Origin of the sequence: Staphylococcus sp. GDY8P67P (assembly GCF_017892545.1) — a bacterium.
Lineage (GTDB): Bacteria > Bacillota > Bacilli > Staphylococcales > Staphylococcaceae > Staphylococcus > Staphylococcus ureilyticus.
On the sequence record NZ_JAESLH010000030.1, the window covers coordinates 1 to 57,671 of the forward strand.

At 32.7% G+C, this 57,671-nt stretch carries 57 protein-coding genes and 6 tRNA genes (1 of these 63 running past the window's edge); 52 read left to right on the forward strand and 11 right to left on the reverse strand.

From position 1 onward, the window contains the following. Positions 1-31 precede the first annotated feature (31 nt). The 10 genes from KA833_RS12020 (at position 32) to glmM (ending at position 4,942) form a co-directional block, all read left to right on the forward strand. A tRNA-Asn gene (locus KA833_RS12020) sits at positions 32-106 on the forward strand. A gap of 3 nt (positions 107-109) precedes the next feature. Beyond that, positions 110-181 (forward strand) — tRNA-Glu (locus tag KA833_RS12025). 12 nt (positions 182-193) lie between these two features. Continuing rightward, positions 194-269, forward strand: a tRNA-Val gene (locus KA833_RS12030). Positions 270-287: 18 nt separating this feature from the next. Beyond that, positions 288-371 (forward strand) — tRNA-Tyr (locus KA833_RS12035). Between the two features lie 4 nt (positions 372-375). Further along, positions 376-450: transfer RNA gene (locus KA833_RS12040), tRNA-Gln, on the forward strand. Between the two features lie 3 nt (positions 451-453). After that, positions 454-526 (forward strand) — tRNA-Lys (locus tag KA833_RS12045). Positions 527-776: 250 nt separating this feature from the next. Continuing rightward, on the forward strand, positions 777-1,682 hold the full coding sequence (gene rocF, locus KA833_RS12050; protein WP_046207707.1) for an arginase: 906 nt from the start codon (positions 777-779) through the stop codon (positions 1,680-1,682). Between the two features lie 139 nt (positions 1,683-1,821). Further along, positions 1,822-2,628, forward strand: a complete 807-nt coding sequence (gene cdaA / locus KA833_RS12055) for a diadenylate cyclase CdaA (protein ID WP_019467737.1) — start codon at positions 1,822-1,824, stop codon at positions 2,626-2,628. Between the two features lies 1 nt (position 2,629). Beyond that, positions 2,630-3,562, forward strand: a complete 933-nt coding sequence (locus KA833_RS12060) for a CdaR family protein (RefSeq protein WP_046207708.1) — start codon at positions 2,630-2,632, stop codon at positions 3,560-3,562. A 24-nt stretch (positions 3,563-3,586) separates the two neighbouring features. Continuing rightward, positions 3,587-4,942, forward strand: coding sequence for a phosphoglucosamine mutase (gene glmM / locus KA833_RS12065; RefSeq protein WP_046207709.1), 1,356 nt, complete (start codon positions 3,587-3,589; stop codon positions 4,940-4,942). 310 nt (positions 4,943-5,252) lie between these two features. On the opposite strand, the gene KA833_RS12070 is transcribed toward glmM, so the two are convergent. Genes KA833_RS12070 through KA833_RS12085 form a run of 4 tightly spaced genes read right to left on the reverse strand, consistent with a single transcriptional unit; the run spans position 5,253 to position 10,400 of the window. Beyond that, positions 5,253-6,356 carry a mannitol-1-phosphate 5-dehydrogenase gene (locus KA833_RS12070; RefSeq protein WP_064209822.1) on the reverse strand — a complete coding sequence of 368 codons (1,104 nt, stop codon included), beginning with the start codon at positions 6,354-6,356 and terminating at the stop codon, positions 5,253-5,255. Continuing rightward, a complete protein-coding gene (locus KA833_RS12075; protein WP_046207711.1) occupies positions 6,356-6,790 on the reverse strand; it encodes a PTS mannitol transporter subunit IIA in 435 nt (144 codons plus the stop codon). Before KA833_RS12075 ends, KA833_RS12070 begins: the two co-directional genes overlap by 1 nt. A 5-nt stretch (positions 6,791-6,795) precedes the next feature. After that, a complete protein-coding gene (locus tag KA833_RS12080; RefSeq protein WP_107365739.1) occupies positions 6,796-8,826 on the reverse strand; it encodes a BglG family transcription antiterminator in 2,031 nt (676 codons plus the stop codon). A gap of 38 nt (positions 8,827-8,864) precedes the next feature. Further along, positions 8,865-10,400: a PTS mannitol transporter subunit IIBC gene (locus tag KA833_RS12085; protein WP_046207713.1), complete on the reverse strand. Its 1,536-nt coding sequence runs from the start codon at positions 10,398-10,400 to the stop codon at positions 8,865-8,867. Between the two features lie 641 nt (positions 10,401-11,041). On the opposite strand from KA833_RS12085, the gene glmS reads away from it, so the two are divergent. From glmS to KA833_RS12105, 4 genes are all read left to right on the forward strand, one after another. Then, entirely contained in the window at positions 11,042-12,847 is a 1,806-nt protein-coding gene (glmS, locus tag KA833_RS12090) for a glutamine--fructose-6-phosphate transaminase (isomerizing) (RefSeq protein ID WP_210128422.1), read from the forward strand. 149 nt (positions 12,848-12,996) lie between these two features. Then, positions 12,997-13,356: a DUF2200 domain-containing protein gene (locus KA833_RS12095; protein ID WP_070657408.1), complete on the forward strand. Its 360-nt coding sequence runs from the start codon at positions 12,997-12,999 to the stop codon at positions 13,354-13,356. A gap of 27 nt (positions 13,357-13,383) precedes the next feature. After that, positions 13,384-14,184 (forward strand): ABC transporter ATP-binding protein, encoded by an 801-nt coding sequence (locus KA833_RS12100; protein ID WP_046207717.1) that lies wholly within the window; start codon positions 13,384-13,386, stop codon positions 14,182-14,184. Between the two features lie 51 nt (positions 14,185-14,235). Continuing rightward, positions 14,236-15,087 (forward strand): HAD family hydrolase, encoded by an 852-nt coding sequence (locus tag KA833_RS12105; RefSeq protein ID WP_046207718.1) that lies wholly within the window; start codon positions 14,236-14,238, stop codon positions 15,085-15,087. Between the two features lie 269 nt (positions 15,088-15,356). On the opposite strand, the gene KA833_RS12110 is transcribed toward KA833_RS12105, so the two are convergent. Further along, positions 15,357-16,445, reverse strand: coding sequence for a hypothetical protein (locus KA833_RS12110; RefSeq protein ID WP_046207719.1), 1,089 nt, complete (start codon positions 16,443-16,445; stop codon positions 15,357-15,359). Between the two features lie 131 nt (positions 16,446-16,576). Between KA833_RS12110 and KA833_RS12115 the strand changes: the two genes are divergently transcribed. Continuing rightward, positions 16,577-17,308, forward strand: coding sequence for a metallophosphoesterase family protein (locus tag KA833_RS12115; protein ID WP_046207720.1), 732 nt, complete (start codon positions 16,577-16,579; stop codon positions 17,306-17,308). A gap of 118 nt (positions 17,309-17,426) precedes the next feature. On the opposite strand, the gene czrB is transcribed toward KA833_RS12115, so the two are convergent. Then, positions 17,427-18,380: a CDF family zinc efflux transporter CzrB gene (gene czrB, locus KA833_RS12120; RefSeq protein ID WP_070039538.1), complete on the reverse strand. Its 954-nt coding sequence runs from the start codon at positions 18,378-18,380 to the stop codon at positions 17,427-17,429. 26 nt (positions 18,381-18,406) lie between these two features. Then, entirely contained in the window at positions 18,407-18,706 is a 300-nt protein-coding gene (locus KA833_RS12125; RefSeq protein WP_080937829.1) for an ArsR/SmtB family transcription factor, read from the reverse strand. A gap of 147 nt (positions 18,707-18,853) precedes the next feature. Here KA833_RS12125 and KA833_RS12130 point away from each other — a divergent pair, with 147 nt between their 5' ends. From KA833_RS12130 to KA833_RS12170, 9 genes are all read left to right on the forward strand, one after another. Beyond that, entirely contained in the window at positions 18,854-19,513 is a 660-nt protein-coding gene (locus KA833_RS12130) for an SDR family oxidoreductase (RefSeq protein WP_210128423.1), read from the forward strand. A gap of 131 nt (positions 19,514-19,644) precedes the next feature. Further along, entirely contained in the window at positions 19,645-20,343 is a 699-nt protein-coding gene (locus tag KA833_RS12135) for a FadR/GntR family transcriptional regulator (protein ID WP_210128424.1), read from the forward strand. Positions 20,344-20,899: 556 nt separating this feature from the next. After that, positions 20,900-21,838: a type I phosphomannose isomerase catalytic subunit gene (locus KA833_RS12140; protein ID WP_210128425.1), complete on the forward strand. Its 939-nt coding sequence runs from the start codon at positions 20,900-20,902 to the stop codon at positions 21,836-21,838. A gap of 24 nt (positions 21,839-21,862) precedes the next feature. Next, positions 21,863-22,093 carry a hypothetical protein gene (locus KA833_RS12145; RefSeq protein WP_046207726.1) on the forward strand — a complete coding sequence of 77 codons (231 nt, stop codon included), beginning with the start codon at positions 21,863-21,865 and terminating at the stop codon, positions 22,091-22,093. 209 nt (positions 22,094-22,302) lie between these two features. After that, positions 22,303-23,283: a YeiH family protein gene (locus tag KA833_RS12150; RefSeq protein ID WP_046207727.1), complete on the forward strand. Its 981-nt coding sequence runs from the start codon at positions 22,303-22,305 to the stop codon at positions 23,281-23,283. A 72-nt stretch (positions 23,284-23,355) separates the two neighbouring features. Then, positions 23,356-24,723, forward strand: coding sequence for an EVE domain-containing protein (locus KA833_RS12155; RefSeq protein WP_046207728.1), 1,368 nt, complete (start codon positions 23,356-23,358; stop codon positions 24,721-24,723). Positions 24,724-25,046: 323 nt separating this feature from the next. Then, on the forward strand, positions 25,047-25,430 hold the full coding sequence (locus KA833_RS12160; protein WP_070657401.1) for a thiol-disulfide oxidoreductase DCC family protein: 384 nt from the start codon (positions 25,047-25,049) through the stop codon (positions 25,428-25,430). Positions 25,431-25,453: 23 nt separating this feature from the next. Next, positions 25,454-26,317, forward strand: coding sequence for a ribokinase (gene rbsK / locus KA833_RS12165; RefSeq protein WP_046207730.1), 864 nt, complete (start codon positions 25,454-25,456; stop codon positions 26,315-26,317). Positions 26,318-26,497: 180 nt separating this feature from the next. Then, positions 26,498-26,947, forward strand: coding sequence for a Dps family protein (locus KA833_RS12170; RefSeq protein ID WP_046207731.1), 450 nt, complete (start codon positions 26,498-26,500; stop codon positions 26,945-26,947). 135 nt (positions 26,948-27,082) lie between these two features. On the opposite strand, the gene deoD is transcribed toward KA833_RS12170, so the two are convergent. Beyond that, positions 27,083-27,793: a purine-nucleoside phosphorylase gene (deoD, locus tag KA833_RS12175; protein WP_046207732.1), complete on the reverse strand. Its 711-nt coding sequence runs from the start codon at positions 27,791-27,793 to the stop codon at positions 27,083-27,085. A 179-nt stretch (positions 27,794-27,972) separates the two neighbouring features. Here deoD and deoC point away from each other — a divergent pair, with 179 nt between their 5' ends. From deoC to KA833_RS12195, 4 genes are all read left to right on the forward strand, one after another. Continuing rightward, the gene (gene deoC, locus KA833_RS12180) at positions 27,973-28,635 is read left to right on the forward strand and encodes a deoxyribose-phosphate aldolase (protein WP_046207733.1); all 663 of its coding nucleotides are present in this window, start codon (positions 27,973-27,975) and stop codon (positions 28,633-28,635) included. Positions 28,636-28,702: 67 nt separating this feature from the next. Beyond that, on the forward strand, positions 28,703-30,004 hold the full coding sequence (locus KA833_RS12185; protein ID WP_064209831.1) for a pyrimidine-nucleoside phosphorylase: 1,302 nt from the start codon (positions 28,703-28,705) through the stop codon (positions 30,002-30,004). A gap of 11 nt (positions 30,005-30,015) precedes the next feature. Then, positions 30,016-31,203, forward strand: coding sequence for a phosphopentomutase (gene deoB / locus KA833_RS12190; RefSeq protein WP_070657397.1), 1,188 nt, complete (start codon positions 30,016-30,018; stop codon positions 31,201-31,203). After that, complete coding sequence (locus KA833_RS12195) at positions 31,200-31,553, forward strand: DoxX family protein (RefSeq protein WP_073346129.1); 354 nt, start codon at positions 31,200-31,202, stop codon at positions 31,551-31,553. Before deoB ends, KA833_RS12195 begins: the two co-directional genes overlap by 4 nt. Positions 31,554-32,346: 793 nt before the next feature. Here the strand turns inward: KA833_RS12195 and KA833_RS12200 are convergent. After that, entirely contained in the window at positions 32,347-32,817 is a 471-nt protein-coding gene (locus tag KA833_RS12200; protein WP_046207737.1) for an S-ribosylhomocysteine lyase, read from the reverse strand. Between the two features lie 252 nt (positions 32,818-33,069). On the opposite strand from KA833_RS12200, the gene KA833_RS12205 reads away from it, so the two are divergent. The 3 genes from KA833_RS12205 to KA833_RS12215 all read left to right on the forward strand — a co-directional run bounded on the left by KA833_RS12205 (position 33,070) and on the right by KA833_RS12215 (position 36,274). Continuing rightward, positions 33,070-34,254: a M20 family metallopeptidase gene (locus tag KA833_RS12205; protein WP_210128426.1), complete on the forward strand. Its 1,185-nt coding sequence runs from the start codon at positions 33,070-33,072 to the stop codon at positions 34,252-34,254. Next, entirely contained in the window at positions 34,251-35,444 is a 1,194-nt protein-coding gene (ldmS, locus tag KA833_RS12210) for an L-aspartate--L-methionine ligase LdmS (RefSeq protein WP_046207739.1), read from the forward strand. The genes KA833_RS12205 and ldmS overlap by 4 nt, the downstream gene beginning before the upstream one ends. Positions 35,445-35,608: 164 nt before the next feature. Then, entirely contained in the window at positions 35,609-36,274 is a 666-nt protein-coding gene (locus tag KA833_RS12215; RefSeq protein ID WP_070039528.1) for a DUF2750 domain-containing protein, read from the forward strand. Positions 36,275-36,415: 141 nt separating this feature from the next. Here the strand turns inward: KA833_RS12215 and coaW are convergent, their stop codons facing one another. Beyond that, positions 36,416-37,216, reverse strand: coding sequence for a type II pantothenate kinase (gene coaW, locus KA833_RS12220; protein WP_046207741.1), 801 nt, complete (start codon positions 37,214-37,216; stop codon positions 36,416-36,418). Positions 37,217-37,307: 91 nt separating this feature from the next. Here coaW and KA833_RS12225 point away from each other — a divergent pair, with 91 nt between their 5' ends. From KA833_RS12225 to KA833_RS12240, 4 genes are all read left to right on the forward strand, one after another. Continuing rightward, positions 37,308-37,673 (forward strand): VOC family protein, encoded by a 366-nt coding sequence (locus KA833_RS12225; RefSeq protein WP_046207742.1) that lies wholly within the window; start codon positions 37,308-37,310, stop codon positions 37,671-37,673. 86 nt (positions 37,674-37,759) lie between these two features. After that, positions 37,760-38,620, forward strand: a complete 861-nt coding sequence (locus KA833_RS12230; RefSeq protein ID WP_210128427.1) for a GNAT family N-acetyltransferase — start codon at positions 37,760-37,762, stop codon at positions 38,618-38,620. Between the two features lie 115 nt (positions 38,621-38,735). Next, positions 38,736-39,278, forward strand: coding sequence for a DNA-directed RNA polymerase subunit delta (rpoE, locus tag KA833_RS12235; protein WP_019468279.1), 543 nt, complete (start codon positions 38,736-38,738; stop codon positions 39,276-39,278). 325 nt (positions 39,279-39,603) lie between these two features. After that, positions 39,604-41,214, forward strand: a complete 1,611-nt coding sequence (locus KA833_RS12240) for a CTP synthase (protein WP_210128428.1) — start codon at positions 39,604-39,606, stop codon at positions 41,212-41,214. 104 nt (positions 41,215-41,318) lie between these two features. On the opposite strand, the gene KA833_RS12245 is transcribed toward KA833_RS12240, so the two are convergent. Then, on the reverse strand, positions 41,319-41,840 hold the full coding sequence (locus tag KA833_RS12245) for a DUF2529 family protein (protein WP_046207745.1): 522 nt from the start codon (positions 41,838-41,840) through the stop codon (positions 41,319-41,321). A gap of 220 nt (positions 41,841-42,060) precedes the next feature. On the opposite strand from KA833_RS12245, the gene fdaB reads away from it, so the two are divergent. From fdaB to atpB, 17 genes are all read left to right on the forward strand, one after another. Beyond that, a complete protein-coding gene (fdaB, locus tag KA833_RS12250; RefSeq protein ID WP_046207746.1) occupies positions 42,061-42,921 on the forward strand; it encodes a class IIb fructose-bisphosphate aldolase FdaB in 861 nt (286 codons plus the stop codon). Positions 42,922-43,282: 361 nt separating this feature from the next. Beyond that, positions 43,283-44,542, forward strand: coding sequence for a UDP-N-acetylglucosamine 1-carboxyvinyltransferase (locus KA833_RS12255; protein ID WP_070039523.1), 1,260 nt, complete (start codon positions 43,283-43,285; stop codon positions 44,540-44,542). Positions 44,543-44,629: 87 nt separating this feature from the next. Further along, positions 44,630-44,953 carry a winged helix-turn-helix transcriptional regulator gene (locus tag KA833_RS12260; protein WP_046207748.1) on the forward strand — a complete coding sequence of 108 codons (324 nt, stop codon included), beginning with the start codon at positions 44,630-44,632 and terminating at the stop codon, positions 44,951-44,953. A 434-nt stretch (positions 44,954-45,387) separates the two neighbouring features. Beyond that, positions 45,388-46,818: an aldehyde dehydrogenase family protein gene (locus KA833_RS12265; RefSeq protein ID WP_046207749.1), complete on the forward strand. Its 1,431-nt coding sequence runs from the start codon at positions 45,388-45,390 to the stop codon at positions 46,816-46,818. Between the two features lie 560 nt (positions 46,819-47,378). Next, the gene (gene rho, locus KA833_RS12270) at positions 47,379-48,695 is read left to right on the forward strand and encodes a transcription termination factor Rho (RefSeq protein ID WP_046207750.1); all 1,317 of its coding nucleotides are present in this window, start codon (positions 47,379-47,381) and stop codon (positions 48,693-48,695) included. Between the two features lie 133 nt (positions 48,696-48,828). After that, positions 48,829-49,086, forward strand: coding sequence for a type B 50S ribosomal protein L31 (locus KA833_RS12275; RefSeq protein WP_019468287.1), 258 nt, complete (start codon positions 48,829-48,831; stop codon positions 49,084-49,086). Between the two features lie 202 nt (positions 49,087-49,288). Further along, complete coding sequence (locus KA833_RS12280) at positions 49,289-49,888, forward strand: thymidine kinase (RefSeq protein WP_046207751.1); 600 nt, start codon at positions 49,289-49,291, stop codon at positions 49,886-49,888. Further along, the gene (gene prfA, locus KA833_RS12285) at positions 49,888-50,964 is read left to right on the forward strand and encodes a peptide chain release factor 1 (protein ID WP_046207752.1); all 1,077 of its coding nucleotides are present in this window, start codon (positions 49,888-49,890) and stop codon (positions 50,962-50,964) included. The genes KA833_RS12280 and prfA overlap by 1 nt, the downstream gene beginning before the upstream one ends. Continuing rightward, positions 50,951-51,787: a peptide chain release factor N(5)-glutamine methyltransferase gene (gene prmC, locus KA833_RS12290; protein WP_064209841.1), complete on the forward strand. Its 837-nt coding sequence runs from the start codon at positions 50,951-50,953 to the stop codon at positions 51,785-51,787. The genes prfA and prmC overlap by 14 nt, the downstream gene beginning before the upstream one ends. A gap of 95 nt (positions 51,788-51,882) precedes the next feature. Beyond that, positions 51,883-52,926 (forward strand): L-threonylcarbamoyladenylate synthase, encoded by a 1,044-nt coding sequence (locus KA833_RS12295; RefSeq protein WP_046207754.1) that lies wholly within the window; start codon positions 51,883-51,885, stop codon positions 52,924-52,926. After that, the gene (locus KA833_RS12300) at positions 52,923-53,345 is read left to right on the forward strand and encodes a low molecular weight protein arginine phosphatase (protein WP_046207755.1); all 423 of its coding nucleotides are present in this window, start codon (positions 52,923-52,925) and stop codon (positions 53,343-53,345) included. The genes KA833_RS12295 and KA833_RS12300 overlap by 4 nt, the downstream gene beginning before the upstream one ends. 144 nt (positions 53,346-53,489) lie before the next feature. Next, positions 53,490-54,014 carry a TIGR01440 family protein gene (locus tag KA833_RS12305; RefSeq protein ID WP_192946473.1) on the forward strand — a complete coding sequence of 175 codons (525 nt, stop codon included), beginning with the start codon at positions 53,490-53,492 and terminating at the stop codon, positions 54,012-54,014. A 21-nt stretch (positions 54,015-54,035) separates the two neighbouring features. After that, positions 54,036-55,274: a serine hydroxymethyltransferase gene (gene glyA, locus KA833_RS12310; protein WP_210128430.1), complete on the forward strand. Its 1,239-nt coding sequence runs from the start codon at positions 54,036-54,038 to the stop codon at positions 55,272-55,274. A gap of 16 nt (positions 55,275-55,290) precedes the next feature. Then, complete coding sequence (gene upp, locus KA833_RS12315) at positions 55,291-55,920, forward strand: uracil phosphoribosyltransferase (protein WP_019468295.1); 630 nt, start codon at positions 55,291-55,293, stop codon at positions 55,918-55,920. Between the two features lie 22 nt (positions 55,921-55,942). After that, complete coding sequence (wecB, locus tag KA833_RS12320) at positions 55,943-57,073, forward strand: non-hydrolyzing UDP-N-acetylglucosamine 2-epimerase (RefSeq protein ID WP_064209843.1); 1,131 nt, start codon at positions 55,943-55,945, stop codon at positions 57,071-57,073. A gap of 155 nt (positions 57,074-57,228) precedes the next feature. Then, a complete protein-coding gene (locus KA833_RS12325; protein WP_046207759.1) occupies positions 57,229-57,579 on the forward strand; it encodes an ATP synthase subunit I in 351 nt (116 codons plus the stop codon). A gap of 27 nt (positions 57,580-57,606) precedes the next feature. Then, a protein-coding gene (gene atpB / locus KA833_RS12330; protein ID WP_019468297.1) for a F0F1 ATP synthase subunit A crosses the window boundary here: on the forward strand, positions 57,607-57,671 show its beginning. The gene runs 658 nt beyond the window's last position; 65 of the gene's 723 nt are visible here — the first part of the coding sequence; its start codon is at positions 57,607-57,609; the stop codon falls past the right edge of the window.

Below are 57,671 nucleotides of genomic sequence, written 5' to 3' on the forward strand. Positions count from 1 at the left end.
AGTAGGACGTTGCCAGGCAATGTATTATTATTCCACAGTAGCTCAGTGGTAGAGCTATCGGCTGTTAACCGATCGGTCGTAGGTTCGAGTCCTACCTGTGGAGCCATATGGCCCCGTGGTCAAGCGGTTAAGACACCGCCCTTTCACGGCGGTAACACGGGTTCGAGTCCCGTCGGGGTCATTGATACATATTGGAGGATTAGCTCAGCTGGGAGAGCATCTGCCTTACAAGCAGGGGGTCGGCGGTTCGAACCCGTCATCCTCCACCATTGCTAATTTAATAATACGGAGGGGTAGCGAAGTGGCTAAACGCGGCGGACTGTAAATCCGCTCCTTCGGGTTCGGCAGTTCGAATCTGCCCCCCTCCACCATTAATGGGCTATAGCCAAGCGGTAAGGCAACGGACTTTGACTCCGTCACGCGCTGGTTCGAATCCAGCTAGCCCAGCCATTAGAGCCATTAGCTCAGTTGGTAGAGCATCTGACTTTTAATCAGAGGGTCAGAGGTTCGAATCCTCTATGGCTCACTTTTAAGCATTCCTTCGGGAATGCTTTTTTTGTTTTTAATAGAAGTTTTTTGATATTTATTATATACATTTTTTTGTTTAAAATAATGAAATTATGTTGCTATACCTAGTTATTTTGAATTAAAAATCGTTATTTTGTTTCTTTATGTAATTTGCTTAAATTTACATAATTGGGGGCTTTTGTATTAGCTTGAAAGTCATATCACTTTAGATTATCCTAGTATCAAACGAAAACAAAGGGGTTTTTTAAATGGATAAATTAGTAGAGATTATTGGTGCACCTTCGACTTATGGCCAAAAAAAATTGGGGGTAGATTTTGGACCGGACGCAATCCGTTATGCAGGTATTGTAGAACGAATACAAAATATTGGAATTAATGTTAAAGATTCAGGTAATATTAGTGTTCCTGCAATACATTTAGAGAAGTTCAACTCAGCTCAAAAAGGATTACGCAATTTAGATGAAATAGTTGAAGTATCTAACCAACTTAGTGAAACAGTATCACAAAGTGTTGATAATGGTAATTTTCCACTTATATTAGGTGGTGACCATTCCATAGCAATAGGCTCAATTTCTGGTATTAGTAAACACTATGAAAATTTAGGAGTGATTTGGTATGATGCACATGGTGATTTAAATGTACCTGAAGAATCACCTTCAGGTAATATACATGGGATGCCACTGCGAGTGTTGGCAGGCGAAGGGGACTCACGATTAGTGAATATCTCTAATTATGCGCCAAAAGTTAGACCAGAGAACATTGTACTGATAGGTATGAGAGATTTAGATAAGGGAGAACGTCAATATATTAAAGAAAATAATATAAAAACATATACAATGGCCGATATTGATAAACTTGGGATTAAGCACGTGATGGAGGCAACTTTAGATTACTTGAAATCTAAAACAGATGGCATTCATTTGTCATTAGATGTAGATGCCTTAGATCCTGCTGAAACACCAGGAACTGGTACAAGAGTACTAGGAGGCTTAACATATAGAGAAAGTCATTTTGCGCTTGAATTATTACATAATTCAAATTTAATCACTTCCATGGATTTAGTTGAAGTAAATCCATTGATAGATATGAATAATCACACGGCAGAACAGGCAGTTTCATTAGTAGGTAGTTTCTTTGGTGAAACATTATTATAAAACAATAAAAGGAATAATATGGGGGTAATTCCATATTATTCCTTTTAATTTTATGATAAAAAATTAATACTTAATATGACAGTTAATGTTATGATTGGTATAATATATAACATGGGAACAGATAACCGGAGGAGATGTTATGGATTTATCCAACTTTTTTGATGATTGGAGTACAGTCAAAATAATTGCTAGTGTACTCGATTTGCTCATTGTATGGTATGTACTTTATCTTCTCATTACAGTATTTAAAGGTACAAAAGCGATTCAATTGCTGAAAGGTATTGTAGTAATTGTGATCGGCCAACAAGTGAGTAAAATGTTAAACTTAACAGCGACATCTCGTTTGTTTGATTTAGTAATACAATGGGGTGTTTTAGCTTTAATCGTTATATTTCAGCCGGAAATTAGACGTGCTTTAGAACAACTGGGTAGAGGAAGTCTATTTAAACGCTATTCTACAAGTTTGAATAGTGATGAAGACAAGCTTATTTCATCTGTTTCTAAGGCTGTTCAGTATATGGCTAAACGCCGGATTGGCGCATTAATCGTATTTGAAAAAGAAACAGGATTACAAGATTATATTGAAACAGGTATAGCAATGAATTCCGAAATTTCTCAAGAATTACTGACTAATGTGTTTATACCAAATACACCTTTACATGATGGTGCTATGATCATTCAAGCGAACAAAATTGCAAGTGCTGCCAGTTATTTGCCACTGTCAGACAGTGCTAAAATAGCTAAAAGTCTGGGAACAAGACATAGGGCAGCTGTGGGCATTTCAGAAGTTTCAGATGCATTTACAGTAGTAGTATCTGAAGAAACAGGATCTATTTCAGTCACGTTTGATGGTAAATTAAGAAAAGATATCTCTAATGAAGCATTTGAAGAATTATTGGCTGAACATTGGTTTGGCACACACTTTCAAGAGAAAGGTGTGAATTAATATGTTAGAAAGTAAATGGGGATTAAGATTAATCGCATTAGTTTTAGCATTAGTATTCTTCTTATCTGTCAATAACATGTTTGGTAATATCTTTAATGCTGACCAACTGGGACAAAAATCTACTGAAACACTTCAGGATGTACCAGTACAAGTTAATTATGATAGTAAATCGTTATATGCTAGCGATGTACCGAATAAAGTGGATATTGAAATATCTGGTCCACAATCTCAAGTGTTGAAAGCTGAAAACGGCGAAAATATTAAAGCTGTACTTGATTTGAGTGGTGAGAAGGCTGGAAAACATACCACACAATTCAAGGTCAATGGTTTAAATAAAGACGTTGATTATACAGTTAAGCCAAAAGAAACAACAGTTAATCTTGAAGAAAAAGTTACTAAGAAACTTAAAGTAGAACCTGATGTGAGTGATAATGACTTAGATGCCAATTATAAAGTGAGTGACCAAAGCGTATCGCCTGAAACAGTTAAAGTTACTGGTGGTAGCAAGCAAATTGATAAAATTGCATACTTAAAAGCTACGTTTAAAGATAAAGATAAAATTAGTAAAGATACTACGGATATTGCACGTATCACTGCTTTTGATAGAAAACTCAATAAAATCAAAGTATTAATACAACCAAATGAAGTTAATTTGAGCGTCAAATTGGAAGATTATAGCAAGAAAGTAAAAGTGAAAACTAAAGCAATAGGCGCCTTACCTAAAGGTAAAGAGATAGATGATATAAAATTAGATAAAGAAGAAGTAGAAATTTTCGGTAATAGAAACGACATTCAAGATATTGACGAAATTACTGCAGAAATCGATTTAGATGGAGTTACAGAATCAACTGAAAAAAATGTAGAATTTAAATTACCAGATGACGTTTCAAAAATTGAACCAAATGAAACAACAGCAAAAATTAATATTAAATAGATTTTTATAAAGGAGATATAAATCATGGCAAAATATTTTGGTACAGACGGCGTAAGGGGCGTTGCAAACAAAGAATTAACGCCAGAACTTGCGTTTAAATTAGGGCGTTTTGGAGGTTACGTGTTAGCCCATAATGAAGGTGAAAAGCACCCTAAAGTACTAGTAGGTAGAGATACTCGTGTTTCTGGTGAAATGCTTGAATCTGCGTTGATCGCTGGATTGATTTCAATCGGTGCAGAAGTCATGCGTTTAGGCGTTATATCAACACCTGGCGTAGCATATTTAACTAAAGAGATGGAAGCTGAATTAGGTGTTATGATTTCTGCTTCTCATAACCCTGTCCCAGATAACGGTATTAAATTTTTCGGTTCAGATGGTTTCAAACTATCTGATGATCAAGAAAGAGAAATTGAGCAATTATTAGACCAAGAAAATCCAGAATTACCACGTCCTGTCGGTGAAGACATTGTGCATTATTCTGATTATTTTGAAGGTGCGCAGAAGTATTTAAGTTATTTAAAATCAACGATTGATGTTAACTTAGATGGTATGAAAATCGCCTTAGATGGTGCCCATGGTTCTACTTCATCTCTAGCACCGTTTTTATTTGGAGATTTAGAGGCTGATACAGTTACGGTTGGTTGTAATCCTAATGGTTATAATATTAATGATCATGTAGGATCAACACATCCAGAAACATTGTCTGAAAAAGTTGTTGAAGCTGAATGTGACTTTGGATTAGCGTTTGATGGTGATGGCGATAGAATAATCGCTATTGATGAAAATGGAGATATCGTTGACGGAGATCAAATTATGTTCATCATTGGTCAAGCAATGAGCAAGAACCAAGAATTAAATAATAATATGATCGTCTCAACCGTCATGAGTAATTTAGGATTCTACAAAGCTTTAGAAGATGAAGGTATTCAATCTAATAAAACAAAAGTAGGAGATCGTTACGTAGTTGAAGAAATGCGTAGAGGTAATTATAATTTAGGTGGAGAACAATCTGGCCATATCGTGTTAATGGATTATAACACTACTGGTGATGGTTTATTAACAGGCGTGCAGTTAGCAAGCATTATTAAAATGACTGGTAAAAGCTTGAGTCAACTTGCAAGACAAATGAAAAAATATCCTCAATCTTTAGTTAATGTGCGTGTGACTGATAAATATCGCGTAGAAGAAAATGTAGATGTTCAGGAAGTTATGACTAGAGTAGAGGTTGAAATGAACGGAGAAGGGCGTATTTTAGTTAGACCATCAGGCACGGAACCATTAGTAAGAGTTATGGTTGAAGCAGCAACTGATGAAGCAGCACAACATTATGCCCAAACAATTGCAGATGTAGTTAAAGAGAAAATGGGGTTAAATGAATAAGTTCTATGACTTATTTGAAACTGTTAATACAGATACTAATGATAGTGTTAGTACATGTATTGACAGTTTTTTTATTAGCTATAAACCAAACGAAGTGTGTAATTCATAATATTATATTTTAAATTCATTTTGTAAATTAAGTTAGGTAGATATCTAGTAGAATCAGAAGCATAAGAAAAGTACAGAATTGAGCTATAAAGTCACTTATTTCTTGCAAATACAACTAATGTTATAAAAATTAACTAAAAAGACTAATCCATATAAATGAGGATTAGTCTATAATTTTGGATATTTAATAATACATTATCTTTTATAAAACGTTGTATTCTTTGTTAATTTCAGAAGCCAAGTGATCATCAATTTTAGCATAATCTTTTAAGAAGGCTTCAACACCATAATCTTTAATATAATTATTTTTTTCAACTGTTTCTTGATCATTCGTATCATCGTATTTTAATAGTAATGCAGCTGCTTTAATTAAGGCATGATGTTTTAGATTATTTTGATAGAGATAATTTAATGGTTTAATTATTCTATCTTGAGGTCCAATTTTACGGATTGTGCCTCGACCAACACGAGTTACTTCATCTGAAAGATGAGGGTTTTTAAAGCGCTCAATAATTTTATCAACGTATTTTGCTTGTTCTGATGTTGAAAAATCAAATTGGTTCGTAATGTATTGACTGGTTTCTTTTAAAACTTCTTCCAGGTCATGTTTGATTATTTTATCATTCATTGCATCTAAAATCGTAGGTTGATTATTATATCTACCAGCGTAGGCTAAGAATGCATGACCAGTGTTTACCGTCAATAATTTTCGTTCAATATAAGGCGTTAAATTAGACACGTATTTGATATGATCTAATTCTGGACCATACCATGCATCTTTTTCTACAACCCATTCATAGAAAGGTTCCACGATGACATCTAAAATATTCTCATTGGACTGCAGAGGAACAATTCGATCAACTGCAGAATTGACAAAATGAATATGGTCATCTAATGGACCAGTGATATCTAAGATTGCCTCTTTCAATGTGTTCGTAGCCATAATGGCATTTTCACATGCTACAATATTTACCGGTGTTTCTTTTTCTTTTAAATAAGGCGCAAACGTTTTAGCTATAATTGGTAAAATATTTACACCGACTGCAGTAGTAATTAAATCAGCTTCTAATACAGCTTGTTTTAATTTAGCAGAAGGTTGTCCTGAATTGATTGCGTCAACATTGTGCACACGAGTTGTTGTTTGCGCATCGTCAGCTAGTATCACATCATATTCATGTTTTGAATCTAAAGCATCAATAATTTCAGCATTGACATCTGCAAATGTAACTTTAATATCATTATCAGCTAAAATATAACCAATAAAACCACGACCAATGTTACCCGCACCAAAATGTAATGCTTTCATTATGCGTCAGCCTCCTCAAATACTTGTTTAATTTCTTCAGCTGATGAAGCATTGATAATGCGTTCAACATTTTCTTCTTCACTAAATGTAATAGCAATTTTTGATAGTAAATCTAAATGCTCACCATCTTTACCTGCGATACCTACAACCACTTTAACTTCTTCTCCATCCCAATCAACACCATCAGGAATTTGAATTAAAGTTAACCCTGATTTTAATACACTAGTTTTCGCTTCATCAGTACCGTGGGGAATGGCCAATCCATTACCCATAAATGTTGTTACAACTTGCTCACGATCTTTCATAGCTTGAATGTAGTCTTCTGTAACTGCACCACTGGATACAAGTGCTTGTCCTGCTTTTTCAATTGCTTCGTTTTGATCTTTCACTGTTTGATTAATAAAAATATTGTCATTGCTAAATAATTCGCTCATATTATTCACTCCATGTTTAATTGATTTTGTAATGCTTTCAGATAACTTTGTTTTAGTAAATCTGATAATTGTTCTGGTTGTTGCATAAATTGATCGATATTATCGAGATGCTCACCAATTTTTCCAGATAATTCACTAATAAGTTGTGCCATGATATCATCCGGAGGTATGAACATATTTAATAAATATGTTACAGAAACTTTGTCATTTTGATTACTTTTAAGCAAAAGTGGTTTTTCTAATATAGTGACTAGGATAAATGGTTTTTTAATTAAATCACTTTTTAAGTGTGGCATAGCAATAGGATAAGGATCTAAAACAAAGCCTTGTTCATCCATGCGTTGCTTAATAAGTTCAGCGAATGACTGTTTATCTTCAATAATTTGATGTTTAAATAATTGTCTTGTTAAATACATAATCCAATCTTGAATATGTGTATAATCAATATATATCGAATCAATGACTTCAAGTCCTTTACGGATATAATCTAATTGATATTCAGGATTTGAAAAGGTTATATCAGCATCATCAAATATTTGCGTTTGTGGCTTGTCTTGTTGCATGTTTAGAAAAGCAGCTACGTGATTAATGTCTGCATCTGGTAACAATGGATTAACAGTGAGATATGGTAAGCTGATATCTAGATTAACTGTTGAAATAATAGCATCATATTGTTGAATATCAATGGAATTAAGATCACCCACAGAGGCTTGCGTTGTTTGTTGAATTTCACTAAATGTTTGTTGTAATCGTGTAGCAAGTAGACGGCTTGTACCAATCCCACTACTGCAAACGACGAGCACCTTATAAAAAGATGTGGCTTGTTTTTGAATTGCACCACCGAAATGTAATACGATAAATGCAATTTCACTTTCTGGAAATTGAAAATTTGGCCATGTTTTTATTAAACCTTGATGTACACTTTCAAATAATCTTGGATATTTATGCTTAATCATTTCAGTTAAAGGATTATGCGTTTCAATATTAGCATTTAATCGATTGATTGCAGGTATTATATGCAATTTTAACCCTTCGCTTAATGTTCGCCAATCTTTAAATGTTTGTTGAGAAATCTCTGATACCATTTGAATAAGATTTTTGATGCGTTGATCATCTTTATTATTTTTAAACACTTCAGTAGTTTCTTTGCGTTTGGCCCCGCGTAAATGAATCGTGATAAAGGTTATTTCGGCTTGGTTGAACTGAACGCCGTAGATGTGCTCTAAATGTAATGCTAAAGCTGAGGCGACTTGATGTTCAAAGGTATCTTTGACATGATTATAAATATCATCATTTAAAGCTACATATTCATCTTTAAGCATTCGATCAATGCTGAGCACAATGTGTACTGTTAAAGTTAAATAGCTTGATTCTGTCAGTGAATAAGGTAGTTGTCCTAAATGATCCATAAGAATTCTCTCAACTTGGAAGATTTTATCTAAATCTACCATTGGTAACTGAGTTTGATTAATGGATTGATACACAAAGTGGTTTTCTATTACAGAATAAACACTCGTACTGTTTAAATTATTAACCATCAATTGACTTAATAACTCTCTTTTTTTTGATTCAGCACCATAAAGGTGAATACCTTCACCACGCTTTTTTTGAAGCGTTAATTGATATTGTACGAGTTCACCATCTAACTCATCTAGTAATTTAGCTAGGGTTTGCGTAGAAACACCAATTTCGTGTGCTAAACTGTATTGCTTGATTGGATCTTTAGCTTGAATAAGTGCATATAATATAATTACTTTTTGTTCTTCTTGAGACAAATCAATCGTAACTTGTTGAAGTAATTCATTTTTTAATGAATGTATCGCTGATGGACTACCAGATAACTGTAAACCTTTTTTCGTAACGCGTTCCAATTCAATATTAAAACTTTCTAAAAATGGCTCAATAGACTTTAATTCTCTATGAATAGTACGAGAGGATACAGCTAAATGTTGAGCAATGTCATAAATAGTGACATATTGACCGTGATACTTAATTAACATTTCGATAATTTCCTTTTCACGTGTACTCAAAAACATAGCCATACCCTCCAATTTATTTCTCTTTTAGTGAGTGATTAGTTTTCTTCTTTTTTAAGGTTTTCTAATAATTCATCATATCTAGGAGAATTTAAGAAATTCTCTACTGAAATATGAATTGCATTTGGAACTTGTTTGATTGCTCTATCTGTTAATTTTTTCTGAGTAATGACAAGTTGAGCGTCACTTGGCAATTGATTAATCGCTGTATTCGTTACTTCAACGTCTTGAATGCTAGCTTTTTTGAATTTGTTACGTAACATGCTTGCGCCCATAGCACTTGATCCCATACCTGCGTCACAAGCGAAGATAACATGATTTACTTTACTGTAGTCATGTGCATCTACATTCTCTGTATCATAGTTATCTAGTAAATCATCCTCTGATTGACTATCACTATTTTTGTCAGCTGTATCTTTTGTGGTTGTTGAAGTGTTATCATCACTATTCCCTGTTAACTTAGAAGATACACTCGATTTTTTACCTTTTGATGCTTCCATTTTCTCTGTCGCTGCTTCTAAATCTTCTTCTGTTTCTTTTGTGAATTTTAAAATAATTGATGAAACAATAAATGAAACGATTGCTGCTAATAACACACCTGTAATCATGTGTAAGAATTCGCCTTTAGGGGCATTTAACATATATACGATAAATGAACCAGGTGAAGCTGGACTCTTGAACCCAAAGTCTAATAATGAATAAGTAGCAACACCAGTCATACCACCTAATATTACTGCGATGAACAATAAAGGTCTCATTAACACATAAGGGAAGTAAATTTCATGAATACCACCTAAGAAGTGGATAATCCCAGCCCCATATGAAGTAGCTTTAGCTGTCCCTTTACCAAAGATCATATAAGCAACTAAAACACCTAAACCTGGACCAGGGTTTGATTCGATTGTGTATAAAATAGATTGGCCTGCAGATGCAGCTTGATCTGCACCCAATGGTGTAAATACACCATGATTTATAGCGTTATTTAAAAATACGATCTTAGCAGGTTCAACAATAATACTTACCAATGGAAGTAAATGCGCATGTACCAATGCTTCAACAGCAACTGATAAAATATGCATGATAAATTCCATGATTGGTGCTAATATTTTAAAACCTATGATAGTCATAATAAAGCCTAAAATACCAGCTGAGAAGTTATTGAATAACATTTCAAAACCTTGTGGTGTTCTTGGTTGAATGAATTCATCAGTTTTCTTCATTAACCAACCAACAAGTGGTCCCATAATCATTGCACCTAGTAACATAGGTGTTTCTGGTAATGCTACAATAACACCCATTGTTGCTACAGCTGCAATAATTCCGCCACGCATCTCGTGAATTAGGCGACCACCACTATAAGCAATTAATAATGGTATTAAATAAGTAATCATTGGTCCAGCTAATTCACCTAAATCTTTATTTGGCCACCAACCGCCATCTATAAATATTGCTGCTATAAAACCCCAAGCAATAAAAGCACCAATATTAGGCATAATCATACTACTTAAAAATGATCCAAAGGCTTGAACTTTACGACCAATTCCTTTATTTTCTTGAGCATCTGTTTGTGACATAATTTGCACCTCTTTTTCTCTGTATTTAAGTATCATTGTAGGTCTGTTTACATAAATAAACAACAAATAGTAATCTCAAATTTGTCACATATTTTTTGACAAGTTTATGACTATTAATATATGGAAGGTTTTGAATTTTTAATAATAAAAACATTTTGCAATTATTTTAAGGATGAAGTTAATAAAAAATTTGCATTTGGTCACAAATACATTGTACAATTAGTGGTATTGAAGGAAAGGAGGAAAGTTTGTCTTAAATATATCAATAAAAGCGCCTGTGCAAGTGAAGCGGTTAAATATTTAACATTTAAGATTTATAGCAGAAATCTTAATAGATATGAAATCGAAGCTTGTAGACGAGGAGGATAGTTATCGAACCATCGGCGGATGCTATCCCGGATGTGGCTCATTCGTAAACTTATTAAGGAAAACATTAGGGTGACCTAGTGCACAAAGTTAATAAGATAGCCAAATTAAATAAAAATTAAAAGTAAAGGTGAATGGGATTTCTGTGCCTATTTTTAAAATTTCTTACAAAAACGAATGTTAAGAAATTTATTTGAATTGGTCTTATATATTGAACAGGTTCCTATACGCCGAACGTTCAATACCCTTCACCATTAAATTGGAGGAGTATTTATATGTGTGGAATAGTTGGATATATCGGGCATGATAATGCCAAAGAATTGTTACTAAAAGGATTAGAAAAATTAGAATATAGAGGATATGACTCTGCTGGTGTTGCTGTTGTTAACGATGATGGCACAAATGTATTTAAATCAAAAGGACGTATTGCAGAGTTAAGAAAAGTTGCAGATAGTAAAGACGTTGATGGCAATGTAGGTATTGGTCACACACGTTGGGCAACACATGGTGTGCCAAATTATGAAAATTCACACCCACATCAATCTGCAACTAAACGTTTCACTTTAGTGCATAATGGTGTAATTGAAAACTATGAAGAGTTAAAAAATGAATATTTATCAGATGTAAAATTTCTATCTGAAACTGATACAGAAGTTATTGTTCAATTAGTTGAATACTTCTCAAATACTGGACTTTCTACAGAAGCAGCGTTTACGAAAGTTGTATCGTTATTAGAAGGTTCTTACGCATTAGGATTAATTGATAGTCATGACCGTGACACTATGTATGTTGCAAAAAATAAATCGCCGTTATTAATTGGTGTAGGCGATGATTTTAATGTTATTGCTTCAGATGCACTTGCAATGTTACAAGTAACAAACCAATACAAAGAAATTCATGATCATGAAATTGTTATTGTTAAACGTGATGATGTAGTTATTAAAGACCAAGAAGGTACGGTACAAGACAGAGAAGCTTATACTGCACAAATTGATGCTGCTGATGCAGAAAAAGGTGTTTATGATCATTACATGTTGAAAGAAATCCATGAACAACCTGCAGTAATGCGTCGTATTATCCAGGAATATCAAGATGCTGATGGTAATTTGAAAATGGATGCGGATATTATAAAAGATGTAGCAGATGCAGACAGAATTTACATCATCGCAGCAGGTACAAGTTATCATGCAGGATTAGTTGGTAAAGAATACTTAGAAAAATGGGCAGGCGTGCCTACAGAAGTACATGTTGCTTCAGAATTTGTATATAATATGCCATTACTTTCTGAAAAACCATTATTTATTTACATTTCACAATCAGGTGAAACAGCGGATAGTCGTGCTGTATTAGTAGAAACTAAGAAACTAGGGCACAAATCATTAACAATTACAAACGTTCCTGGTTCAACATTATCTCGTGAAGCAGATCATACTTTATTATTACATGCCGGTCCTGAAATAGCCGTTGCATCTACAAAAGCCTACACTGCACAAATTGCAGTACTTTCAATTTTGTCACAAATTGTAGCGAAAGAACACGGTAAAGAAGCCGACGTTGAGTTATTACGAGAACTCGCGAAAGTGACTACTGCTATTGAAACAATTGTGGATGATGCAGATGTAATGAAACAAATTGCTACAGATTTCTTAGAAACAACTAGAAATGCATTCTTTATTGGTCGTACAATCGACTATAATGTTAGTTTAGAAGGCGCATTGAAGCTTAAAGAAATTTCTTATATTCAAGCAGAAGGTTTTGCAGGTGGTGAACTTAAACACGGTACGATTGCTCTTATTGAAGAGGGTACTCCAGTGATTGCTTTAGCTACACAAGAAAATGTAAACCTTTCTATTCGCGGCAATGTGAAAGAAGTTGCTGCACGTGGCGCAAACCCTTGTATAATTTCTATGGATGGATTAAATAAAGAGGGCGACACATACGTTATTCCTCATGTCCATGAGTTGTTAACACCATTAGTTGCTGTTGTGGCAATGCAGTTAATTTCATATTATGCTGCACTGCACAGAGATTTAGATGTGGATAAACCACGTAACTTAGCTAAGTCTGTAACAGTTGAATAAATTTATAAATAAGTTTGAGCTGGGACATTAAATTGTCTCAGCTTTTATTTTTAACTTATTGAAAGTGAAATGTTTTCAAAAGTTTAGAAAATTTAATATGCTAAGAAGAACGATTACATATAGAAATTAAAGAAAGGTAGTGTAAAATAATGACAAAACCTAAAATTTATACTATGGCTTTTGGAAATGTTTATCCTCATTTAGTGAAAAAGGCCGAAAAAAAAGGTAGAACGAAAAATGAAGTGGACACGATCATTAAGTGGATGACCGACTATAGTCAATCTCAGTTGGATGAAATGGTAGAAGATGGTACTGATTATGAAACATTTATTCAACAAGCACCACAATTAAATCCACATAGAACTAAAGTGACAGGTGTTATTTGTGGGATTCGTGTTGAAAATATGGAAGAATCAGTAATGAAAGAGATTAGGTATTTAGACAAGATGGTTGATGAATTAGCTAAAGGTAAGACATTGGAAAATATATTTAGACAGAATCAAAAATAAATGGCAATTTAACAAAGGGGGATATATATGCTAATTGATTTGAACAATATAGCAAGAAGAAAAGATGGAAAAGAAATTGTTCAAGGTGTGAGTTGGCAGATTAAAGAGGGAGAAAAATGGATGTTATATGGTTTGAATGGGGCAGGTAAGACGACACTATTGAATATTTTAAATGCCTATGAGCCAAATACGTCAGGTGAAATGACTTTATTTGGTATGAAGCCTGGAAACAAAGGATATTCTGCTGAAAATGTACGCCAGCAAATTGGATTTGTATCTAGTAGTTTAATGGATCGTTTTCAAGATGGTGAAATTGTTTTAGATGTAGTAATGAGTGGGATATTTAAGTCAATCGGTGTGTTTCAGGATGTACAACAACAACACATAGATTTGGCAAAACAATATTTAAAGCAAATGGGAATGACTCAATTTGAAAATCAATATTATGGTTATCTTTCTACTGGAGAGCGTCAAAAAGTGTTGATAGCAAGAGCTTTGATGGGGAGCCCTAAACTTTTAATTTTGGATGAACCAGCTTCAGGACTAGATTTTATTGCAAGAGAAGATTTATTAAGTGCACTGACACAATTGTATAAGCAAAATCCTCAATTAGCAGTAATTTATGTCACGCATTTTGTAGAAGAAATCACCCAGGACATTGATTATGGTTTTTTATTGAAAAATGGACAATCTTTCAAACAAGGTCAATTATCCGAAATTCTAAATAATACAACATTAAGTCACTTCTTTAAGCGGAATGTCAGCATAACATATAACCATGGGCGCTATACATTGTTTTTAGAAGATGAAGACATTGCAGAAACATAGACAAAGTGCCATAATTTAAGACGATAACATATGATGGAGGATTTATATTAAATGGAAAATGTTAAAGCAATATTTTTGGATATGGATGGTACAATTTTACATAAAAACAATCGTGTAGATAACGAAACAACAGAAATAATACAGACTTTAAGAAATCATGGTTATAAAGTGTTTTTAGCTACTGGAAGAGCACATGATGAGATTCATTACCTTGTACCTAAAGACTTTAAAGTGGATGGTATTATTAGTTCTAATGGTACGAACGGTGTCGTTCACAATGAAACTATTTTTAAACATAGTTTAACATTTGATACGGTAAATGAAATTGTGAAAAGAGCAAAAGCACAAGCAATTTATTATGAAGTGTTTCCTTTCGACGGCAATCGTATCATTCTTAATGAAGATCAAACGTGGGCAGAAGCTATGTTTAAACAATCAACACCACCTGAAAACGTAGGCTATAGTGAGTGGACATCCCGTAGAGAATCTATTGTTGAAAAAGTAAGTTGGGAACCAATTATCCCTGACACATCATTTTCAAAAATTTATTTATTCTCACCAGATTATGATAAGATTACTCAATTTCGAAATCAGTTAATCGATGACCAAACAGCACTTCAAATCAGTGTATCAAATTCATCGCGCTTTAACGCGGAAACAATGGCTTTTGGTATTGACAAAGGCACTGGAATTAAAGAAATGATAGACTACTTTGGCATTAAACAAGAAGAAACATTAGTCATTGGTGATAGTGATAACGACAGAGCGATGTTTGCGTTTGGTAATTATACTGTAGCGATGAAGAACGCTCGGCCAGAAATTCAAGCTTTAGCTGATGATGTCACTTCATTCACAAATGAAGAAAACGGTGCGGCATTATACTTGAAAAAACATTTATTATAAAATATACGTATAGATAAATTGATTAAAAAAGACACTTTTCTCGTTTAATAATGATTATTAAATGAGATAAAGTGTCTTTTTTTGATATGGATAATTGACTGTTCACATGCTTTAGCATAAGAATCAATTGAGAGTGTGCAAGTATAATATAAACAGTTAAGTAGTATCGTAAAAAAAGACAAGTATAAATTCAAAAGGACTAATCCTTTTGAACGTGGATTAGTCCTTTTTGAAGGTAGAACGATGGTCCTAACTGTTTCCTATTGATATTATTTTTCTTTGTTATCAATTTGATCTTTGATATCTGAAGCCTTTTCTTCAGCATTATCTTTAAACTGATCAGAAGTTTGATTAACTTTATCCGTAGCTTTCTCAGTTGTATGATTAACACTATTGCTTACTTTAGATGTTTGATTAGATTGTGTAGAAGCTTTTGATTTTTTAACTTCTGATTTATCTATTTTCTCGCCATTTTTATTGTAGTATTGAATAATTGCTAATAAGTTTGTGTAATAAACGATTAATCTAATTATAATAACGATTACTGACACAATATAGATAATAGTCGTTGCTAATGTTTGTGAAATACTACCAGTACTAATAGAAACTAATTGACTTACTGGGTTTGCTAAGATGATAACAAGTAAATTTAGCAATAATATACCTATATAGAATTTAAACCAAGTTTTATTGCCGTTTTTAATAGCTTTAAAGCCACGTTTCACAGATGACCAAGCGCCTCTACTAGGTTCTTTAACAAAAGCTAATGTATAATTGATGATTAGGATTGTAAAGAACCAATAAACAAATGACAATATAAATACTTGTAAAGTAGCGGCAATGATTTGGAATGTTAATGACCATCCAAGTGCATGATCAGAACTGCTTAACGGTCCTTGTAATGCAGTGAATAATTGTACAATGCCTAATTGTAATAGCTTACTTATTAGAATATTAAGTAATAATATAATAATAATACTTAATAAAGTAATTAAAGATAATTTTAACGATTTAGCATATTTACCTTTTTTAAATATTGAAAATAAATCTTTGAATTTAACCTTGTCTTTATTAATTGCATTGTCTATAGTGTATATAGTTCCAGCAATAAGTTGATAGCCTACAAATATGAAAACCACTAATGGAATTAATATTGCTAGTATTAATGTAATTAAGGCACTACCAATAGGTTGTTGCATTGCCATTGACATTAAAAACTTATATATTGCTGGTTGAACTGGTATAAAAGTTAGAACAGTCAAAGCAAATAATATGATAAAACTTACAATTGTGAATAGTAAAATTTTAGCATTTTGCGGTTTAGCATTTTGTAATGCTAGTTTATGAAATTTAAACAAATTTTAAGCACTCCTTTTTAGTGATAAGCATATGCTATCAAAAAATTAGAGATTTTAAAATTAATAGGTAACAAAATGACTATAAAATGTTAAAATGACCAAATGAGAAAATGTTGAAAGGAGATATCATCATGAAATTTGCAATTCTTACTGATGTACATGGCAATTTTGATGCGTTGGATACAGTATTGGATGATATTGATAGAAGAAAAGATATAAATAAAATATATAACCTAGGCGATAATATTGGTGTAGGCCATGAAACAAATAAAGTACTTGACGAAATATTTGAAAGAGATGATATGGAAATTATTGCAGGTAATCATGATGAAGCGGTGATGTCAATTGTTAACGATACGCCTTATCCTGAAGACTTAAAAGATAAATTTTATGAACACCACCAATGGATTGAAAGCCACTTAGATGAAGATTATTATGATAAATTAAATGCATTACCTCGTGTTATTGAAAAAACTATAAATCATAAAAAAATCATGTTCATTCATTATGAAATCCCAAATGATAAATTGAAAACGCCAATTGATGGGCAGCCGTTTAGTCCCATTGTGGAACCTACAGAAGAAAATATTAAATCACTATTCGAGGATAAAGAAGCAGATTTAATTGTTTTTGGTCATAATCATACGGTTCATTTGTTTGATGATAAATCTAAAGTTTATTTTAATCCTGGATCTGTTGGATTGAATAATGGCGCATATGCTGTATATGGTATTGTTACTATCGATGAAAATGAATTTTCATTTGAAAGGGTTAAAGTTCCTTATGATAATGAAGAATTTATAAGAGGTTTTAAAGAAAAACAAGTGCCAGCTAAAGAGCTGATATTTGATAAATTTTTATAGGCATAAAATGTTTTGGATTTGTTATATATTTTAAAAGAAATTTAAATAATAAAAGTGACTAGATTGATATTGCTTATTTTAAGCTTTAAAATCTAGTCACTTTTTATTTTTATTCATGTTATTTTTCTGTATAAATTGCTGAACATAAAGTATTGTTGTCATGATTATGATATTCTGTTTCAAACTGTATTGTCATATGTTGAATGTTTAAATGTGTTAGACGATGTTCGAGTAAGTTTAAAAGTTGTTCACCTTCTTCAATTGTCATGTCATTTGGTACAACTGCATGACAACTTAAAGCATTTATTTCGTTAGAAATAGTCCAAATATGACAATCATGTACATTTATTATTTGCGCTTCACTTGTAATAGCACTTATGATTTCACTCATATTGACATCGCTTGGCGTACCTTCCATCAATATATTGATGGATGATTTCGTTATCCCCCAACTACTTTTAATAATAAGTAGAGAAACGATAATACTCGCAATAGGATCTGCAAATGTCCAATTAAATGTCCAAATAAGAATAGCTGCTGTAATGGCTCCGACTGAACCTAATAAGTCACCAATAACATGGAGAAATGCACCACGCATGTTTATATTATGATCTGTATCTCCACCTTTAAACATAAAGGAAGCAACAACGATATTAACGATGAGTCCAATTACACTGATAATAAACATTTCTGTAGATTTTACAGCTACTGGATTAAAGAAACGGTCGATTGCTTCTATGATTATAAAAATACCGATAACAAATAGCGTTACGCCATTAAATAATGCAGCTAATATTTCGAAGCGTTTGTATCCAAAAGTCTTAGATTTAGTAGCGTGTTTTTCAGAATAAATAAAAGCTAATAAAGCCACACCTAATGAAATTGAATCACTGAACATGTGTAAACCATCAGATAATAGTGCTAAACTATGTGCTAAAAAACCTCCGATGATTTCAACAATCATAAATATACCAATAATTAAAAAGCTAATGAGCAAGATTTTTTTATTATTGGTATGTACATGTCCATGTGTATGATTATGTGTGTGATTGTGTTCGTGTTGTTGAGTCATATAGGTCCACACCTTTCATTATAGTTTTATAGTTTGTGATTTGCGTGATGTATTGCTTGTTTTAGTAAATCAGTTACATGTGTATCGTCAATTGAATATATCATTGACTGGCCTTCTCGGGTAGATTTGACTAGGTGGGCTTGTTTGAGTATACGTAACTGATGTGACACATTAGATTGGCCCATATTTAAAGTGTGCGCAATATGTCCTACACTGCTAGAACTTTGAGATAATAAGTGCATGATGCGTATGCGATTTGTTTCGCTTAATGCTTTGAAAATATCGGTTACATGATTTAATGTTTCAGTGTTTATTGATGCATCCACAAAATTCACCTCTATATATGAATATATTAGTATATATTCATATATTAATGCTTTCGTACTAATATGTCAACAAAAAGTGCATAATTGTTTTAAATTCTTATAAAAGTGGTAGACTTTTAGTATTAACTTAATTAAGGAGGTACCAATATGAGTATTTTAGTTATTGGCGCTAATGGTGGCGTTGGTCAACATTTAGTAGAACAATTGAAAGAAAAAGATATAGACTTTACCGCTGGAGTTAGAAAAGAATCCCAAGTTGAACAGTTAAAAGAAAAAAATATCAAAGCAACATTAATTGATGTAGAAACAGACGATATTCAAGCTTTAACTGAAAAATTCAAAGGTTTTGATCGTGTAGTATTTTCTGTTGGTTCAGGTGGTAGTACAGGCGCTGATAAAACAATTATTGTAGACTTAGATGGTGCTATTAAAGCTATTAAAGCAAGTGAGGCAAATCATGTTAAGCAATTTGTTATGGTGTCAACATATGATTCTAGAAGAGAGGCATTTGATGCTAGTGGAGACTTGAAGCCTTATACAATTGCTAAACATTATGCTGATGAATATTTAAAACAAGCATCAGTATCATATACGATTGTACATCCTGGTGTTTTATTAAATGATGATGGCACAAACAAGATTGAAGTAGGAGCCTTTTTTGAAGGCAGAGGCTCAATTCCAAGAGAAGATGTCGCTTCAGTTATCAATGAAGTTGTAACAACTGATGATTATTTAAATACTGAATTCCAAATTATTAGTGGAGATGTGGAGATGCCACAAGCTTTAGATAATTTTAAAAATAAATAATTAATAGTTACAAAGATGGGCCAATTTACAACTTATAGTAATTTGGTCCATTTTTAACTGAAATATCTATTATTTTAATAAATTTTATGAAGAAAATTTGATACAATAATAGATATCGTTTGGAGGTAACTATGAAGATTTCAAACACTAAAATTTATGAACAAGTCGCAGATACTTTATTGGAAAGCATCAAATCTGGAAATTATCAAGTCGGAGATAAAATACCATCGATACAAAAGCTCAGTAAAGAATTTGGTGTGAGTGTGGCTTCGGTAAGAGAAGCTTTGAATGCATTAAGAACGATAGGCGTATTAGAAATAAAACAAGGATATGGGACATTTGTAAAACAAATTGAACCAACTTTTTTTGAATTAGGAGATAAATTTAATTCAGTATTTCAGATAAAAGAATTGTTAGAGTTAAGAGAAATTGTTGAAAGCGCCACCGTTAAAATGGCTGCTTGTCATCGTACAGAAGCAAACTTAATTGATTTGAAAAATGCTTTGAATCGAATGGGGGAAGCGATAACAGATGGCACGTCAGGAGAAAGAGCTGATTTAGAATTCCATTTATTAATTGCTAAAGCTGGCAATAATTCTTTATTAGTTGAATTATTAAATAATATATCTGAACTCATGCAAGATTCTATGAAAGAAACAAGAAAGATATTTATTTATAGTAAACAAAAAACAATGAATAAATTGCTAGAGGAGCATGTAGTCATTTATAATGCGATTGCTAACAAAGATGATGTAGAAGCAGTTAAAGCAATGGAGTCACATTTATTAGAAGTCAAAGAAACAATATTAGCCAACTTCAAAGAAAAATAGATTTGAGAAAGCATCATGGCGATTATCTTCAAATTTATTTTAATGCTTTCCAAATTCATAAAGTCTAAGGCGAGTATAATTAAATTTCAATGAATAAAAAGCCCAAACTATAGCAGTTTGGGCTTTTATTGCAAATTTTAAATTTTGAACAGTAATCATCTGATCAAAATCATCATAATTCATTACCTTATATGTAAAAGAATCTGAGTCTTTTAAAGACTCTAGTATCATTATAATGTGAAAAATATTGACAAGGCAAGTCTTTATTTAAAAAATTTATGACAATTGAATAATTTTATTGTCAAATTCAACTGAATGTAATTGAATCACATTAATTTAACTATACGTCTATGAAACGTATTGATATAATAATTATTGATTTAAATATGAGTAAACGTTGAAGTGACAGTTTATAATGCGTTAAGATATGTGATACAATTTCAATAGTTCTGTCAAATTAATTTTAAAATGTAATATTAATAGTATAAATTTATATTTTTCTAAATTGGAAATATCAGATTAAACAATATATTAACTAAGTTTGGAGGTGTGGTGAATGCCATTATTTTTAAAACCAGTATTACATGAGAAAATTTGGGGTGGCACAAAGTTGAAATCACTCGGTTATGATTTGCCGGCTGAAAATATTGGAGAAGCATGGGGGATTTCAGCACACCCAAATGGAAAATGTGAAGTGTTGAATGGGCCTTACAAGGGGCAGACACTAGATATGGTATGGGAAAATCATCGGGAATTGTTTGGTGATTTCCCGAGCCAAGAGTTTCCATTAATGACAAAAATTGTAGATGCAAAAGAAGCATTATCAATCCATGTGCATCCTGATGACGCATACGCATATGAAAATGAGAATGGACAATATGGTAAGTCAGAATGTTGGTATATCATCGATGCAGAAGAAGACGCAGAAATCATTTATGGCGTGAATGCAGATTCGAAAGATATTGCAGTGAATCAAATCAATGAAACTGACTATGCAAATTTATTTAATAAAGTTAAGGTTAAGCCGGGAGAATTTTATTTTATACCAGCAGGAACGGTTCATTCTATAGGTGCTGGTGTACTTGTCTATGAAACAATGCAATCTTCTGATGTCACTTATCGCGTATACGATTTTGGTCGAGAGGAAATAGCACATCATAGCAGAGGATTGGATCAAGCAAAAGCAAAGGATGTCATCGAAGTTACTCAAGAAAATATTAATATAGCTACGGATACTGAAATTATTGAAAATCATAAGCGAATTCAACTTGTTTCAAATGACTTTTTTACAATGGTTAAGTGGGAAATATCTGGCACATTAAATTATATGAAACCGAGAGAATTTGTTTTAGTTTCTGTATTAAAAGGCGCTGGACAAGTCATAGTTGATGGAGACATATATGATGTAACACAAGGTCAAAATTTCATACTAACTTCAGACGATTTAGATACAATTTTTGAAGGGAATTATGAATTAATTATAAGTTATTTATAGAGAATAAAAACGGAGTGTTTTAAAATGTATAAGTATTTATATGTATCGTTAATTTGCGGTTTATTAGCTGGCGCCGGGATATTTTTAAAAATACCTATTTTCCCTTCATTTTTCTTACCTGTAATCATTGGTGCAATTGGTATAATTGCTACATTAATTACGATACCTAACAAAGAAATAAGTGGATTATTAAAACTTGGTGGTGTACTCATTAATTTAATGCCAATTATGGGTGCATTGACGATGGTTCAATAATCAATAAATTTAGTGTCTTTACTTTTGAAGTTAAAGATACTTTTTTTATAAGTAATAATCATTAGTTTTATTAATTAAATCTAATTCAGTTTGGACGAAATGGATATTAATAATTAAAATGAATCAGTTTTATAATTAAAAGATTATAAAATTTTCTTTAGCGATAAAATATTTATGGTAAAATAGAATTTAAATTGGAGGTGGGCTAAATGTCGAAATCTCGAGGCTTATTGATGACATTTATTATTGCGCTTATTGCAACCATTATGGGAAGCAAATTTCCAGTAATAGGAAGTGCAATCTTTGCCATTGTTATAGGTATTCTTTTAAATAACTTTATTGAAATTCCCAAAAAATATCGTGCCGGTATCCAATTTAGTAGTAAAAAAGTATTGCATTATAGTATTATTGTTCTCGGTTTTACGTTGAGCTTTCAATCTATAGGTTCAATTGGTTGGAAATCTCTGCCAATTATAATTATAACTTTATTAGCTGCATTTATAATCGTGTTTATTTTGATGAAAATATTTAAAATAAATGAAAATCTTAGCATCCTGATTGGGGTTGGGACATCTATCTGTGGTGGGTCTGCGATTGCTGCCACAAGCCCAGTTATCAAGGCTAAAGAAAACGAAGTAGCATTTGCTATTTCAACTATATTTTTATTCAACTTAATAGCAGTTTTTATATTCCCACCACTCGGTCATTTAATGAACATGGGTCAAACGGCTTTTGGATATTTTGGGGGTACGGCAATAAATGATACATCTAGTGTTATTGCTGCGACTTCTAATTACGGAAATAAAGCATTAGAAACTGGCGCAATTGTAAAATTAACACGGACGTTAATGATTATTCCAGTAGTATTATTTTTTACATATAGAACGATTCGTAAAGAAAAATCTAAACAAACAGGCACGTCGATCAAACAAATCTTTCCATGGTTTATAGTTTGGTTTATTATAGCCTCATTAATTAGTACAATTTTTAATTTTTCACCAACTGTTATTCATATATTTCAACAAATATCACTATTCTTAATAACGATGGCAATGGCAGGTATAGGATTAAATGTAGATTTCAGACAATTTAAACAAGCTGGTGCAAAGCCGATTTTATTAGGGCTAGTGACTTGGATAGTAGTAATAATAACAAGTTTGATATCAATGAAATTGATTAATTTATTGTAATCGTTGTTTGCGGATTAATTTTTAAATATAATGAGAAGATAGAATTTTTTATATGAGATAAGGAGTATCTAAATGGCAGAGGAAACAAATTATTTTTGGTTAAATTGCGGATATAATCGCTGGAATCATAACGAACCATTAGTGGGGCAAACAACATTATTTGAATCAGGTGCTCAATTTAATCCGTCACAAGGTTTCCGATCTTTTAAACAAGCTAAAGTAGGAGATAAAGTTGTATTTTATCAAGTACAGATGGATACTGGTTTACTAGGATTTGGTGAAATTACTAGCGTTCAAACAGGCGCACAGAATAAAATTCGTGTTCATTTTCAGTTGTTAGAACAATTGAAACCATTAACTGCTGATTACTTAAAAAGAAGTGAACAATTAGAATTTCGTATTACTAATATGAAAGAAACACTATTTAATCAAATTACAAAAGACGAATTTGACTTAATCGTGAGTTTGGGTAAAGGAGAAACGAAAATACCTAGATATTTCTTTATATCAGAGGAGCAAGAATTCGAACCCAATTCTTATAATACGTTGTTTACACACACATATAATGGTATTAAACGAAATGGATACCATTTTTATAGACAACTTGAAATTGGAGACCAACTCGTTTTTTATAATAAACATAGAGAACAATCAGTGATTGGTGTTGGTGAAGTAAGTCAACATTTACATGAAAAATCTCCAATCCCTGGTCGTACAAATAGTACAGCGATAGAGGTTTATTTTGAAAAAGAAATCGAGCCCGTAACATTAAGTACATTAAATAAACACCCAAAATTAAAAAACTTATATTATTTACAAGAAAATGCAAAACAAGCGATTGCGAGTATGTCACGTACACAATTTGATGCAATACTTGAAATGAGTGAAAACGATGGAATGAAATCTCAGTTTGAAGCAGTTAAAAGTCAAGATGTTATTGATAAAGCAGATGAGGATGTAAAACCATTTATTCTGTTAGTAGTTGATAAAGGCGAAGGTCTAAAAGCTGCAGAAAACTTGCTACAAAAGACAAATGCTAATCCAGTAATTACGGCAGGGCATCCAGATTTTACAGAGGATATGTTATATGGTAAATATTTACCAAATGAGGCGGGTGCTTTGTATTATAGAGAGGGTTTCATTACTAATCTTATGCCAAGAAATGATAAAAGTTATCTGGTTATTGATAATTTTAATCGTATAGATCCAGACATTTTTCAAACTTATATTAATGTTTTAGAAGGCTATGAAATGACATTACCAAGATATAATAGAGATGGAAGTATGGTTAAATGGTCCAGAAAAAAAGATTCATTTTATCATTTTAATCCCAATTGGCATATCGTTGGCATTACGTATGATAGCATAAATGATATAAAACAAAAATATACTGAACAGTTTTTAAAATATGCAAGAATTGTTAAGGTAAATCAAGATTAAAATCACAGTTTAAAAATAGTGAATAAGCGTCTGGGACATCATTGGTTCGTCCTGGGCGTTTTTATATTATCTGTAGAAGACTAAAGCTCAATTCAGGTAAAGTTTAATACTTTTTCTATTCTAGTCATCATTACTGTGGTGTGGTGACGAAATATTTTAAATAAAATGAGATTTCTGCCCAATTTTGTATGTGAAATAAATACTTAAGGAGACCTAATAATATATTTCATATAATGATTTATTTTTATCATTTTAGGATATAATAGAACTGTGAATAAATAATTTATATTTTATGGTTACAAATCATAAAAGGAGATGAAGGCATGCCAATAATTTATTACGATGGTAACTGCGTATACTGTTACAATTACGCAATTTGGCTTATTCAAAATGGGTTGTCTAGACGTTACCAATTTGCAAAACTTCAAGGTTCTACAGCTCAAAATATGTTTGAAAATTATCCAGAAACAAAACAACACGATAGTGTTATTTTGCAAGAAGGAGCCCAATTTAAGTATAAATCAGATGCAATAGCATCATTGATTTCATCTTTAACAAATTATAAATGGATTGGCTTATTATTATATATAACCCCTAAATGGTTAAGAGATTTTGGTTATCAACTTTTTGCAGATAATAGAAACAGAATGTGGAAAACACATTGGCACAAACCTAATGATTATGAGCAATCATTTTTTATTGACTGAATGCATAGATGGAGGAAAAGAATATGGGAAACATAGTTGTGATTGGTAGCGCATCAATTGATTTAGTGGTAAAAACAGATATTTTACCTAATGTAGGTGAAACAGTAATGGGGGAATCATTTTTCACAAATCCTGGAGGTAAAGGTGCTAACCAAGCTGTTGCGGCTGCACACTTAAGCGACCATGTTTATATGATCGGGGCTGTAGGCGATGATGATAATGGACAGCAAATACTTTCAAATCTTAAAAAAAACAATGTAAATACAAAGTATATGGATATTATTGAAAATGAAGCGTCAGGAACTGCACATATAACGTTGTTTGAAGATGATAATCGAATTGTTGTAGTGCCGGCAGCAAATAATTATGTAACGCCAGATAAAGTAATTCCAAAACTAGAATTTTTTGCTGCTGGCGATATTATTGTAATGCAACATGAAATACCTGAAGAGACTATTAAAAAAGTAGTGGAATATGCACAAAAACATGAAATGAGGGTAATGTTAAATCCTGCACCATTTCGACCATTAGATAAAGAAATAATTGAGAAAGTTAATTGGTTGACGCCAAATGAATCAGAAAGTGAACTATTATTTGAAAATGAAGTTGATAAAGCTCTTATGATGTATCCTGAAAAATTAATCGTAACTAAAGGGGCTGCGGGTGCATTGTTTTACAGTGATTCTCAACAACTTGTTAAGGGATATAAAAAAGAAGTAGTTGATACTACAGGGGCTGGAGATACGTTTAATGGTGCGCTAGCAGTTGCTCTAATTGAAAATAAGTCATTAGAGGAAGCAGTTAATTTTGCCAATTTAGCTGCTAGTTTTTCAGTTACAGGATTAGGTGCTCAAGGTGCAATGCCATACAGAAAAGAACTAGATTAAATGACTTAATTCAGGGTATAATATAAGTGGGTGATTAAGCTGCATTCTAAATTATAATAATTATAATTTAATACTGATAAACACTTTACAGATTGTAATTATTATAATATAATATTTATTGTAATCGAAAATTGATTGTCGCTTAGTTACGACAAAAAATTTAAAGGAGAGATTTTTGATATGTCAAAAAATAATGAAGAAGTTGTAAAAGTATTAAACCAACAAGTAGCAAACTGGACAGTTGCATTCACCAAATTACACAATTTTCATTGGTATGTAAAAGGACCAAATTTCTTCTCACTACACACAAAATTTGAAGAATTATATGATGAAGCAAGTCAATATATAGATGATTTAGCAGAGCGTATTTTAGCAGTAGACGGTAATCCAGTAGGTACATTAAAAGAAAGTTTAGAGTTATCAATTATAGATGAAGCAGGTAAAGGTTATACAGCAGAACAAATGGTTGAAGCATTATCAACAGATTTTGAAAATATTTCAAAACAATTAGAAGAAGCAATTGAAGTTGCTTCTAATGCCGAAGATGATGTAACTGAAGATATGTTTATCGGTATGCAAACCAATATTGATAAACATAATTGGATGTTAAAATCTTATTTAGGAAAATAATAGTTTATAGATAGACAAACAGTATTTATATTTAAAACAGTAAAAGACAGGAATCAAATTTTTCATTTGATTCCTGTCTTTTTTGTAATAGAGATAGAAATAAGAACTTACTTCATGTATGAACGTTATAAAATTTTATTCAGCAATTTCTAATGCTATTTCCATCATTTGAGTAAATGAGTTTTGACGTTCTTCTGCAGTAGTAGCTTCATCACGTAGAATATGATCACTTACAGTGAAGACGCCTAATGCCTTTTTATTAGCAAAAGTTGCATTTAAGTATAATGCAGCAGATTCCATTTCAATGCCTAAGATGCCCATACGTTGCCATTTTTCGTTAAATGTTGGATCGGCATTATAAAATGTGTCTGAAGAAAGAATATTACCAACATGCGTAGTAGCACCAATTTCATCCGCTTTTTGTTTTGCTTTTAACATTAAGTCAAAATCAGCTAAAGGCGCATAGTGACCTGGAATATTATATTGCTCTACATAGCTCGAATTTGTAGAAGCACCTTGAGCAATAATGATGTCATATAGGTTAACGTTTTCTTGTAAAGCGCCACATGATCCAATTCGAATAATTGTGTCGACATTGAAAAAATTATATAGTTCGTATGAATAAATACCAATACTTGGAATACCCATTCCAGAACCCATCACAGAAACTTCTTTTCCTTTATAAGTGCCTGTATAACCAAACATGTTTCTAACTTCATTAAATTGTTTTACATCTTCTAAATAGTTATCAGCGATATATTTAGCTCTCAAGGGATCCCCAGGCATTAAAACAGTTTTAGCAATTTTAACTCCGTTAGGTTGAATATGTGGTGTAGATTTTGTCATAGACTTCTTCTCCTTTAAATTCTTTTATCAAAATAAAGATAACATTTGTTTATTATTTTTGCGAATTTTTGTAATATAGAGGTAAAGCACTTGTTGTGATGTTATTAATTTTTTAGAAAAGTAATGACTTTCAAGAATTAGAATAATTTCATACAGTTAATATATTAGGAGGAATTAGAATGAATTATGCAAAATATATAGATCACACTTTACTAAAACCGGAGTCTACTAGAGCACAAGTAGATAAAATTCTTGATGAGGCAACAGAATACCATTTTAAGTCAGTGTGTATTAACCCTACACATGTTAAATACGCAGCTGATAAATTACAAGATACTGACGTATTAGTATGTACAGTTATTGGTTTTCCATTAGGTGCTACAAATACTGAAGTGAAAGTGTTTGAAGTAGAAGATGCTATTAAAAATGGCGCATCAGAAGTAGATATGGTTATCAATATTGGTGCCTTAAAAGACGGACGTTATGATGAAGTCCAAAAAGATATTGAAGGCGTAGTAGCAGCAGCTAATGGTAAAACGGTAAAAGTAATTATTGAAACTTGCCTTTTAACTGATGATGAAAAAGTAAAAGCTTGCGAACTCAGTAAAGCAGCAGGTGCTGACTTTGTGAAAACATCAACTGGATTTGCTGGTGGTGGTGCCACACCTGAGGATGTTAAATTAATGAAAGATACAGTCGGAGATGCATTAGAAGTTAAAGCTTCAGGTGGTGTCAGAAACTTAGAAGATTTCAATAAAATGCTAGAAGCTGGTGCTACTCGAATTGGCGCTAGTGCAGGTGTACAGATCATCCAAGGATTAGAAAGTAATTCAGATTATTAATCACTATCTTTAAGTTTAAAATGAGACATATAAAGACATAAATGTCTAACAGGGGAGGCCAACTCAAATGAGAATGGTAGATATTATTGAAAAGAAACGTGATGGTCAAGCTTTAACAAATGAAGAAATAGAATTCTTTATTAATGCTTATACCAGTGGTGAAATACCAGATTATCAAGCTTCGAGTTTAGCGATGGCAATTTTTTTCCAGGATATGAATGATCAAGAAAGAGCAGCACTTACAATGGCAATGGTTAATTCTGGTGACGTGATTGATTTATCAGCGATTAATGGGATAAAAGTTGATAAACATTCTACAGGTGGTGTTGGAGATACAACTACACTAGTATTAGCTCCATTAGTAGCTTCTGTTGGTGTTCCTGTGGCTAAGATGAGTGGTAGAGGATTAGGTCATACTGGCGGCACAATTGATAAATTAGAATCAGTTGAAGGGTTTCACGTTGAAATTAGTGAAGATAAATTTGTTGAACTTGTAAATGAAGCAAAAGTAGCTGTAATAGGACAAACTGGGAATTTAACACCGGCAGACAAAAAACTTTATGGCTTACGTGATGTGACTGGAACAGTTAATTCAATACCACTGATTGCATCTTCTATTATGAGTAAAAAAATTGCCGCTGGCGCTGATGCTATTGTATTGGATGTCAAAACAGGCAATGGTGCCTTTATGAAAACAATCGAAGATGCTGAAGCACTTGCACATGCGATGGTTAGTATTGGTAATAATGTTGGCCGAAACACGATGGCGATTATTTCAGACATGAGTCAACCATTAGGTAATGCAATAGGTAATGCCTTAGAAGTTAAAGAGGCGATTGAAACACTGAAAGGTCAAGGTCCAAAAGATTTAACTGAGTTAGTTATGACTTTAGGTTCGCAAATGGTAGTGGTTGGCGGCAAAGCTAAAGATTTAGAGGAAGCCCAAGCATTATTAGAAAAAGCAATTGAAGATGGTTCAGCATTGGAAAGTTTCCGTACATTTTTAGAAAATCAAGACGGTGATGGCTCAGTAGTTGATGATGTTAGTAAACTACCACAAGCGCGTTTTCAAATTGATTTACTTTCGCAAAAATCTGGTACAGTAACCGAAATTATTGCCAATGAAATCGGTGTTGCATCTATGATGTTAGGGGCAGGTAGACAAACTAAAGAAGATGATATTGATTTAAGTGTTGGCATTGTCCTTCACAAAAAAGTAGGAGATTCAGTTGATGAAGGCGAAGCTTTATTAACGATTCATAGTAACCGTGAGCAAATTAATGATGTTAAGGAAAAATTAAATCAAAGCATTACGATAAGTTCACACGGCGAAGTTCCTACGTTGATTCATAAAATAATTACTGAATAGGAGATGGAATGATGACTATACCATTTAAAAGGGTACATTTAATTGTCATGGATTCAGTGGGTATAGGCGAAGGGCCTGATGCAAAAGCATTTAATGATGAAGGCAGTCACACTTTGAAGCATACGCTTGAAGGTTTTGATAAATCATTACCTAATTTACAAAGGTTAGGTCTAGGTAATATCGCTGCATTACCTAATGTCGAAAAAGTGTCTAAACCAGAAGCGTTTTATACTAAGATGAGTGAAGCTTCTGTAGGTAAGGATACGATGACGGGCCATTGGGAAATTATGGGCTTAAATATTATGCAACCTTTTAAAGTTTATCCTGATGGATTTCCACAAGAATTAATCAGTGAAATTGAAACGATGACAGGTCGAAAAGTAGTTGCAAACAGACCAGCTTCTGGTACACAAATTATTGATGAGTGGGGAGAGCATCAGATGAAAACTGGAGACCTGATTGTCTATACATCAGCAGATCCAGTACTTCAAATTGCGGCACATGAAGATATTATTCCACTCGAAGAATTGTATGATATTTGTGAAAAAGTAAGAGAACTAACTAAAGATCCAAAATATTTAATTGGTCGAATCATTGCACGACCATATGTAGGTGAACCAGGTGCTTTTACAAGAACTTCTAATCGACATGATTATGCGTTAAAACCATTTGGACGAACAGTGATGAATGAGTTGAAAGAGAATCAATTTGATGTGATTGCATTAGGAAAAATCAATGACATTTATGATGGTGAAGGTGTTACTGAAGCAATTCGAACAAAAAGCAATATGGATGGCATGGATAAGCTCATAGAAACTGTACAACGTGAATTTAAGGGGTTAAGTTTCTTGAATTTAGTGGATTTTGACGCTCTGTATGGACATCGACGTGATAAAAATGGATATGCTGAGGCATTGAAAGATTTTGATGAGCGTTTACCAGAACTTATCAAACATCTTAAAGATGACGACTTAGTAATCATTACTGCAGACCACGGCAATGATCCTACGGCACCGGGGACAGATCATACAAGAGAATACATCCCAGTCTTAATGTTTAGTCCTAAAATAAAAGATTACCATGAACTATCTACGGACGATACGTTTAGTTCTATAGGTGCTACAATTGCGGATAATTTTGACGTTACATTACCAGAATTTGGTCGAAGCTATTTAAAAGAAATGGGTGTCGATAAATGAAGCGGTTATTAAGCTTGATTTTAGGCTGTGGCTTCATGATTATTGGTGTCTTACATTTTAAGCATGAGTCACGTTTTAGAAAAATTGTACCTGAATATTTACCATTTAGAAAATCGGCAGTCATTATTTCGGGTGTAGTCGAAATAATTTTTGGCTTGCTTTTAATAGTTAATAGACCTGGCCAATGTCTCAAGAAAATGATTAATATGTTTTTATTAGCAGTATTGCCTGCAAATATTTATATGGCAAGAAAAAAATTGCCACTAGGCGATAAACAACTACCGAATAGTTTGTTATACAGTCGAATCCCACTTCAATTTGTCTTAATAAAAATCGTGAACAAACTATAAAGTGAACAATCAATAGTTGCGTGACTGGATATACGTTATAAAGCGCCATGGTTAGAATGCTCTGGTTATAGACTAAACGCCAATTTCTATTAAATTAATATAGAAATTGGCGTTTTCTATGTTTTATATATTATAGTTAAGGTGTAAACTTAAAAAAACAAAACTTAAACGATAACATCATTTCTTTTAAAAATAGAGTTTTATAGCTGAGTCGAAACATGCGGACAGCCAAGGTAACCTTATAATTTGAGCGGTTGCATGTTCAAACTTTACAAAAATATATTTCTGATAAACATAAACGTTTAAAAATGGAAAAAATATAAAAAATACCATTTTTCAATTTTGTTTTAATTATCATTAGCGCATTGAGTTACTACTTTTTTACATTAAATGCCATTAATACAAAGAAATAAAGATTCCAATATGGACTTGTTTTTAAAGTATTTTAATTTGAAATTACATATAAATACGGTGTATTTTGACGAGACGCTTAAGGGAACGGAACAATCTGAAGACGACAGGCTGAAGTCGTCCTATTAAGCAAGCGAGCCAACAATAATACGCCGCAGTATTGAATAATAAAAAAGCACGCAGATGTATTAATTAAATCATCTGTGTGCTTTTTTTCTAGGTTTTATGTCTCAGATTCTTGTGTATTTTGACATTAGATGATAACGATTCAAATCAAGCAATCTTATTAAATAAATTAGAATATTGTCAGTGCTTATTCAAAAATAGTTACTTATATTTTGAATTTGATTTTTGTATCTTATTTTACAACGGTAATAAGATATTATTTGCCTTCGCCATAAATATCATGCCATTGATTCTTTTTATCTAAAAATGCTTGTGCAATTTCTTTGGCACCTTCTAATGAATGGCTAGCAGCCCAACCACATTGTACTTCATTACATGCTGGAACTTCTGTAGCAGATAATACATCTTGAAGTGTTTGTTCAATTATACTTAACACATCGTCATAATCACTATGATTGATAAAAGATACGTAAAAACCAGTTTGACAACCCATTGGACTTATATCAACAACTTTATCTGAATGATTTCTAATATTTTCAGCCATTAAATGTTCAAGTGAGTGCAAACCAGGCATTTCCATATGTTCTTTGTTTGGTTGTTTAAAACGAATGTCATATTTATGGATAACATCTCCATTAGCACCTTCCATTTTACCTGCAAGTCGAACAAATGGTGCTACTACTTTGGTATGATCTAAATTAAAACTTTCAACGTTCATTTTTGGCATGTGATGTCCTCCTAAAATAATAATTATCATAATTGTAACAAGACGTAACGCTATTTACAATTTCTATAAATTTAAAAAAACACAACTAAATATCATTTTTTAAAATTTCAGAAAAATAATGACAGAATTTATCAAAACGGATAGAATAAGTAATAATAAAAATGTATTTTGCACATTTAGTATTAAACATGCTTTATTTATAAGTTTTATAATACGTGTGAAATGTTGTAGTACAAGGGAGTTGTATTGAAAATGACACATGAACAAATCATATTAGATTATATAGAAAATGAAAAATTAACATACATAGAATTGAGTCACCTTATTCATCAAAGACCTGAATTAGGTAATGAAGAAATATTTGCTTCAAGAACGTTAATTGAAGATTTAGAGAAGCATGGGTTTGATGTTGAAACAAATATTGCAGGTTATGCTACAGGCTTTATTGCGCGTTATGATTCAGACATCGATGGACCAACTATTGGTTTTTTAGCAGAATATGATGCTTTACCAGGCTTAGGACATGCTTGTGGACACAATATTATAGGTACGGCAAGTACATTTGCTGGTATAGCTTTGAAGCAAGTGATTGAACAAACAGGTGGAAAAGTAGTAATACTTGGTTGTCCAGCCGAAGAGGGTGGTGTCAATGGTAGCGCAAAAGCTGCTTACGTTAAAGAAGGTATTGTAGATGAAATGGATGTTGCTTTAATGGTACATCCCGGAAATGAAACTTACAAAACAATTAACACATTAGCGGTAGATGTTTTAGACATTAAATTTTATGGTAAAAGTACACATGCGTCTGAGAATGCTGAAGAAGCAAGAAATGCTTTAGATGCAATGATTACATATTTTAATGGTGTGGCTCAGCTAAGACAGCATATCAAAAAAAGTCAAAAAGTTCATGGTGTTATATTAGATGGTGGAAAAGCTGCTAATATTATCCCAGACTACACACATGCGCGCTTTTATACACGTGCAACATCTCGTAAAGAATTGGATATTTTAACTGATAGAGTAGGGCAAATTGCAAAAGGAGCCGCGATTCAAACGGGATGTGACTATGAATTTGGTCCCATACAAAATGGTGTTAATGAATTTATTAAAACACCCAAATTAGATGATTTATTTGCAAAATATGCTATGAAAATGGGAGAGGCAGTGATAGATGATGATTTTGGTTTTGGCTCGACAGATACGGGTAATGTAAGTCACGTTGTACCAACGATTCATCCTCATATTAAAATAGGTTCTAGAAATTTAGTGGGACATACACATCGTTTTCGAGAGGCGGCAGGAAGTGCCCATGGAGATCAAGCTTTAATAAGAGGTGCTAAAATCCTTGCATTAATGGGATTAGAATTAATAGAAAATCAAGCAGAACTTAATGAAATAGTTGAACAGCACCAATATATAAAGGGGAACAAAAAATGAAAAAACTAAGTACTCAACACCCTAAATTAACACTTAGTGATTTATACAATGATGATGTCGTATATACTTCTAGACCATCTTATATTTCCAATCCATGGTTAGAACCAGAGGAACATCAATCTAATTTTTTGACTGGTAGGGAATTGATTATAGCTGATCAAATGCCTGTTATTGTGCATCAAGCAAGTGTCACAAAGAAATTGGAAATGTTATTGGAATTGATTGGCAAACCAATGCCTACCAATATCTATACTTTTTATGATCAAACTTCGTACGAAAAAACAATAAAAAAACTTGCCAAACAAGACAATAAACGCATTTATTTTCAATATATTCATAGTGAATCTATTTTAGAAAAAGAATATTACGCAATGGATAAAGATATTTTTGTTGCATTAAATAATAAAGCACGCATTCCAGAATGGACGAATCAAAAATATTTACCTGCACGTGAAGTGGTAAAAGTAGAAGCGTTTGAAGATGCGATTACAAACTGGACGTTTCCTTTTGTCTTGAAGCCTGGTGATGACTTACCAACTGCAGGCGGTTATGGCGTGATGATATGTTATGACGATGAGGACTTGATTAAAGCAAAATCACGTATTGAACAAGCAAAAGATGAGACTGACACAATTATTATCGAACAAAAAATTCAGGAAATAGCTAATTATTGCGTGCAATTTGCATGTGAAAAAGAAGGGGATATTCACTATATAGGTACATCAGAGCAAATTACAGACAAATATGGACATTATAGTGGTAATCAAAATGTACATGATGTGCCTGAATCAGTCATTCAAGCAGGCAAAGAAATCATGGAAATAGGTGTGTCGAAAGGTTATTTTGGCATTGCGGGTTTTGATTTACTTATAGATGAGCACGGTGATATATTTGCGATTGATTTAAATTTTAGACAAAATGGCTCAACAAGCATGCTTTTATTAGATCCATTAATTCAGTCTGGATATCAAAAGTTTTATAGTTATATTGCACCTCATGATAATGAACATTTCTTTCAAACAATTATAAAATATGTTCGTAAGGGTTGCTTGTTTCCGCTATCATATTATGATGGTGATTGGTATAATAATGAAAACGTTCCTTCAAGATTTGCATGTATTTGGCATGGACAGTCTCAAGAACAAGTGGATAAACTAGAACAACAATTTTTAAAAGAATTAAAAATATAATCAGTAATATAGGAAAAATTCAGTTAATAGGATTTGTTAACTTAGTTTATTGTTTAGATATATTAAAATTTTAATATTTATTGTATGACGTTAATTGACTATAGTATTATACTCATTTATATTTTAAATATAGTTAAATATTTTAATGAATTGAAGGTGTGATTATGTCTTATAAAGCAAGTTCATTTTTTCAAGATATTCTGGTAAATGAATATTTTTATATAGCAACAAAGTCAAAACAACTAATTAGACATGAAATTTTAGGGAAAGATGTCATTTGTGTTTGGACTCAAAAAGAAACAGCTGAAACATTCTTAAATAAACATGACACCGATTATGATAAGATTAAAAAAATTGATATTGATCGTTTCGTAACATATGAAATGGATGATGTGTTTGCAGAAGGTGAAGAAGTGTTGATGAATGCTTCATCTCAGACAGATGGTGATTTAGTAAATATTATTGATTTTACAAATGAATTGATGTCAGATTTAGATGAAATTCGTCTCAAAGAATTTGTTATTGATGTAGCAGAAGAAGATGCTGTATTTGGTTTAACTAATAAAGATGCCAAACAATTCATTATGATTAGTGATGATGAGCATCAAAAACCACATATTATGCCGGTGTGGAGTATTAGAAATAGGGCAGAAAAAGTAAGAAATGAAGATTTTGAAGAATGCGATATTATTGAAATAGAGGGTGAAGTCTTCGCAGAATGGTTAGATACTTTAAGAGATGATGACAAAGCAGTAGCGATTGATTTGAAATCAGGCGTTGTAGGTACCGTAGTCTCAGCTCAGAAAGTATTAGATCAATTACCGTTTTAATATCATTGAATACAAGCACTGTTGGAAGTAATTATTCCGTTTGAATGAATAGTGATATTCAAACGGAATAATTACGTTCATTTTTTACCGTGACATAAGTAAAGAAAAAACAATTCTTTACATTTATGTCATGGTATTTTTTTAACTTAAATGAATTGCGCCTAGTGCACCGGAAAAGGCACCGTGTTCAATATAAAATGGTTTAAAACCACGTAATACCGTATAATCTTTAACAACTTCTTTAAGTAAATGATTATTGTGGAACGAAGAACCGATATAAGCTACGTTTTCTGTACCATATTCTCTCGCTACTGTAATAGACATCGTAGTAATGACTTCTCCCACTACACCAATCAATGAAGCTAATTTGTCAGAATCTGAAAAATCCTTGTCTAAATTATGCAACACATGACCGAAATTAGCAGCAGTTAAATCTCCTGAAATAGGAGGTTCACTATCTTTATAGATATGTTTTACTTTTAAATCAATAAATTCGCGATCTCCTTTTTGGGCAGTATCTGTCAATTGTTTGTAATCTTTTAATCCAGTTAATAAATAACCCAAGCCTTGTATCATACCACCGCCTGTACCGACACCACCAACACGTTGTTGTTCTTTGCCATTTGAATAATGCAATGATGTTCCAGTACCAACATTAGTAAAAATATAATTATCTAAATGATGACCTTGTTCTTCTAACAAGAGTTCTAAACCTTTTGCAGCAGCATCAAACTCTACAAAAATACGAGATTCACAATTTAAACTATTTTGAATTGTCCCAGCTTGCCCCCCTGTTAAACTAATACTTTCACAAGATTGTTGTTCCAACCATTCAATGACGTCATTTATTTCAGTAGTTAATTTTGTAGTATATTGTCGTTTACCATTATCATCTTGAACAATTTTTATAAGTGTTCCGCCGGCATCAATGCCTATTTTCATCTGTGTACCTCCTAAAAAATTTACATTATAACTTATATTATAATAAAATGAGGTAAAATCAAATATAGAAAATTAGAAAGGAATGGTTTTAATGAAATTAAGCCCTTTTATTAAAGTAGATGATGTAGAACAAGCATTAACATTTTATAAAAATGCGTTTGGTGGTAGCGAAAAAATATTAAACGAAACAAACGGTAAAACTTTACACGCGGAGCTCCATATTAATGAAACAGTTGTATTACATATTTCCAGCACATATGGACGGGAATGGAGCAATGACAACACAAATATAATTTTAACTTTCGACGATTTGGAAACTCAAAAACAAGTATATGATAAATTAAGCGAAGCGGGAGACGCACATATGCCTCTGTCTAAAACATTTTTTAATGCGATGCATGGACAAGTGAAAGATCAATTTGAAGTCAACTGGCTCATGAATTGTTTCTTAGACTAATAAGACAAAATGTTCAACTTTCGATTATATTAGTGTAAAAGTGGTATTAATAACTAATAAAAGTTAAACACAATAGGGGATATAATATGTTTATTAAAGAAACGTTTGAAAATATTACAATACAAGTTTTTGAAGAAAAATATAAATCAGCTGTTTGTCATTTTAAATTAAGTGAGCGCCAACAGATATATTCTTCATTGCCAAAAGATGTGCTTAGTGATGCGTTGAAGGATAACGACCGAGTAGCTAATATTGCTTTGAATGATGAAGGAGAAGTAGTAGGTTTTTTTGTCTTACATCAATATTATCAACATGAAGGCTACGATACACCTAAACAAGTTATATATGTTCGTTCTTTATCTGTAAACGAAGATTTTCAAGGGTTTGGGTATGGTACAAAAATGATGATGTATTTGCCACAATATGTTCAAAAGCTATTTCCAAATTTTAATCATTTATACTTAGTTGTAGATGCGGAAAATAAAGGTGCATGGAATGTATATGAACGTGCAGGTTTTATGCATGCTGCCACAAAAGAAGAAGGCCCGATTGGCAAAGAACGTCTATATTATTTAGATTTAGATTCTAAACATGTATCTTCTTTAAAGCTAACAGCAAATGGAGATACATCACCTTATGATGTGCATATTATTGATATGATGAAAGACGATAATAAGGTAGGTTTTATAGCAATTGAGCAACATGAACAGCGTATGAATATTAATTCAATTGAAGTTGATAAAGTAGAGAGACATAACGGTATAGCGGAAAGTGCATTGAGACAATTACCTACATATATTCGAAAACATTTTGAAGGTATAAAACTAATAACGATTACACTTTATGGGGAAAATAATGAATTAAAACCACTATGTATAAACAGTAATTTTGTTGAAATTGAAAAGGCAGAAGATTTTTCTGTTTTTGAAAAATATATTAATTATTAATAGTGTTTGCGAAATCAGGGATTGTCATTTATAATTTACTTTTGTTATTATTACTTAAGATGAATAGTACTGATTTGGATAAATGCATAAATGCCTCTGAAAGGAAGAATAAATAATGAGAATTCAAGATTACACTAAAGAAATGGTTGACGAGAAATCATTTATTGATATGGCCTACACATTATTACTTGAAAAAGGCGATACAATGAACTTATATGATATTATTGACGAATTTAAAGCTTTAGGTCATTACGAAGACCACGAAATTGAAAATAGAATTGTTCAATTCTATACAGACTTAAACACAGATGGTCGTTTCCTAAATGTTGGAGAAAACATATGGGGCTTACGTGATTGGTATTCAGTTGCCGATATTGAAGAAAAAATAGCACCAACTATCCAAAAATTCGACATTTTAGACGATGACGATGAAGAAGATAAAACATTAAAATTACTTGGTGAAGATGAGGCAGACGACGATGATGACATCCCAGCAGTCACTGATGACCAAGAGACAATCGAAGAACCTGATGAAGAAGAAGTTGACGAAGAGATTCCTGAAAATGAAATCGTTATTGATGAAGACGATGACGAAGATGAAGATTTAGAAGAAGACGAAGATGAATATGATGAAGAGGAAGAAGACGAAGAAAATTAATCAATAATCTATCAATATTCATTTGACTTTTTCTGCGAAAATGATAAAATTTTATTCGGGCTCCTTTAATTAGGACGACGTGTATAAATGTTATACGCTCCCCCTTGCAAATGCTGTGAGAGGGAGCGATTTTTTTATTTAAATGACTATACAAATTTTATAAAATTTTAATTTATGACGTTATTTTTAGTGAATATAATGACATTTAAAAATTATAACGCTTAGACGTTTACATAAATTATAACTATTTCAATGATTAATGAAACATGCCATAAATTTTTGTTGGTATTGTGGGAATGACTGTTTTAATAATAGGAGGCAGAAAATGACAAAATTTATTTTTGTAACTGGTGGAGTTGTATCTTCACTAGGTAAAGGTATCACAGCAGCATCTTTAGGACGTTTATTAAAAGATAGAGGATTAAAAGTTACAATACAAAAATTTGATCCCTATTTAAATGTTGACCCAGGTACAATGAGTCCATACCAACACGGTGAAGTATTTGTTACTGATGATGGTGCGGAAACAGATTTAGACTTAGGACATTATGAAAGATTTATTGACATTAATCTAAATAAGTATTCAAATGTTACTGCTGGTAAAGTTTATTCACATGTTTTGAAAAAAGAACGCCGTGGGGATTATCTTGGTGGTACAGTTCAAGTAATTCCTCATATTACAAATGAAATTAAAGAACGTTTACTTTTAGCAGGAGAAAGTACGAATGCTGATGTAGTTATTACTGAAATTGGCGGTACTACTGGAGATATTGAATCATTACCATTTATAGAAGCGATTAGACAAATTCGTAGTGACTTGGGTCGTGAAAATGTCATGTACGTACATTGTACACTTTTACCATTTATAAAAGCTGCCGGTGAAATGAAAACAAAACCCACACAACATAGTGTTAAAGAACTTCGTGGGTTGGGTATTCAACCAGACTTAATCGTAGTACGTACAGAATATGAATTAACACAAGATTTAAAAGATAAAATTGCTTTATTCTGTGATATTAACAAAGAAAGTGTCATTGAATGTCGCGATGCAGATTCACTTTATGAAATTCCATTACAATTAAGTAAACAGGACATGGATGATATTGTAATTCAACGCTTAGAACTTAACGCTAAGTATGATACTCAGTTAGACGAATGGCAGTATTTACTAGATACAGTAAACAGTTTAGATGGCAAAATAACTATCGGCTTAGTTGGTAAATATGTAAGTCTTCAAGATGCTTATTTATCAGTAGTTGAATCGTTAAAACATGCAGGTTATCCATTTAAAAAGGATATTGAAGTTAAGTGGATAGATTCTAGTGAGGTAACTGATGAAAATGTACATGATATACTGAATGATGTTGATGGCATTTTAGTTCCTGGTGGATTTGGATTCAGAGCAAGTGAAGGAAAAATATCCGCTATCAAATACGCGAGAGAGAATAATGTACCATATTTCGGTATCTGTTTAGGAATGCAACTTGCTACAGTAGAGTTTGCAAGAAATGTACTTGGCTTAGAAAATGCACACTCTGCAGAATTAGATCCCTCAACGCCACATCCGATCATTGACCTATTGCCTGAACAGAAAGACATTGAAGATTTAGGTGGTACGTTAAGATTAGGGCTGTACCCATGTCATATTAAAGAAGGAACTTTAGCGCATAAAATCTATGACGCAGTAAATATAGAAGAAAGACATCGTCATCGTTATGAGTTCAATAATGAATATAGAGATCAGCTAGAAGAAAAAGGTATGATTTTCTCTGGAACTAGTCCAGACGGTAGATTGATTGAAATGGTAGAAATTCCTGAAAATGATTTCTTCGTTGCATGTCAATTTCATCCAGAATTCTTATCTAGACCTAATCGACCACAACCTATATTCAAAGCATTTATAGAAGCATCATTGAATCATCAACAAACAAAGTAAATATTGATTAAAAAGGCTGAAACGATGACATTCGTTTCAGCCTTTTTAAAGTTAGTTTGTTTATTAAATTAGATGAGATATGAAGAATAATAGTGATTTAGATGTTAAAGATTTAAATCTCTAACCATTTCAACCATTTGTGTATATATATCATAATAAATGTAGTTGAATGCAATTGGATGTGGTATAACAATTTTATCGTAATCTTCGGTATACACAATAGGTCTTGGTGTACTTAGATTAACAAAATGAAATAAATGATCTGGAAAATTTCCTGTTTTTGGTTTATTACAAATTAAGACAAAGTCTACATCATTTGCAATTAATGACTTAACATCATTTTCAACATTCTCAGTATAGTAAGGGGAAAAAAGAAACACTCTATCTGTTGTGTCAATATCTTCGAATGTATTAAGTGAGGATAATGCAACACTAGATTCTAACTTTTCATTACTATTTAAAATATAATTTTCAAAAAAATTCAAGTCCCCATAACCTTTAACAAACACATTACCTTCTCCACCTATTGCTTGAATTAAGCATTGAGCTGCCATTTGAATATCTAAATCTTGTGCTTCAATTCGATTGAAAACACCATTTAATTGTGTGTTTAAAATTTTAGACATATATGTACCTCCGATCTATTCACTCAACTTATTTTAAATAATGATAGAAAATATTGCAATTTTATATAAAAATATGAATGCTAAAGACTGATTTAAATGGAATAAATTAAAAAAATAAATTAAAAACGCTTACAAATGAATAGAAGAATGCAAATTGTTTGGGATTTTGATATAATTAAATTGTAAAAATATGTGCTCAATGCACTAAGGAGGAACTTTCATGCCTTTAGTTTCAATGAAAGAAATGTTAATCGATGCAAAAGAAAATGGTTATGCGGTTGGCCAATACAACTTAAATAACTTAGAATTTACACAAGCGATATTGGAAGCTTCACAAGAAGAAAATGCTCCAGTTATTTTAGGAGTTTCTGAAGGTGCAGCACGTTATATGGGCGGATTCTATACAGTAGTTAAAATGGTAGAAGGATTAATGCACGATAAAGAAATTTCGATTCCAGTTGCAATTCACTTAGACCATGGTTCAAGTTTTGATAAATGTAAAGAAGCTATCGATGCTGGATTTACATCAGTTATGATTGATGCTTCTCATGAGTCATTTGAAGATAACGTAGCAATTACATCAAAAGTAGTTGAATATGCTCACGAACATGGTGTATCGGTAGAAGCTGAATTAGGTACAGTAGGTGGACAAGAAGACGATGTTGTTGCTGAAGGTGTTATTTATGCAGATCCTAAAGAATGTCAAGAGCTTGTTGAAAGAACAGGTATTGATACTTTAGCACCAGCGTTAGGTTCAGTTCACGGACCGTATAAAGGTGAACCAAAATTAGGATTTAAAGAAATGGAAGAAATTGGTGCTTCAACTGGCTTACCATTAGTATTACATGGTGGAACTGGTATCCCAACTAAAGATATTCAAAAAGCGATTCCATTTGGCACTGCAAAAATCAATGTTAATACAGAAAATCAAATTGCTTCTGCAAAAGCAGTACGTGAAGCTTTAGACAATGATAAAGAAATGTATGATCCTCGTAAGTATTTAGGACCAGCACGTGAAGCGATTAAAACAACAGTAGTGGGTAAAATTAAAGAGTTTGGTACATCAAATAGAGCTAAATAATCTGCCTATAATAGAAAGATGCATATTTTAAAGTAATCTTGATGATTCAATCGGTAAGGCTGTGACAATTTTTAATGTCGCAGTCTTATTTTTTTATGTTATAATCTATGAGCGTTAAAATTAAGCAAATTGAAATATCAACATAAATTTTAAACAGAAATAAGATAAATAAGATTTGAACCCTATTAAATCGGGAATAAAAATATCATTATAGTATACATAAAAGTGAAGCAATACATAATTTAAAATTAAAAAAGTTTTGTTTCATTGGTGTGTTTTGCAAACTTCATTTTTTTACTTTATAATGCAAATAATGTAATTAAATTGAAATACTGATTGAAAGGCAAAGGAGATCAAGCGAATGGCTCAAGAAGTAATAAAAATTAGAGGCGGTCAAACACTAAAAGGTGAAGTTAATAATCATGGTGCAAAAAATAGTGCTGTAGCAATCATTCCAGCTACAATTCTAGCGGAAGATAAAGTTACAATAGAAGGGTTACCACAAATCTCAGATGTTGAAACGCTAGTGAGTTTATTAGGTGATTTGAATATTGATGCAAAGCTAGACGGCACGACACTTGAAGTTGATCCAAATGAAATTGAAAATGCTCCATTACCTAATAATAAAGTAGAATCACTACGTGCTTCATATTATATGATGGGGGCAATGTTAGGTAGATTTAAAAAATGTGTAATTGGGTTGCCTGGCGGTTGTCCATTAGGTCCACGACCGATTGATCAACACATCAAGGGTTTTAAAGCATTAGGAGCGCATGTTGATGAATCCAGTGAAACATCTATGAAAATTGAAGCTGATCGTTTAACAGGTGCTAATATATTTTTAGATATCGTTAGTGTAGGTGCAACGATTAATATTATGTTGGCAGCAGTACGAGCTGAAGGACAAACTGTAATTGAAAACGCAGCGAAAGAACCAGAAGTGGTTGATGTAGCTAACTTCTTAACAAGTTTAGGCGCTAATATTAAAGGTGCTGGTACAAGTACAATCAAAATAAAAGGTGTTGAGCATTTACATGGATCACATCATCAAGTGATACCAGATAGAATTGAAGCAGGAACTTATATGTGTATTGCCGCAGCTTGTGGTGAAGATATTGTGATTAATAATATTATCCCTACCCATGTTGAGCCATTAACTGTTAAGTTGAAAGAACTTGGTGTAAACATAAATGTTGGTGATGATAGTGTAACAATTAAGAGAAGTACACCATATTCTAGTGTAGATATTAAAACATTAGTATACCCAGGTTTTGCTACAGATTTACAACAACCTATTACGCCATTATTATTTATGGCTGATGGAGTTTCTTTTGTGACTGAAACAATCTATCCAGCTCGATTCAAGCATGTCGAAGAACTTAAAAATATGGGTGCTAATATTACATCAGATAATGGTACTGCAACAATCAAACCATCTAAATTAACAGGCGCAGAAGTATACGCGAGTGATTTACGTGCAGGTGCTTGTCTAATTGTAGCTGGCTTATTAGCTGAAGGTGTTACTACAATTTATAATGTAAAACATATTTATCGTGGTTATACTAATATTGTTAAAACACTAAAATCACTTGGAGCAGACATTTGGACTGAAAAAATATAAAACATGTGGTATAATAATTATACTGAATGTATAAAGTAAATTATAGTTTATACAGTGGGGAAATATAATTGATATGAGGTGATGACCATGGAGGTTTGCCCTTATCTAGAAGAGACCTTTAAAATAGTAGGTAGAAGTTGGAACGGTCTTATCATTAATTACTTGTCTAGGTGCACGGAAAAATCTGCTCATTTTTCTGATATGAAACGTGATTTGAAAACAATTACGCCTCGTGCACTTAGCATAAAGCTCACAGACCTTAATGAATGGGGACTTGTAGAGAAAAAAATTATTTCTACTAGTCCTATGAACATTTTATATCAACTTACAGATAAAGGTGATGCCTTAGCATCGGCATTGGTTCCTATGGAAAAATGGGCCCAAGAATATATCGAGTTAGAAAGCGAATGATTTTAACTTTTTAATTTGACATTTTCATGTAATATTTTATTTGAATATGATTGTTATATCTAGTCTGTTTTTAACATACTAAGATTAGCTATAAAGAAATCTTTAATTAAAGATTTCTTTATAGCTTTTTTATTTATTGTCGAATCATCTAACCTTTAGTAGTGTTAAAATAATTTTGTTGATTAAGAGTGGATGTGCCGATTGACATGTCATGGTATGTTTAAATATTCTAAAAAAAGCAAAATTTTAAGGATATAAATGTTATTTCAAATTGATATATAACAAAATAATGCTATTATAACTATGCATAAATTTCAGGCGTAAAACCCTGTAATAACAACGTTTGCAATGATTTGGAATGAGCAGATATGTTTTAAAATTAAAAATCTAGGTTAGAATAAAAGCATGAACACAAATTAAGGAGTGAATAATTGATGAGAAATTTCACTAAACAATATATCGACGGAGAATGGGTAGAAAGTGCAAGTGGAGAAACACTTGATGTAATCAACCCAGCAACTGAAGAAGTGGCAGGCACAATTGCTAAAGGCAATAAAGAGGATGTTAATAAAGCGGTAGAAGCAGCAGATAAAGTATATTTAGAATTTAGACAAAGTTCTGTAGCAGAAAGAAAAGAACTGTTAGATAAAATTGTTCAAGAATATAAAAATAGAAAAGATGATATTGTTGACGCAATAACTGACGAATTAGGAGCTCCTTTAAAAGTATCTGAAAATGTCCATTATCAAATGGGGTTAAATCATTTTGAAGCTGCACGAGATGCATTAGATAATTTTGAATTTGAAGAAAGACGTGGCGACGATTTAGTTGTTAAGGAAGCAATTGGTGTTGCTGGATTAATTACACCATGGAATTTCCCAACTAACCAAACTTCATTAAAATTAGCAGCAGCTTTTGCGGCAGGAAGCCCAGTTGTATTAAAACCATCAGAAGAAACACCATTTGCAGCCATCATTTTAGCAGAAATATTTGATAAAGTTGGCGTACCTAAAGGTGTATTTAACTTAGTGAATGGTGATGGCCAAGGCGTTGGAAATCCACTAAGTGAACATCCAAAAGTAAGAATGATGTCCTTTACTGGATCTGGTCCAACTGGTGCAAGCATTATGAAGAAAGCAGCTGAAGATTTCAAAAAAGTATCATTAGAATTAGGAGGTAAATCTCCTTATATTATTTTAGATGATGCTGATATTGATGGTGCTGCAAGTGCAGCAACTGGTAAAGTCGTCAATAATACAGGACAAGTTTGTACTGCAGGAACTAGAACATTGGTACCAGCAAGTATAAAAGAAGAATTCTTAACAGCTGTTAAAGAAAAATTTAGCCAAGTTAAAGTTGGTGATCCTCGTGAAGAAGGTACACAAGTAGGACCAATTATTAGTAAAAAACAATTTGATCAAGTTCAATCATATATTGATAAAGGTGTAGAAGAAGGTGCCGAATTATTATACGGTGGTCCTGGAAAACCTGAAAACTTGGAAAAAGGCTATTTTGCAAGACCAACTATTTTTAATAATGTTGAAAATGATATGACAATTGCACAAGAAGAAATTTTCGGTCCTGTTATGTCTGTGATTACTTACAACGATTTAGACGAAGCAATTGAAATTGCAAATGATACGAAATATGGCTTAGCTGGTTATGTATATGGACAAGACAAAGAAAAACTGCATAAAGTTGCGCGTTCAATTGAGGCTGGAACAGTTGAAATAAATGAAGCTGGACGAAAACCAGACTTACCATTCGGTGGCTATAAACAATCAGGTTTAGGACGCGAATGGGGAGATTATGGCATAGAAGAATTCTTAGAAGTTAAATCTATTGCAGGATATTTTAACGCGTAATTTAATACAAAATAAAATTATAAGTTGTAATAAAAATATACTGTGACAAATAATCTCAAGCTTAAAAATGACTAATCCGTATGCTTATGGATTAGTCATTTTTTAATCTTCCGATTTTTAACATGCATGCGTGAGGATATGATTAGAGCCTGTAGCCTCTCATAACCACCATTTCTTCGGTGTAAGGACATTATAAAATCGCCAAAAATGAATGTTTAACTTATATTACTTAACGAAACGACAATCTCCAATTCCTAATATAAGTCTATTACGATATGCAAAGGTCAGTTTTTATATTTCTCAATGACAATTGATGTTAATGATTGAACCAGAGATACCTATGCTTAGCTCTAATTATTTTTAGAAATTTTGAATTATAAATTAAAGCATTACAATTTAACATACTGTTTTATTAACTAATTAGCTTTAAAGCAGTATTAATAAATTTCAAAAATTGAAATACATTTTGTAATTAAATAAAATATTTGCTATAGTTATAAAGGTAAATAGCGTAGCCCTCTATGTTATTTAAAACTTTTTTATGAAATGGGTGCAAGATAATGCCTGATAAAGTACGAACATCACCTCAGTACGAATCGTTCCACGAGTTATATAAAAATTACACTACTAAAGATCTCACTCAAAAAGCAAAATCACTGAAATTAACAAACTATAGTAAATTAAATAAAAAAGAGTTAGTTCTTGCAATTATGGAAGCCCAGATGGAAAAAGATGGCAACTATTATATGGAAGGTATCTTAGATGATATCCAACAAGATGGTTATGGCTTCTTAAGGACTGTCAATTATTCAAAAGGTGAAAAAGATATTTATATCTCTGCTAGCCAAATACGTCGTTTTGAAATTAAAAGAGGCGACAAAGTAACTGGTAAAGTAAGGAAACCAAAGGATAATGAAAAGTATTATGGTTTGCTACAAGTAGATTTTGTTAATGATGAGAATGCAGAAGAAGTTAAGAAAAGACCACATTTCCAAGCATTAACACCATTATATCCAGAAGAGCGCATCAAGCTAGAAACAACAAAAGAAAATTATTCTACACGTATTATGGATTTAATTACGCCAATTGGTTTAGGACAACGTGGTTTGATTGTTGCCCCACCAAAAGCTGGGAAAACGTCATTATTGAAAGAAATTGCAAATGCCATCGCAAGCAATAAACCTGATGCAGAATTATTTGTGCTACTTGTGGGTGAAAGACCAGAAGAAGTAACTGATATTGAGCGTTCTGTAGAATCAGCAGAAGTCGTTCATTCAACATTTGATGAACCACCACAGCACCATGTCAAAGTAGCAGAATTACTATTAGAACGTGCCAAGCGTTTAGTAGAAATAGGTAAAGATGTCATTATTCTTATGGATTCTATTACAAGACTTGCACGTGCATATAACTTGGTTATCCCGCCAAGCGGACGCACACTTTCAGGTGGTTTAGATCCAGCTTCATTACACAAACCTAAGGCATTCTTTGGTGCTGCGAGAAATATTGAAGCTGGTGGAAGTATGACGATATTAGCTACTGCTTTAGTAGATACAGGATCACGTATGGATGACATGATATATGAAGAATTTAAAGGGACAGGAAACATGGAATTACACCTTGATCGCAAACTGGCTGAACGCCGTGTCTTTCCAGCTATTGATATTGGTCGAAGTTCTACACGTAAAGAAGAATTACTAATACCGCCAAAAGATTTAGAGTCACTTTGGCAACTACGTAACATGTTCACAGATTCACTTGATTTCACAGAAAGATTTGTAAGAAAATTAAAACGTACAAAAACGAATCAAGAATTCTTTGAACAATTGCAACAAGCTGCCAAAGAAAGTACTAAAACTGGTAAGCCAATTATTTAAAGCAGCTTAACATTTAAATATGTGATTTAGGGTTGCGTTTTAGTTTTATAACAATTATAATTATCAAGTATTGGGTAAAAAAACTCACAAACAACTCTGTTCCAGATGGTTCAGGGCAAAGGAGCTGAAAAAAATGAAACAAAATATTCATCCTGAATACCACAAAGTTATCTTTTTAGATACAACTACAGACTTTAAATTCTTAAGTGGTTCAACAAAATCTTCATCAGAAACAATGGAATGGGAAGATGGAAATGAATACCCAGTTATTCGTTTAGATATTTCATCTGATTCACATCCATTTTACACAGGACGTCAAAAATTCGCTGCTGCGGATGGTCGTGTGGAACGTTTCAACAAGAAATTCGGATTCAAATCAAGCAACGAATAATTGTTGTCATAAGGCATTCTCATTTTATGAGAATGCTTTTTTATTTAACATGGACGATGTGAAGGTTTGAACAGAATTGCACAGTTGTTAGAGCACTTTGATTACATATTAAATTACAAATATCTTATGAGAAATTGATATTTTAAGATGGAAAATATGATATAATAAACCGATTATGTTTTGAAAAAGGGTGGAACGCATAATGAATGAAACTTATCATTCCGGGTGGATAGAATGTATAACTGGAAGTATGTTTAGTGGTAAATCTGAAGAATTAATTCGTCGTTTAAGACGTGGACTATATGCTAAACAAAAGGTGGTTGTATTTAAACCGGCAATAGATGATCGCTATCATAAAGATAAGATTGTGTCGCATAACGGCAATGCAATTGAGGCAATTAATATCTCGACAGCAGCTGAGATCTATAAACACGATTTAACAAATTTTGATATTATAGCAATTGATGAAGTTCAATTTTTCGAAAATAATATTGTCCATATTGTTGAAGAATTAGCTGAAAAGGGGCATAGAGTGATTACTGCAGGTTTAGATATGGATTTCAGAGGTGAACCATTTGAACCAATTCCCCATTTATTAGCAGTAAGTGAAGAAGTGACTAAACTACAAGCTGTATGTGCAGTATGTGGCTCGTCATCAAGCCGTACACAACGATTAATTGATGGTAATCCAGCAAAAATAGATGATCCAGTGATTCTCGTTGGCGCTAACGAAAGCTATGAACCTAGATGTAGGGCACATCATATTGTTGCACCAAGTAATCATGAGAAGGAGGAAATGTAGTGTTTGATCAATTAGACATTGTAGAGGAAAGATACGAGCAATTAAATGAAATGTTAAGTGATCCTGAAGTCGTAAATAACCCAGACAATTTACGAAAATATTCAAAAGAACAGGCTGATTTGCAAAAAACAGTAGAAGTATATCGTGAATATAAACAGGTTAAAGAAGATGTAACTGAAATAGATGATATGTTACAGGAAACAAAAGACGATGAAGAAGTTGAAATGCTTAAAGACGAAAAGCAAGAATTGAGTCAAAAAATTCCAGAACTGGAAGAAGAATTAAAATTCTTGTTAATTCCAAAAGACCCTAACGATGAAAAAGACGTAATTGTTGAAATTCGTGCAGCAGCTGGTGGGGATGAGGCTGCAATATTTGCTGGTGATTTATTTAGAATGTATTCTAGATATGCAGAAGCACATAGTTATAAAACTGATATCGTAGAAGCTACTGAAAGTGATCATGGTGGTTACAAAGAGATTAGCTTCTCTGTTTCAGGAACAGGCGCTTACAGTAAATTGAAATACGAAAATGGTGCACATCGTGTACAACGTGTACCAGCAACTGAGTCTGGAGGACGTATTCACACATCTACTGCTACTGTTGCCGTATTACCAGAAGTTGAAGATGTTGAGATAGAGATTCGAAATGAAGATATTAAAGTAGACACATATCGTTCTAGTGGTGCAGGTGGACAACACGTAAATACCACTGATTCTGCCGTTCGAATTACACATATACCGACAGGTGTCATTGCTACATCATCTGAGAAATCTCAAATTCAAAACCGTGAAAAAGCAATGAAAGTGTTAAAAGCACGTTTATTTGATATGAAATTACAAGAAGAACAACAAAAGTATGCTGCACAGCGTAAATCAGCTGTCGGTTCAGGTGATCGCTCAGAGAGAATTAGAACATACAATTATCCACAGAGTCGCGTAACGGATCATCGTATTGGATTGACATTGCAGAAATTAGAGCAAGTTATGGAAGGTAAGTTAGATGAGATTATTGATGCACTAACTTTAGCTGAACAAACTGATAAATTGAAAGAACTGAATGATGGTGAATTATAGAGAGCGATTAAAAATCGCACAAGACAAATGCGAAACTAAAGGTATTGAAGTAACACGAGCTGAATGGTTAATGCTTGATTTATTTCAATGGCAAAAATTAGATTATTTGCTACACGCAGATGAAGTTATGACGGAAGCACACAACGTGTTGTTTGATAATGCGGAAGCAAGGATGTTACAAGGCGAACCGATTCAATATATTGTAGGAACGCAAACTTTTTATGGTGAAATATTTAAAGTGAATGAGCATTGTTTAATTCCAAGGCCAGAAACCGAGGAAGTATTACTACATTTTTATAATTTGGTAAAATCGGGAGATAAAGTTGTAGATATTGGAACAGGTAGTGGTAACATACCTATTTTACTAAAAAAAATGAATCAAAATTTGGATGTTATAGCTACAGATTTATATGATGAAGCCTTATCTGTGGCAAAAGAAAACGCTGAGTATCATGATGTAGATGTTATATTTTTACAAGGCGATACCTTAAATCCATTAATAGAAAAGCATATTAAAGTGAATGGATTGATTTCAAATCCCCCCTATATCGCTGAGAGCGAAAAAGCTTTAATGGATGATACTGTTTTACAATATGAACCTATGAGTGCTTTGTTTGCTGAAAACAACGGCTTTCAAGTTTATGAAAAGATTTTAGATCAATTACCAGACGTATTATTACCTAATGCAATTGTTGTGTTTGAGATTGGTTATAAACAAGGAGCTACATTAAAAAGCAAAATTGAAAAAAAATATCCTGCTGTAAGTGTCCAAATAATAAAAGATATTAACGATAATGATAGAATGGTTTCTTTTAAATGGTAATTTAAGAAGTTGTGTACCTAACATGATATGTCATGAAGGTGCATAACTTCTTATTTTGTTTTAAAATTGAAATTAAGATGAAAGGGTGAGTATAAATGAAAACAAAAATATGGGATTTAAGAAATCATGTGACAGAAGATGCAAATGTAGATGCTTTTAATGAGATAAAAAATATTTTTGAAGCTGGTGGACTCATCGCTATACCAACTGAAACTGTATATGGTTTAGGTGGTGATGCAAGAAATGAACAAACTATAAAAAATATTTTTGCTGCAAAAGGTAGACCTTCAGATAATCCACTCATCGTGCATATACATAATGTTAAGCAACTAGATGTATTTACGAAGCATATTTCACAAGAAGTTAAAATACTGATGAATCAATTTTGGCCAGGACCAATTTCGTTTATTTTACCATTAAAAAAAGGATATTTATGTGAAAGTGTAAGTGGTGGACTTTCATCCATAGCGGTTAGAATGCCAAGTCATGTGATTGGGAGAAAAATATTAGAGTTTGTAGACATACCGATTGCCGCACCGAGCGCTAATTTAAGTGGTAGACCTTCTCCAACTAAGTTTGAACATGTATATCATGATTTAAACCAAAGCATTGATGGTATTGTTAATGGTGATCAAAGTGAAGAAGGTTTAGAAAGTACCGTGTTAGATTGCACGCAATACCCATTTAAAATTGCTCGTCCAGGATCTATCACCAAGTCGATGATTGAAAATGTTTTGCCAGGTTCTATTTCAGCAAAAGATGATTTAAATCAAGAAAAACCTATAGCCCCCGGAATGAAATATAAACATTATGCGCCAGATACGCCAATAACGATTGTATACGGCGTTCATCAACAACCATCCTCATGTAAAGATTGGAGTGATGTTGCGTTTATATTCCCGAAAGATAAATGTAAATATATTCCAAAAAACGCAACTTTCATTCCACTGTGTGAAAATGAAAGAGATATTAAAGGGGCAAACCATAATTTGTATCAAATATTGCACGATATAGACAAAAATAAAAAGATAAAAGAAGCTTATATATTTGGATTTGAAAATAGTGGCGAAGCAGTTGCTATTATGAATCGAATGCAAAAGGCGGCAAACTTTACCGTCGTTAAAGGAGAAAAATTATGAAAATCGTTTTTGTTTGTACTGGTAATACTTGTAGAAGTCCAATGGCAGAAAGTATTGCAAAAGCTAAAATACCTGACATCGAAGTTGCTTCGCGTGGTTTATTTGCATTAGATGGCGCACCTACCTCAGAACATACGCGTGCTATCTTAAAAGAAAAACAATTGCCAATACCTGACAATGCGCAACAATTCACTGAGATGGACATGCATGCAGATCTTATTTTGACAATGTCAAGGAGTCATAGAGATGCGATTAAACAAACGTATGGCGTAAATACACATATATTTACTTTAAGTGAATATGTATTGCATGGTGATGATGTTTCTGACCCATTTGGAGGAACTAAATCAGATTATATTGAAATTTATAATGAATTAAATTCATTGATTGAAAAATTAAAAAATAAAATATTAGAGTAAATAAATATGTGAAATTAGTATGAGTAAGTCATTAAATACGTTATAATAATTACGTGTAGCAAATGTGCTAGCAATTAAATTTGCCAGATTGGACTTATGTATTTTGGCTTACTTTTTTATCAAAATAAATAAGGGGTGTTTAATATGGAAGATTTAAGAGCATTGTTAGATGAACTAAAGTCTAAATCTTTCTTTAAAAAGGATGAGCTTTGTATTGTAGGTTGTTCTACTTCAGAAGTGATTGGCGAACGCATAGGTAGCGTCGGTTCAATGGAAGTAGCTAAAGATATATTTGAAGCATTAAAAGAGATTGAAACGGAAACAGGCGTTTCTTTTGTATTTCAAGGCTGTGAACATATCAATAGAGCAATTACGATTGAAAAAGCTAACTTCGACCCCACAACGATGGAAGAAGTAACCGTTGTACCCGATGTCCATGCTGGAGGTAGTTTAGCTACGTATGCATATCAGCATATGGAAGCGCCTATGGTGGTTGAAACTATAACTGTTCCGAAAGGTATAGATATTGGTCAAACATTAATTGGTATGCATATCAAACATGTAGCAATACCCGAACGTACAAGCGTGAAGCAAATTGGCGAAGCAATTGTTACAATCGCTTCTTCAAGACCTAAAAAAATTGGTGGCGAAAGAGCAAAATACAACTAATACAGAAACGAGGGTTTACTAATGTCATTTATTAAAGATCAAGATAAAGAAATTTATGAAGTGATTCAAAACGAGTTCAACCGTCAAAATAACAATATAGAGTTAATTGCGTCAGAAAACTTTGTGTCGGAAGCAGTTATGGAAGCTCAAGGTTCAGTATTAACTAATAAGTATGCTGAAGGTTATCCGAACAGAAGATATTACGGTGGTTGTGAATATGTCGATGTATCTGAAACATTAGCTATTGAGAGAGCAAAGCAATTATTTGGTGCAGAACATGTTAACGTTCAACCACATTCTGGTTCACAAGCAAATATGGCTGTTTATCTCGTGGCATTAGAACACGGAGATACTGTATTAGGTATGAATTTAAGTCATGGTGGGCACTTAACTCATGGTGCGCCAGTAAACTTTAGTGGTCAATTTTATAACTTTGTCGAATATGGTGTCGACAAAGAAAGCGAACAAATAGACTATGACGAAGTATTAAAAGTAGCAAAAGCGCACCAACCTAAGTTAATCGTTGCTGGGGCTTCTGCATACTCAAAAACAATAGACTTCAAACGTTTTAGAGAAATTGCTGATGAAGTAGGCGCTAAATTGATGGTAGATATGGCTCATATCGCTGGATTAGTCGCTGCAGGCTTACACCCAAGTCCAGTAGAATATGCTGATTTTGTAACTACAACAACACATAAAACATTACGTGGCCCTCGTGGTGGAATGATTTTATGTAAAGAAGAATACAAAAAGCAAATTGACAAAACAATCTTCCCAGGCATTCAAGGTGGCCCTTTAGAACATGTTATTGCTGCCAAAGCAGTAGCGTTCGGTGAAGCACTACAAGATGATTTTAAAACATATCAGCAACTAGTTATTAAAAATGCAAAAGTATTAGCTGATACACTAAATAAAGAAGGATTTAGAGTAGTATCTGGCGGTACTGATAATCACCTAGTATGCGTAGATGTAAAAGGATCAGTCAATATTACTGGTAAAGTAGCAGAAGAAGCCCTTGACTCAATAGGTATTACTTGTAATAAAAATACAATACCATTTGATCAAGAAAAACCTTTTGTAACAAGTGGTTTAAGACTTGGTACACCAGCAGCTACTACACGTGGTTTTGATGAAGCGGCATTTGAAGAAGTAGCTAAAATTATAAGCTTAGTGTTAAAAGATCCTGAAAACGAAACAACATTAAAAGAAGGACAAGAAAGAGTTAAAGCATTAACTACGAAACATCCTTTATATAATTAAATTGGAGGAAGTAATTATGGGCAACGTACATGTTTTTGATCACCCACTTATTCAACACAAATTAAGTTACATTAGAGATGTACATACAGGTACAAAAGAATTTAGAGAACTCGTAGATGAAGTAGGCATGTTAATGGCTTACGAAGTGACTAGAAATCTAGAGTTACAAGATGTAGAAATTGAAACGCCTGTTACTAAAATGATAGCTAAGCGTTTAACCGGTAAAAAATTAGCATTTATTCCCATTTTAAGAGCAGGTCTTGGCATGACACAAGGTATCTTAAATCTTGTGCCGGCAGCAAGAATAGGTCATGTTGGCTTATACAGAGATCCTGAAACGCTAGAAGCAGTTGAGTATTTTGTGAAATTACCACAAGATATTGAAGAAAGAGAAATTGTCGTAGTTGATCCAATGCTAGCGACTGGTGCTTCCGCAATTGAAGCGATTAATTCACTTAAAAAACGTGGCGCCAAGCATATCAGATTTATGTGTCTAATTGCAGCACCAGAAGGTGTGGAAAAATTACAAGAAGCACATGAAGATGTCGATATCTATATCGCAGCATTAGATGAGAAATTAGATGACCATGCTTATATTACACCTGGATTAGGTGACGCTGGTGACCGTTTATTCGGTACAAAATAGTTTGACCCAGGAGTGGAGTAGTATGAAAAAAGTTATGACTGTATTCGGGACACGGCCTGAAGCTATAAAGATGGCACCACTCGTTTTAGAATTGGAGAAAGACGCTGAATTACAACCAATCGTTGTAGTGACGGCACAACATAGAGAAATGTTAGATTCTGTGTTGAAAAGCTTTGACATCACACCTGATTATGATTTGAACATTATGAAGCAGGGACAATCATTGTCTGATATAACTTCACGCATACTCGTACGATTAGAGGATGTTATAAAAGAAGCGAAACCAGATATGATACTTGTTCATGGTGATACCATGAGTACATTTGCTGGAAGTCTTGCAGCATTATATAATCAAGTCCCAATCGGGCATGTCGAAGCTGGTTTGCGAACTTGGAATAAATATGCTCCATTTCCTGAAGAAATGAATAGACAAATGGTAGGAGTAATGTCCGATTTAAACTTTGCTCCTACCAATAATGCTGCAAATAATTTGATTGCTGAAAACAAACCAGAAGACTCAATTGTCGTAACAGGTAATACTGCTATTGATGCAATGAAAACGACAATTCATAATGGTTATCAATCAGAAATTATAGCCAAGCACAAAGATAAACGAATTATTCTACTCACTGCGCATAGACGAGAAAATATTGGGGAACCAATGGCACATATTTTCAAAGCAGTACGAGATATCGTCGAAGCATACGAGGATGTTGTTGTCGTTTACCCAATACATAAAAACCCTAAAGTAAGAGAAATTGCAGATTATTATTTATCAAATCACACAAGAATTGAGCTTGTAGAACCCTTAGAAGTTGTTGATTTTCATAATTTTGCACATCAGTCTTATTTAATTTTAACTGATTCTGGTGGTGTACAAGAAGAAGCGCCTTCTTTAGGTAAACCAGTACTCGTTTTGAGGGATGTTACAGAAAGACCAGAAGGTGTAGCGGCAGGTACATTAAAAATTGTAGGCACAAATGAAAAGAATATATTCGCAGCAACAAAAGAACTATTAGATAACAAAAATTTGTATGAGATTATGAGTACAGCTCAAAATCCATATGGAGACGGCAATGCATCATATAGAATTTGTCAAAATATTAAATATTTTTTTGGTTTAATTGATAAAAAACCTTCTTCTTTCAAATAATTTTCGTATTTATGTGTCATTTTTGTGACATTCTTGTAAAAAATTGAATTACAATTTGAATAGAATTGACACGTAAAGTACCCTATATTATTATTAAAATTGTATGATTGGAATGGTTTTCATATAAGAAAGATAAGGTGAAGCGAGGCACTGAAATGAAACGTTTCAACATCATTTTTAAACAGTACATGCAATACTATATATATTGTATTATTGTACTTGTAATTGTGTTTATTTTCACATACTCTGCATTTATATTAGGTCTTATAATTGGAATGATCGGATCGCTAATCAATACTTTTACTTTTGAATATTATTTGGCGGAAGCAAAAGAAAAGGATAACATACATATTTCAACGGGCAACATTTGGAGATATTTGGTTGTGATATTAGCTTGTACGACATGGTATTTTTATAAGGACCATATAAACATTTTTGGAGTAGTTGTTGGTTTAATGATTTCTTATGTTTTAATTGTTTTCAAACCATTTTTACACAAGAAATAAATTTTATAATGAAAGAGGTGAGAAAGCATGGATCATAAAGACCCTCTAGTCAGTTGGAATGTGTTCGGTCTAGACATCGTGTTTAATCTATC

What these genes read in the sequence shown, in the direction of transcription:
- rocF (WP_046207707.1), top strand. Translation starts at nt 777, where the DNA reads ATGGATAAATTAGTAGAGATTATTGGTGCACCTTCGACTTATGGCCAA.
- cdaA (WP_019467737.1), top strand. Translation starts at nt 1,822, where the DNA reads ATGGATTTATCCAACTTTTTTGATGATTGGAGTACAGTCAAAATAATT.
- KA833_RS12060 (WP_046207708.1), top strand. Translation starts at nt 2,630, where the DNA reads ATGTTAGAAAGTAAATGGGGATTAAGATTAATCGCATTAGTTTTAGCA.
- glmM (WP_046207709.1), top strand. Translation starts at nt 3,587, where the DNA reads ATGGCAAAATATTTTGGTACAGACGGCGTAAGGGGCGTTGCAAACAAA.
- KA833_RS12070 (WP_064209822.1), bottom strand. Translation starts at nt 6,356, where the DNA reads ATGAAAGCATTACATTTTGGTGCGGGTAACATTGGTCGTGGTTTTATT.
- KA833_RS12075 (WP_046207711.1), bottom strand. Translation starts at nt 6,790, where the DNA reads ATGAGCGAATTATTTAGCAATGACAATATTTTTATTAATCAAACAGTG.
- KA833_RS12080 (WP_107365739.1), bottom strand. Translation starts at nt 8,826, where the DNA reads ATGTTTTTGAGTACACGTGAAAAGGAAATTATCGAAATGTTAATTAAG.
- KA833_RS12085 (WP_046207713.1), bottom strand. Translation starts at nt 10,400, where the DNA reads ATGTCACAAACAGATGCTCAAGAAAATAAAGGAATTGGTCGTAAAGTT.
- glmS (WP_210128422.1), top strand. Translation starts at nt 11,042, where the DNA reads ATGTGTGGAATAGTTGGATATATCGGGCATGATAATGCCAAAGAATTG.
- KA833_RS12095 (WP_070657408.1), top strand. Translation starts at nt 12,997, where the DNA reads ATGACAAAACCTAAAATTTATACTATGGCTTTTGGAAATGTTTATCCT.
- KA833_RS12100 (WP_046207717.1), top strand. Translation starts at nt 13,384, where the DNA reads ATGCTAATTGATTTGAACAATATAGCAAGAAGAAAAGATGGAAAAGAA.
- KA833_RS12105 (WP_046207718.1), top strand. Translation starts at nt 14,236, where the DNA reads ATGGAAAATGTTAAAGCAATATTTTTGGATATGGATGGTACAATTTTA.
- KA833_RS12115 (WP_046207720.1), top strand. Translation starts at nt 16,577, where the DNA reads ATGAAATTTGCAATTCTTACTGATGTACATGGCAATTTTGATGCGTTG.
- czrB (WP_070039538.1), bottom strand. Translation starts at nt 18,380, where the DNA reads ATGACTCAACAACACGAACACAATCACACACATAATCATACACATGGA.
- KA833_RS12130 (WP_210128423.1), top strand. Translation starts at nt 18,854, where the DNA reads ATGAGTATTTTAGTTATTGGCGCTAATGGTGGCGTTGGTCAACATTTA.
- KA833_RS12135 (WP_210128424.1), top strand. Translation starts at nt 19,645, where the DNA reads ATGAAGATTTCAAACACTAAAATTTATGAACAAGTCGCAGATACTTTA.
- KA833_RS12140 (WP_210128425.1), top strand. Translation starts at nt 20,900, where the DNA reads ATGCCATTATTTTTAAAACCAGTATTACATGAGAAAATTTGGGGTGGC.
- KA833_RS12145 (WP_046207726.1), top strand. Translation starts at nt 21,863, where the DNA reads ATGTATAAGTATTTATATGTATCGTTAATTTGCGGTTTATTAGCTGGC.
- KA833_RS12150 (WP_046207727.1), top strand. Translation starts at nt 22,303, where the DNA reads ATGTCGAAATCTCGAGGCTTATTGATGACATTTATTATTGCGCTTATT.
- KA833_RS12155 (WP_046207728.1), top strand. Translation starts at nt 23,356, where the DNA reads ATGGCAGAGGAAACAAATTATTTTTGGTTAAATTGCGGATATAATCGC.
- KA833_RS12160 (WP_070657401.1), top strand. Translation starts at nt 25,047, where the DNA reads ATGCCAATAATTTATTACGATGGTAACTGCGTATACTGTTACAATTAC.
- rbsK (WP_046207730.1), top strand. Translation starts at nt 25,454, where the DNA reads ATGGGAAACATAGTTGTGATTGGTAGCGCATCAATTGATTTAGTGGTA.
- KA833_RS12170 (WP_046207731.1), top strand. Translation starts at nt 26,498, where the DNA reads ATGTCAAAAAATAATGAAGAAGTTGTAAAAGTATTAAACCAACAAGTA.
- deoD (WP_046207732.1), bottom strand. Translation starts at nt 27,793, where the DNA reads ATGACAAAATCTACACCACATATTCAACCTAACGGAGTTAAAATTGCT.
- deoC (WP_046207733.1), top strand. Translation starts at nt 27,973, where the DNA reads ATGAATTATGCAAAATATATAGATCACACTTTACTAAAACCGGAGTCT.
- KA833_RS12185 (WP_064209831.1), top strand. Translation starts at nt 28,703, where the DNA reads ATGAGAATGGTAGATATTATTGAAAAGAAACGTGATGGTCAAGCTTTA.
- deoB (WP_070657397.1), top strand. Translation starts at nt 30,016, where the DNA reads ATGACTATACCATTTAAAAGGGTACATTTAATTGTCATGGATTCAGTG.
- KA833_RS12195 (WP_073346129.1), top strand. Translation starts at nt 31,200, where the DNA reads ATGAAGCGGTTATTAAGCTTGATTTTAGGCTGTGGCTTCATGATTATT.
- KA833_RS12200 (WP_046207737.1), bottom strand. Translation starts at nt 32,817, where the DNA reads ATGCCAAAAATGAACGTTGAAAGTTTTAATTTAGATCATACCAAAGTA.
- KA833_RS12205 (WP_210128426.1), top strand. Translation starts at nt 33,070, where the DNA reads ATGACACATGAACAAATCATATTAGATTATATAGAAAATGAAAAATTA.
- ldmS (WP_046207739.1), top strand. Translation starts at nt 34,251, where the DNA reads ATGAAAAAACTAAGTACTCAACACCCTAAATTAACACTTAGTGATTTA.
- KA833_RS12215 (WP_070039528.1), top strand. Translation starts at nt 35,609, where the DNA reads ATGTCTTATAAAGCAAGTTCATTTTTTCAAGATATTCTGGTAAATGAA.
- coaW (WP_046207741.1), bottom strand. Translation starts at nt 37,216, where the DNA reads ATGAAAATAGGCATTGATGCCGGCGGAACACTTATAAAAATTGTTCAA.
- KA833_RS12225 (WP_046207742.1), top strand. Translation starts at nt 37,308, where the DNA reads ATGAAATTAAGCCCTTTTATTAAAGTAGATGATGTAGAACAAGCATTA.
- KA833_RS12230 (WP_210128427.1), top strand. Translation starts at nt 37,760, where the DNA reads ATGTTTATTAAAGAAACGTTTGAAAATATTACAATACAAGTTTTTGAA.
- rpoE (WP_019468279.1), top strand. Translation starts at nt 38,736, where the DNA reads ATGAGAATTCAAGATTACACTAAAGAAATGGTTGACGAGAAATCATTT.
- KA833_RS12240 (WP_210128428.1), top strand. Translation starts at nt 39,604, where the DNA reads ATGACAAAATTTATTTTTGTAACTGGTGGAGTTGTATCTTCACTAGGT.
- KA833_RS12245 (WP_046207745.1), bottom strand. Translation starts at nt 41,840, where the DNA reads ATGTCTAAAATTTTAAACACACAATTAAATGGTGTTTTCAATCGAATT.
- fdaB (WP_046207746.1), top strand. Translation starts at nt 42,061, where the DNA reads ATGCCTTTAGTTTCAATGAAAGAAATGTTAATCGATGCAAAAGAAAAT.
- KA833_RS12255 (WP_070039523.1), top strand. Translation starts at nt 43,283, where the DNA reads ATGGCTCAAGAAGTAATAAAAATTAGAGGCGGTCAAACACTAAAAGGT.
- KA833_RS12260 (WP_046207748.1), top strand. Translation starts at nt 44,630, where the DNA reads ATGGAGGTTTGCCCTTATCTAGAAGAGACCTTTAAAATAGTAGGTAGA.
- KA833_RS12265 (WP_046207749.1), top strand. Translation starts at nt 45,388, where the DNA reads ATGAGAAATTTCACTAAACAATATATCGACGGAGAATGGGTAGAAAGT.
- rho (WP_046207750.1), top strand. Translation starts at nt 47,379, where the DNA reads ATGCCTGATAAAGTACGAACATCACCTCAGTACGAATCGTTCCACGAG.
- KA833_RS12275 (WP_019468287.1), top strand. Translation starts at nt 48,829, where the DNA reads ATGAAACAAAATATTCATCCTGAATACCACAAAGTTATCTTTTTAGAT.
- KA833_RS12280 (WP_046207751.1), top strand. Translation starts at nt 49,289, where the DNA reads ATGAATGAAACTTATCATTCCGGGTGGATAGAATGTATAACTGGAAGT.
- prmC (WP_064209841.1), top strand. Translation starts at nt 50,951, where the DNA reads ATGGTGAATTATAGAGAGCGATTAAAAATCGCACAAGACAAATGCGAA.
- KA833_RS12295 (WP_046207754.1), top strand. Translation starts at nt 51,883, where the DNA reads ATGAAAACAAAAATATGGGATTTAAGAAATCATGTGACAGAAGATGCA.
- KA833_RS12300 (WP_046207755.1), top strand. Translation starts at nt 52,923, where the DNA reads ATGAAAATCGTTTTTGTTTGTACTGGTAATACTTGTAGAAGTCCAATG.
- KA833_RS12305 (WP_192946473.1), top strand. Translation starts at nt 53,490, where the DNA reads ATGGAAGATTTAAGAGCATTGTTAGATGAACTAAAGTCTAAATCTTTC.
- glyA (WP_210128430.1), top strand. Translation starts at nt 54,036, where the DNA reads ATGTCATTTATTAAAGATCAAGATAAAGAAATTTATGAAGTGATTCAA.
- upp (WP_019468295.1), top strand. Translation starts at nt 55,291, where the DNA reads ATGGGCAACGTACATGTTTTTGATCACCCACTTATTCAACACAAATTA.
- wecB (WP_064209843.1), top strand. Translation starts at nt 55,943, where the DNA reads ATGAAAAAAGTTATGACTGTATTCGGGACACGGCCTGAAGCTATAAAG.
- KA833_RS12325 (WP_046207759.1), top strand. Translation starts at nt 57,229, where the DNA reads ATGAAACGTTTCAACATCATTTTTAAACAGTACATGCAATACTATATA.